We start from the raw sequence: 57671 nt of genomic DNA, 5'->3' as shown, positions 1-57671 counted from the left end.
TTTGGGGTATCGGTAATGCAGTTAAACAGTTTTAAAGAGGTTGCTATATTGGGAGATATATTATCGATTTACCAACCGAAATGGATATTAATAAATAAAACGAGCTTAATAAAATTAAGCTCGTTTTATTTATTTTGCTTAAGAAAGAAATGGAACAGTGGTATATATGATACCTGCCCCATCATACTCTCCTGTCGCAAAGTATGAAAATGTAAAGAAACCTGTAACCGTAAAAATTACAATAAGAAAAAGTGCGAAGATAAATTTTAACATGTAAGGTCCCCTCATCCAAAAATAACTTCATACATTATTATAGTATACGAATATTTTATTTCCAATTGTTTACTGGTTAAAAATGAGAAGTCAGACATGTTTTGTATGTTGTAATGGAATGATTATTTGTAATGGATTTTGTGTTTTTTGTAAATGTCATGTTGTGATGGACGTGTGCATACTCCCAATCATGATCATTAAAATTTATGTTTCGGGGAGGGAGAAGTGGGACGACATCGAACAAGTTGACGAAACGAAAGCTACTAGCTACTTGTAGTTTATAATAATTTCGAAAAGCGATATCTCCTACTTTTGGAGAAGCGAATGTATAAAGTCCATACTGTGCGAAGGCAGTATTTATACGTGCATCTAATATGTGTAATGTGGCAAGCGCGCCACCTAGACTATGCCCAGTAGCTAGCAGTTTTTTATGTGCTGGCAATGATACGAGCATATCCATAATAGAATCACGACAAGACTCATAAATAGAGAGAAAACCGTTATGGACATTTCCGCCATTTAAAGCATAAGGATAAGGTTTTTGATTGACGAGAGAATCAATAATCCAATCGGGGTCTGTTTGAGTGCCTCTGAAGGCAACAATAATTGTATCCTCAGATTCTAATATAAATCCGAACCATTCTGTTGTTTGAATGGCCTTTCCTTGAAACCCTTGTACATATTGAAAACCATCTGGTATTTCGAAAATGCCATTTTGTTTATATTGTTCATACGTTAACTCACAACAAGAAGCTAACAGTATGGCAGTGTCTTTATCAAAGGATAAAGGAGTACGCATTAAGGAAGCCCTCCTTAAGAAAAAGTATAGTTTAATATATGCAGTGAGGAACTTGATTCATTCTTTTGGAGGTGGGGAATAGCTTGTATCGCTTATCTAAATCAGTGGAGGAAATTATAACGTCAAAATAAAACAGTGCCTGATAAGGGCACTGTTTACTCTTTTTCATCTCAAGGAATCGACTTTTTTAGTTATTCTTAATGAACTGACGCATACGTTAGTTGCATAAGTAAGAGGTTTGAAAAAATAGTCTGTATATATTTGAACGATGAATAACTTACCTATTTTCTTATGTTTGTTTACACTATATACAGAAAAATTTGAAAAACAAAACGTATTATTTATCTGTTTGTTTTTGCTTCTTTTTCAAATACTCCGTACGCAATTTTTCAAGTTGCTGCTTTTTATCAAATTTGGCAGGTTTCTGTTTTTCATGGAACTTTGCCACAGCTACCTGACTTTTGGAATCCAATTGATATTTTCCCACTTTGTTCACCTACTTTTCTTGTCTCTAAAGAGAATCTATTCAACAAATATAATATACCTTATTTTCCTGAAGTAAACCTTATTACTTTATTTTAACTGCTTTTTCTCGTTTGTAGACGTAAATTAAAACACCCTTTCACTGCATTACTGCGAGCAAGGGTGTTTTAATTTTATTATTTTATTAGTTGATGGCCATGCCTACATAAGGGCACAGTTTACTCTTTCCCATCTAATAAACGACCAAGTCCACCTAATACACTACCTTCGCCAGTACTTTGCGCTGCTGGGCTTGTAAGGCGTGCTGCTAAGCGGCTAAGTGTTAAGGACTGAATCCAAACTGTTCCAGGACCTTCTAATGTTGCGAAGAATAAACCCTCGCCGCCAAATAGAGCTGTTTTTACTTTACCAACGAACTCGACATCATAGTTAATGTCTTTTGTCATAGCAACGAGACAACCTGTATCAATGCGAAGTTTCTCACCAGGTTTTAATTCACGTTTATATACAGTTCCACCTGCGTGCATGAAAGCAAGGCCATCACCTTCAAGTTTCTGCATGATGAAACCTTCACCACCGAAGAAACCAGTTCCTATTTTTTTCGTAAATTCAATTCCGATGGAAACACCTTTTGCGGCACAAAGAAAGGCATCTTTTTGACAAACTACTTTTCCTTGATACTCTGTTAAATCTACAGGAATAATTTTACCAGGATAAGGAGCAGCAAATGAGACGTGGCGCTTGCCGTGACCTGTATTTGTAAATACAGTCATAAACATACTTTCGCCTGTAACGAGACGTTTACCAGCGCCCATTAATTTTCCGAATAAACCTCCAGATGGGCCAGAACCATCACCGAAGATTGTTTCCATTTCTATGTAATCTTCCATCATCATCATTGCGCCAGCTTCTGCGATCACGCTCTCTTCTGGATCTAACTCAATTTCAACAAACTGCATATCATCGCCATATAACTTATACTCGATTTCGTGTGCTCTCATTTTTTTCACCTCGTATGTAATAGATACTTATATTGTACAGAATTTAATAGGATTAGAATACTTTAGTTTTGTTAATTTTCAAATAAAGTGGAACCAGCCAAAACTGATTATCAGCTCCCGCCAATCAAGCTGTCCACAAATGGCGGGATAATATATGAATATGGAAATTCAACATTATATTAAAATTATAAAAAAATGGTGGAATGAAAGTGTTCTCATTTGACGTTTTGGATATAGCGTGATATAGTGAAATCACTATTGAGCTACATAATGTGGTACGGAAATAAAGCACGTTGAATTAAAGGCTGTAAGCTTGTTATACATTCATGTCCTTTATATCCACCTTTTCATGTGGATTCATAGTTTCATTTTTATTTAGGAGGTACATGACATGCAAACAGGTAAAGTTAAATGGTTCAACAGCGAAAAAGGTTTCGGTTTCATCGAAGTTGAAGGTGGAGACGATGTATTCGTTCACTTCTCAGCTATCCAAGGTGACGGATTCAAAACTTTAGAAGAAGGTCAAGAAGTTTCTTTCGAAATCGTTGAAGGTAACCGTGGACCACAAGCTGCTAACGTTACAAAAAACTAATTAGCTAGCGATAAAAAGCATTCCGATTTTCGGAATGCTTTTTTTTATTCTTTGGAACTAGATTCATTTGAAGATAATTCACCTTTGAAGGTACGTTCTTCAAAATCATCAAGCATTTGTTCATATTCTTCATGCTCTTCTGTAGCGAAAACTTGTGGGTTTTTCCCGTACATATCCGTACCGATAAAGTTTTCAAAATCCTCCACGTAGCCTACGTTTTCTTCACTATTTACATACATGCCATTATAGTTTTTTGAATCTTGTCTTTCTAAATCAGACGGCGTTTCAGATGTTCCGTAATTTGCGACATCTTGCCACGCATCTTCCGCATCGTACTCAACAGAATGGTCCTCATCATGCTTGTGGAAAGAAGGGGATAACACTTCCTCTTCAACTGGACGCGTATCCATGTTTAATTTATTTGTCGCGTGCTGAACGCATGTTGTAGCAGTCGGCATTGCTTCTAATCTTTCGAATGGAATCTCTTCGCCAGACACTTCGCAAATGCCGTACGTACCCGCTTCTATTTTTTGCAAGGCGTGTTTCGTGTCATTAAGCTGTTTATGCCAAAGTTCAATAAGCCCGAAGTCTTTTTCACGTTCATATAGCTCTGTAGCCATATCAGCTGGATGGTTATCATAGCTAGACAGTTCTCCTACTGAGTCACGTTCAGAAGCACGATCTGTATTTTCATGAGTTTGTATCGTTTGCTCTAGTTCTTGTTTTTGTTTTTCTAAAATGGATTTAAATTGACCTACTTGTTGTGGAGTTAACATAGTCGTCCACCTTCCTACAATTCAGTTTCTTTACATAGTATGAGCGTTGAGAGTAGGAATTATGAGATGAATTTTAGATATGAAAAAGGAGCCGCATAAGCAGCTCCTTTTATAGAAAGTATCCAAGTAATAATCCGATTCCCATTAGGAAACCGAAGATTGTATTTGTTTTTGCTGTTGCAATCATCGCAGGTACCATTTCCATCGGAATGCTTTTGCCGATAAAGCCTTTCGTCGCTTTAAATGCTTTCGGAGCACTTAAAAATACGATAAGCATCCATGGTGATACGATGCCCACGATAATTAAAGCAATTGTCCAAATGTAGGAAACGATGAACATCGAAGCAAGTACACCAACAGCTCGCTCACGTCCGACGAGAATTGCTAACGTTTTACGACCGTTTTCTTTATCGCCATCCAAGTCACGGATATTATTCGCTAGTAAAATGGCACCAATTAAAATGGAGCTTGGAATAGATAGTAAAATGACTTCTGATGTTACAGTTCCAGTTTGAATAAAGAATGAAATCCCAATAATAATGACACCCATAAATAATCCGGCTGTCAACTCTCCAAATGGTGTATATGCAATTGGAAGTGGGCCACCTGTATAAAGGTAAGCAACAGCCATACAAACAAGACCGATTGCAGCAAGCCACCAGCTAGAATTCATACAAATATAAACACCTAATAGTATTGCGATGCCGAAAAATCCAAATGCTAAGTTAAGCACTGTTTTTGGCTGAATGCCATCGCGAACGATAGCGCCGCCGATACCAACTGAACCTTCGTGATCGAGTCCTCTTTTATAATCAAAGTATTCATTAAACATGTTTGTTGCTGCTTGAATGAGAAGACAAGCAAGAAGCATCATAAGGAAAAGAGGAAGATGTATTTGATTTATACCTCCGACCTGCATCGAATATGCTGTTCCGATGAAAACAGGCACGAAAGCTGCTGTTAATGTATGGGGACGTAGTAAACTCCACCAGATGCGCCAGCCGGTTTGCTTACTTGGCTTTGGCGCCGTAGGAGAGGAATTCGTTTTGACGTTCATTTCCATGTTGAATCCTCCTTTGGTCACATATTGTACACAACTAAGTGTAGAAAAAGCATCATTTAGTGTCAACGTTTATTTTCTAGGAAGAGAAGGTGAATTTCTCAGAAATGCTAAACGTTGACAGGCCTTTCGTTTGAGGTGTATCTTAAAATCAAGCGTAATTATGACTATTTTTCGCCCATAGGGGGGAGACAATTGTGATTCAAACGAAACAAAAAGGCTTGCAAGAAGTTCTTATTGCAGCTATCAAGCGTGCAACTAACGAAAAAACATTGGTTAGTTTTGTAAAACAAATAGACTGGGTGGATCCGCTTCTGTTCTATGCAGCAGGAAAAAGGATTTCATTCGAAAATAGATGTTATTTTGCAGACCCGGCTCAGCATGTAATATTTGCAGGAATTGGCTCTGTTTTCACTATAGCAAATTCTTCTCATAAGCGCTTTCAAACCGCTCGCGACGAGTGGGAGAAAGTAAAAGAGAATGCATTTGTCCAAAGAGATGAATATGAATTTGGAACGGGTCCGCTTTTATTTGGTGGTTTTTCATTTGATCCAGAAAAAGAGAAAACGGACCTATGGAAAGAATTTAAAGATACGACATTTTCACTACCAGCATTTTTATTAACTGTAAAAAATGAAAAAGCATGGTTAACGATGAATACATTTGTTTCAGCAACAGATTGTGCAGAAACTCTTTCTAACGAAATGATTTCTTTAGAAGAGAAGATTTTGGGAGAGAGTAAATGTGCGCTAAACGGATCGAAATTGACTGTTATTTCTAAAGTAGAAGTGGATCCGAAAGGCTGGATGAAAGCAATTGAAAAAGTACAAGATGAGATGAAGCAGGGTAACGTGCAGAAGGTTGTATTGGCGAGGGAACTAAAAGTAGAGATGAATCAGTCGATTGATTCTGCTCTTGTTTTAGAAGCACTTCGCATTGGTCAACCGGATTGTTACGTATTTTCTTTTGATTATAAAGGAGCATGCTTCTTAGGAGCGACGCCTGAGAGATTAATTCGCAAAGAAGATGAGAAATTTACATCGATGTGTCTTGCGGGTTCAATCGGTCATGGTCATTCTATAGAAGAAAGTAAGCGAAATAGTAATGCGCTTCTTCATGATGAAAAGAATTTAGCTGAACATGGGTATGTTGTTAACATGATCCGCTCGGTACTAAATGAACATTGCGAATACGTTAATATTCCGGAAAGCCCAGGTTTATTAACAACGAAAAACTTAATTCACTTATATACGCCTGTAGAAGCAAAAGGCGATGCGAGTCTTTTAACAATGGTAGAAGAATTACATCCAACACCAGCTCTTGGCGGGACACCTCGTTTGGAAGCGATGAAACTGATCCGTGATGTTGAATTGTTAGACAGAGGGTTGTATGGTGCACCGATTGGCTGGATAGATGATGAAGGAAATGGTGAATTTGCGGTTGCGCTGCGCTGCGGATTATTAAACGGCGAGAAAGCATCCTTATTTGCCGGTTGTGGTATTGTAATTGATTCAATCCCGCAGCTTGAATATGAAGAAACAAGTTTGAAGTTTAGACCGATGCTTGGTGCTTTGGAGGAATTAATGAAATGAACAATCATATAGAAGCATTATCATATTATTTAGGCGCGTTCGTGGATGAACTGACGCGTCTAGATGTATGTGATGTTGTCATTAGTCCAGGCTCACGGTCAACGCCGATTGCTTTACTAATGGAACAACACGAAGGAATGAACACATATTTACATGTGGATGAAAGATCAGCAGGATTTTTCGCGCTCGGTATTGCGAAAGCAAAAAAACGCCCAGTAGCATTATTATGTACGTCAGGAACAGCAGCAGCGAACTATTATCCAGCTGTATGTGAAGCTTTTCATTCAAGGGTCCCACTTATCGTCTTAACAGCGGATAGACCGCATGAATTAAGAGATGTTGGTGCACCACAAGCAATGAATCAATTTAATTTATACGGTACTTTTGTGAAACAATTTACAGAGATGGCACTGCCAGAAGCAAGTGAAGCGATGTATCATTACGCTCGTATGACGACGCAGCGTATAGTAGCAAATGCTTGTTTAGCGCCGCAGGGTCCTGTTCATCTTAATTTTCCAGTTCGCGAGCCACTTATCCCTGATTTCTCACTAGAAAGCTTATGGGATAAAGGACGTAGTGAATATACAGGAGTAGTTCAGCAAGGAAACGCGGTGATGCCGAGTGAATATGTAGATTCTCTTGTAGGGCGCCTTTCACATATGGAAAAGGGGCTTATTATTTGTGGAGATGATAGTCATGCAGAAATTGCAATGTTTGCAACGCAACTAGCTGAAAAAACTGGCTATCCTATATTAGCAGACCCACTTTCTAATATTCGTAGCGGACACCACGATAAAACGATGGTAATTGACTGTTATGATACATTTTTACGAAATGAAAAGTTAAAAGAAACATGGAAACCGGACGTTTTAATTCGCTTTGGTGGTATGCCTGTTTCTAAATCATTAACGCAGTTCATAAAAAAACAAACAAAAGCAGTTCATATCGTTGTCGATGAATCAGGACAATGGAGAGATCCAGCTCTTGTTGCGACAGAAGTTGTGCAAGCAAGTGACATTGAATTCTGCAAGGCATTAATAGAAAAAATGCCAGTTATGAAAAAGAATGATTGGTCCCTAATGTGGCAACATATAAACGAAAAAACGAAGGAAACGCTTCGTGAAATGGAAACATATGAAACTGCATTTGAAGGAAAGGTTATTACAGATATTGTGCGCGTATTACCAGAAGATGCAACGTTATTTGCGAGCAATAGTATGCCAATTCGTGATACAGACTCATTCTTCTTCACATCGGATAAAAACATCCATGTGATGGCAAACCGTGGTGTAAATGGTATTGATGGAATCATTTCGACAGCTCTAGGAGCAAGCGTTATTTGCGACCCACTTGTATTAGTAATTGGTGATTTATCATTTTATCACGATTTAAATGGACTGTTAGCAGCGAAATTACATGAATTAAATATAACAATTGTCGTTGTAAATAATGATGGTGGGGGTATTTTCTCATTCTTACCACAGTATGAGAAAAAGGAACATTTTGAATCATTATTTGGAACACCAATTGGACTTGATTATGAGCACGTTGTCAAAATGTACGGCGGTTCATTTAGCCGTGTAAATGGTTGGGAGCAATTCCGAGAAGAAGTTCGAAAAGGAACGACGACAGAAGGTTTACACGTTGTGGAAATTTGTACGAATCGTGATGAAAACTTAACATTGCACCGTACGTTATGGGCAAAAACACAGGACGTAATTACTACATCGTTGCAAGGTGAATCAAAATGAACGTAACGCTGCAAGGTGTATCGTATGAATATGAAGTAGTCGGAAGCGGGGAACCACTTCTACTTCTTCATGGTTTTACGGGAAGCATGGAAACGTGGCGTTCTTTTATCTTTTCATGGAGTGAGCAGTTTCAAGTTATTGTAGTGGATCTTGTTGGACACGGAAAGACTGAGAGTCCTGAAAATGTTGCGCATTATGATATCCGAAATGTGGCATTGCAAATGAAAGAACTACTAGATTACCTTCATATTGAAAAAGCACATATACTTGGCTACTCAATGGGAGGAAGACTGGCGATTACGATGGCATGTCTATATCCAGATTATGTACACTCTCTTTTATTAGAAAATTGTACAGCTGGGCTCGAAAACGAAGCAGATAGAAAAGAACGTCGTGAAAAAGATGATCGACTTGCCGATAAAATTGAGCGAGAAGACATAGAAAGTTTTGTATCTATGTGGGAAAATATTCCGCTTTTTGAAACGCAAAAACGTTTAGCAAAAAACGTACAAGAAGCGGTGCGAAAAGAACGACTTGCTAACAATCCAAAAGGACTTGCAAATAGCTTGCGCGGCATGGGAACGGGGGCTCAGCCTTCATGGTGGGATGAGCTGAAAAACTTAAAAATACCTGTTCTTTTAATGAACGGAGAGTATGATGAAAAGTTCTTTCGTATATTAAAAAATATTGAAAAATGCATCTCTGACGCGAAATTTGTCAAAATTGATGGTGCTGGCCATGCAATTCATGTGGAACAACCGGAAAAGTTTGATACAATAGTAAAGGGATTTCTAAAAACTATGCAGTGATGCTTTTTTCAGTTAAGAATGAAGTTACACTTATAGAGGAGATCAGAAATATACAAGGAGGTAGTTGTAATGGCTATTGAATGGGTAAAAGAAGGCAATTACGAAGATATTATTTATTCAACATACAATGGTATCGCAAAGATTTCGATTAACCGCCCTGAAGTACATAATGCATTCCGTCCTAAAACGGTAATGGAGTTAATCGACGCTTTTGCACAAGCTCGTGATGATGCAAATATTGGCGTTATCATTTTAACAGGTGAAGGTGGACGTGCATTCTGTTCTGGCGGCGACCAAAAAGTTCGCGGTCATGGTGGATATGTAGGTGACGACCAAATCCCTCGTTTAAACGTATTAGACTTACAACGTCTAATTCGCGCAATTCCTAAACCAGTTATCGCAATGGTAGCAGGTTATGCAATCGGTGGTGGACACGTACTTCATATCGTATGTGACTTAACAATCGCTGCAGACAACGCTGTATTCGGACAAACAGGTCCTAAAGTAGGAAGCTTTGACGGTGGATACGGAGCTGGTTACTTAGCTCGTATGGTAGGCCACAAGAAAGCTCGCGAAATTTGGTACCTATGCCGTCAATACAACGCTCAAGAAGCACTTGATATGGGCTTAGTAAACACTGTAGTACCATTAGAAGAGCTTGAAGCAGAAACAGTACAATGGGCACAAGAAATTTTAGCAAACAGCCCAATGGCACTTCGTTTCCTAAAAGCTGCATTCAACGCAGACACAGACGGTCTAGCTGGTATTCAACAACTAGCTGGAGATGCAACGTTATTGTACTACACAACTGACGAAGCAAAAGAAGGTCGTGACGCATTCAAAGAAAAACGCAGTCCGGACTTCGGTCAATTCCCTCGTTTCCCTTGATCAAACCAAAAGCGGAAGCGGCTTGCTTAGAACAAGAGGGCGTTGGAACTCCTGACGTAGAGGCGCTTTTTGCCTCGTAGGAAGAAGTGAAGCCACCGAGCATTCTAGCTGCTGTAGCTGGATAAGACCAAACCGGAAACAAAACAACTAAGAGACTTGATATCATATCAAGTCTCTTTCTTTCATGAAAGGAGAATGAATGATGGAGACGATGCCAAATTGGTTAATGCAACGTGCATTTTTAACACCAGATCGCACTGCAATTGAAATAGAGGAAGAGAAAGTTACTTTTATGGAGCTGCATGAAAAAGTAGTATCTGTTTGTGAACACCTCACGCATGTTGGAGTGGAGCGAGGGCAAAAGGTGGCTGTTCTGATGAAAAATGGTATGGAGATGATTACAGTTATTCACGCCCTATCTTATGTAGGTGCAGTAGCTGTGCTTTTAAATACGCGTCTTTCAAGAGAAGAGCTACTTTGGCAAATGGATGATGCTGAAGTTGTTTGTTTAGTAACGGATCAAGATTTTGATGCTAAAGATGTTCCTGTTTATTCATTAGCCGAAGTGATGAATGGACCAAAAGAGGAAGCCTCTATACAAGAAGAGTTTTCTTTAGAAGAAGCGATGACAATTATTTATACGTCTGGGACGACAGGCAAACCGAAAGGCGTTATTTTAACGTACGGCAATCATTGGGCAAGCGCAGTCGGTTCGTCGCTTAATTTAGGACTTCGTGATGATGATTGTTGGTTAGCCTGCATGCCGATGTTCCATGTTGGCGGGCTATCTCTTTTAATGAAAAACATTATGTATGGCATGCGTATTTTACTTGTTCCGAAATATGATGCTGATTTTATTCATAAAGCACTTCAAACGAGAGGAGTAACAATTATTTCTGTCGTTTCTAAAATGTTAACTGATTTATTAGAGCGACTTGGGGCAGAGACATATCCATCTTCTTTACGATGCATGTTACTTGGCGGAGGACCAGCGCCAAAACCACTATTAGAAGCATGTGTAGAAAAAGGAATTCCTGTATATCAAACGTACGGTATGACAGAAACATCTTCGCAAATTTGTACGTTATCCGCAGATTACATGTTAACGAAAGTAGGATCAGCTGGAAAACCACTATTTCAGTGCCAACTTCGTATTGAAAAAGATGGCGTAGTAGTGCCACCATTTGCGGAAGGTGAGATTGTAGTAAAAGGACCGAACGTAACAGGCGGTTACTTTAACCGTGAAGATGCGACGCGAGAGACTATTCAAAACGGATGGCTTCATACTGGCGACCTCGGTTATTTAGACGAAGAAGGGTTTTTATACGTATTAGATCGCCGCAGTGATTTAATTATTTCTGGCGGAGAGAATATATACCCAGCTCAAATTGAAGAAGTGTTACTCTCCCATCCGGCAGTAGCGGAAGCTGGCGTTGTCGGTATGTCTGACGACAAATGGGGACAAGTACCAGCTGCTTTTGTTGTGAAAAGCGGGGCGGTAACAGAAGAAGAAATTCTTCATTTTTGCGAGGAGAAGTTAGCGAAATATAAAGTGCCGAAGAAAGCATGTTTCTTAAAGGAATTACCACGTAACGCTTCGAAAAAATTGTTAAGACGAGAGTTAAGACAATTAGTGGAGGAGATGTAGGTGGAAATAAAAAAAGCGACACTGTATATAACGGAAATGCCACTCGTAATCCCGTTTGCTGCAAGCTACGGGACTTACGAAAAGCGTGAGAGTATCGTTATTGAATTAGAGGATACGGACGGGTACATCGGATTTGGGGAAGTCGTTGCATTCTCTGAACCGTGGTATACGGAAGAAACGGTGAAGACAGCGCTGCATGTACTGCAAGACTTTTTAATACCTGATTTATTAAAGGCTGAAATTTCTCATCCGAATGAGGTACCGGGTCTATTTCAACATATAAAAAGAAACCGAATGGCAAAAGCCGGAATAGAGGGGGCTGTTTGGGATTTATATGCGAAGCGTCAAAAGAAATCGCTAGCGACAGTACTTGGCGGAACTAGTCATGAAATTGAAGTCGGCGTTGTAATTGGCCTTAATACGATTCCAGTTATGTTAAAACAAATCGAGAAGTACGCGGAAGAAGGATACGAGCGTTTTAAAGTGAAAATAAAGCCAGAGCATGATTACGAATTATTGAAAGAGATTCGTAAAGAGTTCCCAGGTATCCCGTTAATGGCTGATGCAAACTCAGCATATACATTAGGGGATACGGAGAGGCTGAAACGACTAGATGAATTCCAATTAATGATGATTGAACAACCGTTAGCGGATTACGATTTTCTTGATCACGCGGAATTGCAAAAGAAAATTGAAACGCCGATTTGTTTAGATGAAAGTATTCATAGTTTAGAAGATGCACGCGTTGCGATTACGCTTGGCAGCTGCCAAATTGTGAACATTAAACCAGGGCGAGTGGGCGGATTAACAGAATCAATCCAAATCCATAATTATTGTATGGAACATAACGTACCCGTTTGGTGCGGTGGTATGGTAGAGATGGGGATTTCACGAGCGCAAAATGTTGCTCTTGCGTCATTGCCTAACTTTACGATTCCAGGAGATATATCTGCTTCTAGTAGACATTGGGAGCAGGATATTATTTGGCCGGAAGTGATGCTTGAGGGCGGGAAAGTGATGGTGCCGCAAAGCGTTGATGCTGAGTATGAAGTAGATCGCGGAAGATTGGAAGAAATTACGAAGCAGCGGATTGTGTTTGAGCGGTAAATGGAAGTTTCATTAGGATGCCCGCAAATAGCGAGAGGATTTTGTCGTTCATTGTCGGTAAGTCGATATATTTCAATAATTGCTGATATAATTTGAGTTACGGTCGATATAATTGGAAAATCGCTGATATAATTTTATTTACCAAGGTTACTCTAACGAGTAGCCTTTTTGTATTGTACAAATTGGATAGACTAGTTTACAATCGAGCGTATAAAAATGGAATGAAAAAGGGGGAGTAAAATGAAGCGCATTTCAATTTTAATAGCGGATGATGAGGCAGAAATTGCTGATTTAATTGAGATACATTTAGAAAAAGAAGGGTACCACGTCGTGAAAGCAGCTGATGGAGAAGAGGCAATTCATATTATTGAAACGCAGCCAATCGACTTGGTAATTTTAGATATTATGATGCCGAAAATGGATGGGTATGAGGTGACGCGTCAAATTCGCACGAAACATCATATGCCGATTATTTTTTTAAGCGCGAAAACTTCGGACTTTGATAAGGTGACAGGTCTTGTACTAGGCGCGGATGATTATATGACGAAGCCTTTCACACCAATTGAATTAGTTGCACGTGTAAATGCACAACTGCGTAGGTTTTTTACGCTAAATCAACCGAAAGTAGCGGAGAGTAAATCTGCTTTAGAATTAGGCGGAGTCGTAATTAATCCCGAGCGTAGGACGGTTGATGTATATGGTGAGCAAATTGAATTAACGCCGAAAGAGTTTGATATTTTATATTTATTAGCGAGTCATCCGAAGAAAGTGTACAATGTAGAAAATATTTTTCAGCACGTATGGGCAGACGATTATTATGAAGGTGGAAATACAGTAATGGTACATATTCGTACGTTGCGGAAGAAACTTGGAGAAGATAAAAGAAAGGATAAATTAATAAAAACAGTGTGGGGAGTAGGTTATACTTTTAATGGCTAATATGATGAAAAGTTTTCGATTTAAAATGATTGCCTTATTTGCGTTAAGTATGGTACTTGCAGCAACTGTAACTTATATAATTTATAAAGGATTGCAGCTGTATTATAAAACGATGGTTCGCTACGAAGAGCCTTTAGCACAATTTAGGTCAATGGTAAGGGAATTTGGAGACATTAATTTCTTTTTAATTTTCTTTATTCCGTTATCTATTATCTTTTTCTTCTTTTTGACAAAACCGTATTTAAAATACTTTGATGAAATTTCTAATGGGATTCATCATCTTGCGAACGGTAACTTTACGAATAAAGTTCAAGTTTCATCAAATGATGAGTTTGGAAATATCGCGCGTGAAATAAATGTTGCAAGTGAAAAGTTAAAAGAAGCTGTTGAAAGAGGAGACTTTGCTGAAAGTAGTAAAGATCAGCTTGTTGTGAATTTAGCTCATGATTTAAGAACACCATTAACATCCGTGTTAGGATATTTAGATTTAATTCTTAAAGATGAAAATTTAACAAAAGAACAAATTAAACATTTCTCCACAATTGCATATACAAAATCGCAAAGATTGGAAAGTTTAATTGATGAGCTATTTGAAATTACACGTATGAATTATGGCATGCTAAAGCTGGATAAAAAGCCGATTGATATAAGTGAGTTGCTTATACAGTTAGAGGAGGAATTGTATCCGTTATTAGAAAAACATCATTTAGAAGCTAGATTGAATGTGGCTCCTCATTTACCGATGCACGGTGATGGAAAATTGTTAGCTAGAGTATTTGAAAACTTGTTAACAAATGCCGTTCGTTACGGCTATGATGGACAATTTGTTGATATGAATGGGTATGTTGATAATGGAGAAGTTGTCGTACAAATTATGAATTACGGAGATAGCATCCCGGAAGAAGATTTACCGTATCTTTTTGATATGTTCTATACAGGTGATAAAGCAAGAACTGAGAACCGTGGCGGGACAGGCCTTGGACTATTTATTGCGAAAAATATTGTCGAGCAACATAACGGTACGATTTCTGCTGAGAGCAATGTAGTTAGAACGATATTTGAAGTACGATTGCCAAAAGACGAGAATGTAACAATTTAATAAAAATTTAAACTTTACCCCACTTTTTATTTTAATAGTTTTTTCTATTCTATACGTAAGTTACGTTAAGGAGGAACTAGAAATGAAAAAGTGGGTATTTATTTCTTTTTTTATAGTATGCACAGTATGTGTAGGCGTTTATATATCACCGTTATTTCAAAAGGAAATCGACGTTAAAATTGTCGGGAAAGATGAGCTAGTAAAGGCGGCAAACACCGATGGGAAAGAGATTACGAAGGAACAAATTTATAAGGGCGATTTATTATTAGTTAACAGGGATTACCCAGTAAAAAAAGATAGTATTAGGTCTGATATTATAAATGTAAATCATAATAGTGAATTAGTGAGAGGCTATGTAATATTTGATAGAAATCTTCGTTTATCAAAGGATGTTGTGAAAAAGTTTTTGAACGTTGTCGATGCGGCTGGAAAAGAAAGTGTTAACCATTTTTTGATTAGTAGTGGCTATAGAGATTTCCAAGAGCAAAAACAGCTATATGAAAAAATGGGATCTGATTATGCACTTCCAGCAGGATACAGTGAACATAACTTAGGATTATCACTGGACATTGGGTCTACTCAAAAGAAAATGGAGAAAGCGCCTGAAGGAAAATGGATTGAAGAGAACGTATGGAAGCATGGCTTTGTATTACGTTATCCGAAAAATAAAAGTAACATTACAGGCATTCAATATGAGCCATGGCATATACGTTATGTAGGCTTACCTCATAGCGCAATTATGCAAAAAAAGAATTTCACACTAGAGGAATATTTAGAGTTTTTAAAAGAGGAAAAAGAGATTTCAACTGAAGTCGAAGGTAAGAAATATACTGTTTCTTATTATAAAGTTTCTGAGAATATGAAAGTGAACGTTCCAGCAAACAAGCAGTATGAAATTTCCGGGAACAATATGGATGGGGTTATTGTGACGGTTCAGGAATAGAGAAAAAGCTATCTGAAGTAGATAGCTTTTTTTCATGATTGGCCCCGGTCATATGCCTATCAAGCTAGCGAAATAAATCAATGGATACGAAATATAGTTGTTTTTAAACTAGCAAGTAAAAGTAGGAGTGCTAAAAAAGTTTATTAAAGTGCGATTTTTTTATTAGGTACTTGTCTATGCTTTATCGTTGTTTTATACACAATATCGGATTATAAAAATGGTCACCTTCTTATATCGATGAGATTTAAGAACATTCTTTTTAAGCAGTTGATAAAGGCGTTTGCTTGAAATAGGAACGAAAAGGAATTATTAATTATATAAATTGCTCTAGATTTGCACCGAATGAATTAGTTATGAGATTTATTTTAAATGTCATTAAATAATTGTTTTATGCAAATTAATAGTAACAAATATTGATGGTTATTAATAGACTAGTTTAATTTTTCTGAATGTTTTACTATTTAAATTGCGAGATAATAAAAGTGTATTTTTATTGTTTTCTGCTGTTATATATTTAGGAGGGAGAATGGTAGATGAAAAAGAAATTTATCAAGGGGATGATTTCTGCTGCATTATTGCTGAGCTTTACTTTACCATCAATTGCTGATGCAAGTATTGAAACGGAAGATGATGGTATTGTAACCGAGTATATCCCTGAAATTAATCTAGGCATTGATTTATCAAAGGTTGACACTTCTGACTTCGATTTTGAAAATTTTGAAAAAGAGTATGATTTTTTAGTAAATGACCCTGTTTTTTTACAACTAGAGGAGGAAGTAAGTAAACTAAGGGTTGAATCTGTTGTTGAAAAAAATCCTTTTACTGGCGAATTGGTTGTTAAGCAGGAAATATTGCCGGCTATTGTTCTTGGTGCATTAAGAGTATTAGTTTCAAAAGTAGGTAGAACTGCTGCGGATAAAGCCTGGGCGGTTGCGCGTCCATATGTACAAAAGGCACTCAATTCTCCGAAGCAATATATTTTAGAAGCAGCTAAGGGTGGAATGATAATACAAGTACGTTCTAAAGCTACTGGTAACCGAGTTTTTGCCATAGATTATCATTATATTGATGGAAAAGGTCCTATTTTACATTATCATAGTCCTCCTAATGTCGGTGCACATAAATATTTTAGATAATGTCTAAGGAGCTTATATCTATGAAAAAATATAACTTTGAAGATTCGATTCATATGCATTTATTTTATTACAGGGATATAGAAGAGGTTTTTACATATGAGGCTGTAGCTTATAAAGTATGTAATGAAAATTTATGGGTAGTGTATTTTGATATTTCTTACTATAATGATTTATCAATTCATCAATTTTCTAAGTATCCATTCTATGATAAATATGGATATGAAATTCTCCATGTTCGTACAAAAGATCTAGATGAGTGTGAAGGAAATAAATTATTTACTGATTGGTTAATTAATAATTCAATTGTTTAGTTCTAGCCTGCTATTGGCGGGCAGTAAGGCTTCCACCTCAAAAGTTGGTGAAGGCTAATCCACACTGATTAAAGTTTCATTTTATAAATTTATCTATCACCAAAAAGCCTATCAATTTAAGTGCTTTTTGGTTTTTTATTTATGACGGAGAAATGTCTTAACATATAAAATTTACGAAATGCTAATGGCCTCCATTATCGGCACTTAAACATTATAACGTTATATTTACTTCTCCCTTTTTTTGTGTTACGCTAAATGTGTGAAAGAGATATAAAAATGAAACTTTAATGTAAGCGTATTCTTATGGCTTCTTATAGAAAAGGGTGGAAGTACAATGACAGAACGATTCGTACTACGTAATGTGAAACGTGTGAACGGGGAAGAGATTGACATTGTAATTGAAAATAATAAAATCGCACAGGTGACGAAAGCTGGTGCTGGTGAGGGTGGAAAGGTTCTTGATTGCTCTGGTACTTACGTATCGAGTGGCTGGATTGATTTACACGTTCATGCTTTTCCAGAGTTTGATCCGTATGGCGATGAAGTGGATGAAATTGGCGTTAAGCAAGGGGTAACGACAATTGTTGATGCGGGTAGCTGCGGAGCTGATCGCATTGCAGATTTAGTAAAAAGTAGAGAACAGGCAAAGACAAATTTATTTGCCTTTTTAAATATTTCTCGCATCGGTTTGAAACGAATTGATGAATTATCCAATATGGAATGGATAGATAAAGAGAAAGTGATAGAAGCAGTAGAAAAGTATAAAGATGTAATCGTTGGGTTAAAGGCGAGAATGAGTAAAAGCGTCGTTTGTGATAGTGGAATTGAACCGCTGCATGTAGCGCGCTCTTTATCCCGTGAAACATCATTACCGATTATGGTACATATCGGTTCAGCGCCTCCTCGCATTGAGGAAGTTGTACCTCTTTTAGAAAAAGATGATGTTATTACACATTACTTAAACGGGAAAGAAAATAATTTATTTGATGAAGAAGGCAAACCGCTACCTGTGTTACTAGATGCAGTGAATCGCGGCGTACATTTAGATGTTGGTCACGGTAATGCTAGTTTTTCTTTTAAAGTAGCAGAAGCAGCGAAGCGTCACGGTATTGCCTTTCATACAATTAGTACAGATATTTACCGAAAGAACCGTATACACGGTCCAGTGTATAGTATGGCTCACGTTCTTTCGAAATTCCTTTACTTAGGTTATCCGCTAGAAGAAGTGATTGATGCGGTTACGAAAAATGCGGCAGAGTGGCTTAAGAAACCAGAGCTTGGCCGTATTCAAGAAGGAGATATTGCAAACTTAACTTTATTTACGGTTAAAGATGAGAAGGTTACGTTAATTGATTCAGAAGGGGATCAGCGCATTGCTGAAAGAAGGATTGATACGAAAGGGGTTGTAATTAATGGGTCATTCATTGAATGCTAAGTACGGATTAAAAAGAGTAATTAATGCGAGCGGTAGAATGAGTATTTTAGGTGTATCTGCTCCTACAGATACAGTAATGGATGCGATGAAACATGGTGGACAAAATTATGTGGAAATTGCTGATTTAGTAGATAAAGCAGGAGACCATATTGCGAGAATTCTAGATTCAGAGGCAGCGGTCGTTGTGAATTCAGCATCGAGCGGAATTGCGCTTTCTATCGCTGGTATCGTTACAGAAGGAAATCGCCGTAAAAGTGAAAGACTTCATCAAGAAGTAATCGCGAAAAACGAAGTGATTATGTTAAAAGGTCATAACGTTCAATACGGTGCTCCTGTTGAAACGATGATTTACTTAGGCGGCGGTAAACTTGTAGAAGTTGGCTATGCAAATGAAGGGAAAGCAGAGCATATTGAAGATGCAATTGGTGAAAATACAGCAGCGATTCTGTATGTGAAATCACATCATGCAGTGCAAAAAAATATGATTTCTGTTGAAGAAGCATGGGAAGTTGCGCAGCGAAATAACGTACCGCTTATCGTGGATGCAGCAGCTGAAGAAGACATTCAAAAATATGTGAAGTATTCAGATCTTGCTATTTATAGCGGTTCAAAGGCAATTGAAGGACCTACTTCTGGTATTGTGGGCGGTAAAAGAAAGTATATTGAATGGCTGAAAGTGCAATTACATTGTATCGGAAGAAGCATGAAAGTTGGGAAAGAAACAACTTTTGGTTTACTTCAAGCACTTGATGAGTACGGAGTAAAAGAAGATAAGAGCGAGCAAGAAAAAGAATTGCTACAAGTACTTATGCCGCTAAAAGAATTAAATGGTGTAAATGTAACGATCGTTCAAGATGAAGCTGGAAGAGCAATCTTTAGAGCACGTATTCATATTAACGAAAAAGAGTTAAATAAATCGGCAAAAGACGTTGTGGCTGCATTACGCGACGGGGAAATTGCAATTTACACACGTGATTACGGAGTAAGACAAGGGTTCTTTGATATCGATCCACGTCCACTTCAAGGTGATGACATACATGTAATTGAAGAAAAAATGAGAGAAATTGTAGGGGGAAACTAAAATGACAAACATTCAAAAACGTTTTTATAAAGGTCGCGTAGCATTAAATGTATTGGCAAACAATATAGAAAATGCGAAAGATATTTTTGAAGCAGCAGAAGGTTATGTAGTAGTGGGAGTGTTATCAAAAGACTATCCAACAGTAGAAGAAGCTGTTACAGCTATGAAAGCATATGGAAAAGAAATTGATGACGCTGTATCAATTGGACTAGGCGCAGGAGATAATCGCCAAGCGGCAGTTGTGGCTGAAATTGCGAAGCATTATCCTGGTAGCCATATTAACCAAGTGTTTCCTTCAGTTGGAGCGACACGTGCAAATTTTGGCGAAAAAGATAGCTGGATTAATAGTTTAGTATCGCCAACAGGAAAAGTAGGTTACGTAAATATTTCTACTGGCCCAATTAGTGCGGCTGGAGAAGAAAAAGCAATCGTTCCAATTAAAACAGCGATTGCACTTGTACGTGATATGGGCGGAAATTCATTGAAGTACTTCCCGATGAAAGGGCTAGCCCATGAAGAAGAATATCGCGCAGTTGCGAAAGCTTGTGCGGAAGAAGGATTCGCATTAGAGCCAACAGGCGGAATTGATAAAGAAAACTTCGAAACAATTGTACGTATTGCGCTTGAGGCAAATGTAGAGCAAGTTATCCCGCACGTGTACTCTTCTATTATTGATAAAGAAACTGGTAACACGAAAGTAGAAGATGTGCGTGAATTATTAGCAGTCGTGAAGAAGCTAGTTGATCAATATGCGTAAGAAAATTGCAGCGTTCGGCGAAGTAATGATGCGCCTGCAAGTACCTGGATATGAATTGTTGTCGCAAGCTAACACGTTAAATTACTCATTTTCAGGTACAGGTGTGAACGTTGTAGCGGCACTTTCTCACTTAGGGCATGAAGGGCTTCTTATTTCAACTTTACCGGAAAATTCGGTTGGAGATGCAGCTGTATCTTACATTCAAAAGTTAGGAATTCAAACTTCTCTTGTTTCAAGAGGTGGTAAATATGTAGGTATGTATTTTTTAGAAAATGGATTCGGTGCACGTGCAAGCCGCGTTACGTATTCGAATCGACTAGAAAGTAGCTTCAATACGGCGTCTGAAGAGATATACCAATTTGAAGAAATTGCTAAGGAAATTGATATCGTTCATTTTTGCGGTATTACACTTGCGATGAATGATACGGTGCGCCATCATATGAAGTCTTTAGCGAGAGCAGTTAAAGAAAACGGAGGAACCGTCGTTTTTGATTGTAATTATCGTCCAGCACTTTGGGGAGAAGACGGATATGAACAGGCAAAACCGCATTATGAAGAAATGCTGGGACTTGCTGATATCGTTATGATGAACGAAAAAGATGCAATGTTTGTTTTAGGAATAAAAACCGAAGAAACGGAGCGAGAGGCGCAACTTGTTGATCTTATTCCAAAGGTAGCTGAAACGTATCATATCGCTACAATCGCTGGTACTCATCGCTCTATTAACAGTGATAATACACATTCGCTTCGCGGGTTTATATGTAAAGATGGAACGTTCACTTTTGCAAAAACACTTACGTTTTCTGTATATGATAGAATAGGTGCTGGAGATGCTTATACGAGCGGAATTATTCATGGCGAGATAAAGGAGTTCGCACCAGAGAAAGCTGTTTCATTTGCGTCAGCAGCTGGAATGCTAGCACATACAATCGTCGGTGATACGCCAATGTCATCAGAGAAGGATATACTTCGGGCAATGACGGCATCAGTAGGTGATGTAGAAAGGTAGTGGGTGTAACGGTGAACGTAACGAGAAAAAAAGGACCATTATATTTGCAAATAAAAAATATTATTCGTGATCGAATATTGCATGGTGTATATGCGATTCATACGAATATCCCTTCCGAACCGCAGTTAGAAGAAGAGTTCAAAGTGAGTAAAATTACAGTGCGAAATGCGATTAAAGAACTCGCTCAAGAAGGATATTTGGAAAAGAAAAGCGGTAAAGGAACGAAAGTCATCCGCAATACTTCTGCGACAAAACTGTCAAAGGGTAAGAAATTTACTGAAGTGTTAGTGGAAGAAGGATATAAAGTACAGAAGAAATTGCTAAAAGCAGAAATTGTGCAGAATGAAGAAGGAACAGTGCCATTTCGATTATTCGGTAAGGAGAGTTTTCGTATTGAACGTTTATATACGTTAAATGATGCACCGTACATTCATTATACGCACTATTTCTCAGCAGGAATGGCAAGTTCAGATTTATCGGATTTTGACTTGCAATCGCTTTATGATTTAGTTGAAGACCGAGGTATTCATTTAGAAAACTTCAGAGATGAATTCGCTGTTGGACTCGCGCCTAGTTTCGTTGCAGAAGCGCTAGGTGAAAAAGAGGGGACAGCGCTATTAAAACGCATGCGTTATTCTTACGATGAAGTTGGCGAAGTAATTGAATATAGCGAAGGCTACTACAATACAGAAATGCAGCATTATGTAGTGAATTATGACGTATAAAAAAGAGGGGATTTTCCCTCTTTTTTTATAAAGTAAGGAGAATGGGAGATGGATATATACTTATTAATCGTCACGTTACTTGCAATTGCGATTGTTATTTTAGGGGTATCATGGTGGAAATGGCATGCATTTATTAGTTTAACAGTTGCGAGTTTGTTTTTAGCTATCATGTCTGGACTGAACTTAACGAAAATAGTGACTGCCTATGAAACTGGTGTTGGTAGTGTACTAGGGCATTTAGTTGGTATTTTAGCTCTCGGAACAATTTTAGGGAAAATGATGTCCGATTCAGGGGCCGGCATGCAAGTGGCAGATTTCTTTATTCGATTTTTCGGTGTAAAGAAACTACCTTGGGCTATGTTATTTGCAGGATTTGTTATAGGGATTCCAGTGTTTTTTGAAGTGGGGATCGTCATTTTATTACCACTTGTTATTTCCATTCGAAAAACGACGAAGCAAAATATATTATTAATTGCGTTACCTGTCATTGCAGGATTATCTATTGTTCACGGGCTCGTGCCTCCGCATCCAGGGGCGATGACAGCAATCGGTATTTATAACGCGAACTTAGGAAAGGTACTTTTATATTCATTAATTATCGCGTTACCAACAGCCATTATCGCAGGACCGATATTTGCAAAGTGGGTACATAAAAGGGTGATACCTGAAAATGAACCAGAGCTTATTCGGGTTACGACTGTCTCAACTGATTTGCCAAGTCGTAAAGTTTCATTCTTTATTATTTTACTACCAGTTGTATTGATGATTTTATCAGTAGTTGCACCATATATTTCATTACCGAAAAAATTGACTGAATTTTTCGTGTTTATAGGAAGTCCAGTAATCGCCTTACTTATTTCATGTTTCGCAGCATTTTATTTACTTGGTATCAAACAAGGTATTAATAAAAAGATGATTAAAAAATTAACAGATGAAAGTTTATTGCCTGTCGGTTCTATTATTTTAATAATTGGTGCAGGCGGTGGATTTAAACAAATATTAATTGAAAGCGGCGTTGGAACAGCTATTGCACAAATGGCAGAACATATTTCGTTATCACCAATCGTATTAGCTTTCATGGTAGCTGGTTTAATTCGAATTGCAACAGGTTCAGCGACAGTAGCATTAACGACAGCAGCAGGGATTGTTTCACCAGTTATTCAGCACATGTCTGGTGTGAATTTAGAGCTTCTCGTTATTGCAACCGGTGCAGGTTCATTAATGTTTTCTCACGTAAATGATGCAGGGTTCTGGCTTGTAAAAGAGTATTTAGGTTTGACGGTGAAGGAAACGTTTAAAACGTGGACGGTACTCGAGACATTGTTATCATTTATTGCATTTGGTTTTGCTCTTTTGTTGAATATGTTTCTTTAGGAGAGGAGATCGGATTTAAACGAATAAAACCTACAGAGGAAATGTAATTTCTCTGTAGGTTTTATTCGTTTTTTGTGCTTTCTATTACTTAATGGAACGGACATGTCTGTAGGTTTTATTCGTTTTTTGTGCTTTCTATTACTTAATGGAACGGACATACTGATCTTCTCCATCGTCTTTGACAAAGACTCCTAGCTCATTCAAATCTTTGCGTAAATGCTTCTTTTTTTTAGAGTTTCCTTCTCGAAGGGCATTGCGTCTTTCATACAAAATAGTATTTATGCTTTTATTAAATCGCTCATCCTCTAATTTCCATAAGCTATACTCATGTTTATAAGGATCTTGTTCCACCCAGGGGAAGCCGTGCATTAAGAAAGTATCTTTAATTTTGCTTGGGGTAATGTCAGATGTTTCACGTAACCATTCTCGGTCTTCTTGATCAATGATAACCACTTGACGATTATCTACAAAAACGGCTTTTACATTTAATCTGGTGATTTGTTTCTTTTGATCGTCCTTATTCACGTGAATGCTTTCCGAAGTAATGTTCATTTTTAAAGCTTCACTATAAATAATTAAAGAAAATAAAATTCCTGCAATAACACCAATTAGCATGAGGATAATAGGAAGCCAGAAGGGATTAATAAAATTTAAAAGTTCTATAATTTTTGAATCAGAAAAGAGAGGAATCTTTTTTATAATCTCTATTAATTTAGGTGAAAAATATCCAATAACGCCTAAAAGGATTGGACTTACTATAGCAAGTAATTTTTCTAAAAAACCTAATCCAATGACAGATGCCTTTTTCATGTGTAGTTCATCCTTTCATATATATTTTTTTAATCAAGGCATGTTTTAAACAGTGAGTTTCTTCACCATTTTTATGAGCTCATCTGAGTAATTTTCTATGGATATAGATGAATTTGCCTTCAGCATTCTTTCTTCGATTGCTCCTAAAATAAATGAGGCTAATGTGTCGGTTTGGAAAGAATCGGAAAACACGCCATTTTGTTGACCAGTCTTCAAAATATCTAATAACATCGTTCTAAGGGCATCCTCCTCTTCGTTGTCTTCGATTCTGTAATAAGGAACGTTCTCTTCATTTCTTGCATTAAAGACAATCTCAATTAAGGCAATATTATTTTTGTAATGAGTTTCTTGATAAGCCAAATGCGCTTCAATAAAAGCCTCTAGTTTATTTATTTCAGATTGAGCTAATAGCACTCGAGTACTAATAAATTCATGTTGCTTGGCAACTAAAAATTGTAATGTGCGATTCATAAGGTAAAGCTTATCATTAAAATGATAAGAAATAAGTCCGGTACTAATCTTAGCCTTTTTTGCCACCTTCGTTAAGCTTAAGTTGTTATATCCAACCTCTTCTAATGTATCAATACATGCAAGAATAATTTGTTCACGCCTAGCCTCTGCAATAAAAGAATCAGTCACGCTATTCAACTCCTAATTTATATGATTTAAATGTATAATCAAAAAATTGATTGGTCGTTCAATTAAATATTAGTAAGGAATTAAGAGTATGTCAAATGTTTTATGCTTACATCTGGATAAGGCTCATTCGCTTTTTAATAAAGCCCAATTCCTAAAACAAGCCCGTTTTTAGGTAAGCCAAGCTTCCTATTCGCCCTGAAAACATAATATAAATGGAATCCCCTCATTTAGAGCAAGGTGAACTTGTTATGAATGATACTAAAGGAGGAATAGGGTAATGAGCGAAAAGTGTGAACACAGACATGATGATTGTAACCGCAGACATGGTTGCGGAGGCGGTTTTGCGCTTCTAATTGTATTGTTTATTTTATTAATTATCATCGGTGCTAGCTGCTTCGGCGGAGGCGGCGGTTGTGGCTATGGTGGTTATGGCGGTTATGCTGGCGGCTACGGCGGATATTGCTGCTAATTATTAAAAACTATTGAAAATAGCCTTGTGCATATTGCACAAGGCTATTTTATTCATATTTTTATATGCTGTGATAATTTATTAATGTAAAGAGAACGGATTAAGAAGAAGAAAATGATCTCGATAATCCCGAAAAAGGTGAGTACGATACATGTCTCTTTTAATAAGGAGAAAGAAAACATGCTTTGTAAAAACTTAACTGCAAATAATGTGTGAACACCAGCAACGACATAAGGAACGAAAAATAAAATTCCTAATTGAATCGTTGCAGAGCGAAACATTTCTGATTCAGTTAAGCCAAGCTTTGTAATCGTAATATACTTTTGTCTTTCAGTTGTTAAGTCATTATACATACGGAAATATAAAACACTAGCTGCTCCGATAAAGAAAATAAAGCCGAGAAATGCCCAAATAAAGAATTGAGCGACTGCATTTCCTTTACTATGAACGAGTTCATCCGTAGCTGTATAAATATAAAATGGTTTAATGAAATCTTCTTCATTTTTATGTGCTTCATACAAGGTTTCTGCATCATGATTTAAGCTTTTTAATATATTTTTTGTTGGGACAATTGCATTTTCCCAATTTTCCACGAAGTAGTTATAGACTGTAATTGTTTCAATATGAGGAATCATATTTTCAATTACTTCATCTTGCATCACAATTAAGTGAGGTAATGCAAAGGGAGGCTCAATTCCTCTATTAATAAAACCTTTAATTTGAAATTCCTTTTTATTAGAGCCAAGTGTAATCGTGTTCTGCTTCGCAAATGGGTTAGACACGAGATTTAATAACACTGGTGAATAGCGAGAAATATTATAAACTTGTGAAGAATCGAGAGTGATTTTTGGTCTGTTTAATTGCTGTGCTATTGCGTTATAATCACTCATTTTCATAATGGCAATTGATTCTTTTGAAGCTGTATCTTTTAAAACGGTAAACTTATATTTGTCATATTGAAAATTAGCATTTGTAAGTTCAGTTTCAATCGTAGTAATATGCTTTTGTTCAAATGCATTAACACCTTCTGATGTATAGGTGAATGGTATTGGATATCGTTCTAGTATGGGTGCTTTCGTATTATTGTTTGCAGCAAATAACCCGATAATAATTGTAAATGCAAGTGCAGATAGCATAGAAACAATAAAGAGTACATTAATATTACTGCGTGTACGAGAAACTAAATCTGAAATCCATAACATATTTATTTGTTTTAAATAAAACTTTCTTCGTTTCTTTAAAATATAGATAAAGAGAAGAAATGTTTGTGAAAAAAATAAATATGTCCCAACTACTACAAGCGGTAAAATAGATAGCATAATTAAGAATACAGATCCATTTTGTGCATTTTTTTCCGTTATGTAGCCTTGCGGATAACCAGCAATATAATAGCATAGTCCTAAACAAGTTAAAGCAAATAGTGAAATCAGTATAGATGGTTTTTTTTCGCTCTTCTCTTTGTTAACGCCCTTAATAAGCTTCGTTGTTTTTCGAGTACGAATAAACATTGGTGTAAATGTAGAAACGATTAAAAATAAGATGATAAACGTTACGGTTGTAACGATAATCGCTTCTGTTGGCCAATATAAATAGAGACCTTTCGCGTTTGTTAATTTCGAAGTGACTAATAAGAAAAAGTTAGAAAATACAAGTCCACCTTGAATGCCGATAAAGATAGACAATATCCCGATTATCATATTTTCAGTAAATAACAGTCTCTTTAATTGTCTCTGTGAGATACCGAGAATGGTGAGTATCCCGAATTGCTGCTTCCGTACATTTAAAAATGTTCCAATTGAATATAAGAGAAAGAAGAACGAGAACATAACAATCACAAGCTGTGCTGTACTAGCTAAGTTCATTAGAGGATCACGTTCTTGGAAACTTTGTACACTTTGTAACCGCGGGTGATACGCGTATACAGTAAATGAAAAGAAAACCATGATAGAAAACGCACTACTTACAAAGTAGGCGAAATATGCTTTCGAATTACGTGAGACATTTTTAAATGCGAATTGCCAAAATGTCATCCACGTCTTCCTCCTAATAATGCTAAAACATCTAATATTTCTTGATAAAATTTCTCACGGTACAATCCGCGGTGTAGTTCATTGTAAAGCTCTCCATCTTTAATGAAAATAACACGGTTACAATAACTTGCTGCAAACGGATCATGGGTAACCATTAAAATCGTTGCATCTTCTTCTTTATTTAATTTCGTAAATAGCTCCATTACGTCAATTGCCGCTTTTGAATCTAAGTTTCCTGTCGGTTCATCGGCAAGTAGAAGTGAAGGATGATGAATGACAGCACGTGCTACTGCGGTACGCTGTGCTTGTCCCCCGGAAACTTCAAAAATACGCTTGTCCAAAATATGATCAATTCCAAGCTTTTTTGAAATGTTATCAAGCTTTTCATCCATTTCTTTTAATGGAACATTATCTAATGTTAAAGGTAGTACGATATTTTCACCGATTGTTAGTGTATCTAGTAGGTTAAAGTTTTGGAAAACAAATCCTAACTCTTGGCGGCGGAAAATAGCTAACTTCTCTCTACGAAATGTGTGCGGTTTTTTTCCGTTAATCACGACATCACCAGAAGTCGGAGAATCGATTGTAGAGATAACGTTTAAAAATGTAGATTTCCCGCTACCAGATGGTCCCATAATGGCAACGAATTCACCTTTATCCACGTGTAAATTTATATTTTTTAAAGCAGTATGAGGGACTTTTCCCTCATATACTTTTGAGACGTTTTTTATGTGTAATACTTCTTCCATAGTAATCACCTTTCTACTTTTTAAAATTTAATGTGTTGTGATAATTTTTGCATATAAAAGGAACGAATTAAAAGGAAAAATAAAATTTCAACTGTTCCAAAAATCATAAGTACGACTGTAATTTCAGCGAAGAACGAGAGATGTAATATTTCTTGTAGCATCTTTGTCGCAAACATCGTATGGATTGATGCCATAATGTAAGGCACGAAGAAAAGAATCGCAAGCTGAATTGTCGCTGAACGTTTCATTTCAGTCTCAGTTAAGCCAATTTTCGTAATCGTTATATATTTTTCTTGCTCATTTGTTAAATCTGTATACATTCGGAAGTAAAGAACACTACCAGCACCGATAAAGAAAATAACACCTAAGAAAGTACCAATTAAGAAGAATGAGGCAACATTTAGTTTTTTCTTATATAGAGAATCGCTCGCTTCACTTGCATGGAAAGGTGGGTGCTCTGCTTGAATTGCTGCATTATCGTTATGGATTTTTGTTATAAACGATGAACCGATATTATGTGCTTTTTCCCAATCTGTAACTTTGAAGTTATATACACTCATTTGTTTGGAAACTGTGGATAAGGCTTCTACATTTTCATCAGATAGTATGAGTAATTGGTATATTAAGCTGTTTGGGAATGGGCTATAACTTTTATATTCTTTCACTTGTAGTTGTAAATTGTTTTGAGTAAGTGTAAGAGTATTTTTCTTTTCTTCATTGTGAAGTGTTCCAATAACTTGATCATCTAAGTCTTTCATAAGAATATAAGATTCATTCTTATTTACCGTGAGTTTTTCCAAATTTAATGCTTTAGCAAGTACATTATAGTCACTTTGTTTAATTGCGTAATAGAGCTGCGTGTTATCTTCAGCTGAAGATACCTCATATATATCCGTTTTAAATTTTGTATAAGTAAAGTGCCCTTCATTAAATTTCTGCTCTAACCAGTTTAAATGTTCATCAGCTAATGTATTTTCAGTATGCGATAAATACGTAAACGGGAAAGGGTTTTGTCTAATTGCATCAAACTTTGTAAATTTCCCAAAACCGTATAAGAATGTAATCATTGTAAAAGCGAGTGTTGATAGCATCGCTACAATAAAGAGCATGTTAATGTTTGTCCGAATGCGCGCTGCTAAATCCGAAATCCAAAGCATATTAATTCGTTTCATATAAAACGTTCTTCGCGTTTTTAAAATACGAATAAGTAAAAAACTAATTTGTGAAAAGAAAAAGTATGTTCCAGCTGCAATAAGCGATGGGATGACAAATATACTAGAGACGGCATATAAAAGCCCAATGATGTCACCTAGCGACATAAAATACAACGGATTTGCGGCTAACGCATATCCACATATTAAACACGTCGCACCAAATAGAGAGATGAGCACGGATGCTTTTCTTTCTTTTTGTTGTGTTCCTTCTTTTAAAAGACGTACGGCTTTTCTCGTACGAATGAGCATCGGTGTAAAAGATGATACGAGAATGAAGAGCCCAAGAAAGATGATGATAGTTAAAACGATAGCACTTGTAGGCGGATATAAATATAAACCAGGTACGTGTGTAATTTTGGCGGTAACTAATAAAAAGAACTGTGAAAAGACAACTCCAAGTTGAATGCCAAAAAATATAGAAAGAGCACCAATTAACATATTTTCTATAAATATGAGTCGCTTTAATTGTTTTTGAGATATGCCAAGTACTGTTAAAATCCCGAACTGTTTTTTTCGTACTTTTAAAAACGTCCCGATTGAATACAGTAAAAAGAAAAATGAAAAGAACACAATGACAACTTCTGAAATTGTCATTAATATGTTCAGAGAATAATTTACGTCTGTCATATGCAATTTAGGATGAAATAAATAAACTGCAAATGAGAAAAAGATTGCGATGGAGAACGCACTGCTTACAAAATAGGCGAAATAAGCTCTGGCGTTCCGCGTCACGTTTTTAAATGCAAACTGCCAAAATGTCATTTGCCTAGCCTCCTAGTAGGATGAAGAGGAAAAGGATATAAGAAATACCCTTTCCCCCTACTAAATACATGCATAAAATTTAACCATTTGTATACTCTGATAACTTTTGCATGTAAAAGGAACGAATGAATAAGAAAAAGACGATTTCAACTACGCCAAAAATAATAAGAACAGCTGAAATTTCCTTGAATAGTGATAAGGCAATTACGTCTTGAAGCATTTTTGTTGCGAACATTGTATGAATGGACGCCATAACGTACGGAACGAAAAATAAAATGCTAAGTTGAATGGTTGCAGATCTTTTCATCTCTGCACCTGTTACCCCAATTTTTGAAATTGCTACATACTTTTCTTGTTCGTTCGTTAAATCTGTATACATTCGGAAGTAAAGAACGCTCCCTGCTCCAATAAAGAAAATGACACCTAAGAATGTCCCGATTAGGAAGTACGCGGCACTACCAGATGTGATTCTGTATAATGAACCTGCTGATTCATAGGAGCGAATAAGAGGGCCTTCGTATTGGAATTTCTGTCGATCTCTTTGTATTTTTTTCATAAAATCATCAGCAATTTCATAAGTCTTTTCCCAATTTTGTACGTTATAATTGTACGCTGTTACGTGTTTTGTTGTATTTGGTAAGTTGTTTACAACAGCGTCAGGTAAAATTAAAGTTTGGTATGAAAAGTTAGATGGAATGGCCCCTACTTGTTCATAGCCCTTTACTTGTAATTGCGTATTTGTACTAGAAAGTGTAATAGACTTTCTATTGTAGCTTGGCTCAAATTCGCTGAATAAGGTTACATAAGCGCTACCTGTTAAGACATATGCTTCATTATCTTTCATGAATAGTTGTTTCATTTGCAGGGAAGCTGCGAGTTTATTATAGTCACTTTGTTTTATTGCGTATATGTCATTATAAGCTGTTATGCCTTCATCTTCTTTCAGTGGTGTTTCATATAAATCAGCTTTTATTTTTTTATAAGAGAAATTCTCTTTTCGTAATTGTTGTTCAAGCCAATTTAAATGATCATTCACAAAAGGATTTGCGTCATAAGAAAAATAAGAGAATGGAAAAGGTGAACTTCGCGTAACCTCTAGCTTTGTAAACTTTCCGACTCCATATAGAAACGTAATCATTGTGAAAGCAATTGTAGATAGCATCGCTACAATAAACAGCATATTAATATTCGTTCGGATGCGGCTTGCTAAATCCGAAATCCACAGCATATTAATCCGTTTCATATAAAACTTTCTTCTTTTCTTTAAAATATAAATAAGTAAGAAACTAATTTGAGAAAAGAAAAAATATGTTCCGATTGTAACGAGCGTTGGAATGACGAAAATACTTGAAACCATATATATAACGCCTACTTGCGAGTTTATTGAGAAGAAATATTTAGGGTTTCCAGCTAAAATATAACCACCTAATAAACAGATAGCACCAAATAGAGAGATAAATATGGATGGTTTTCTTTCCTTTTGTTTCCTACCATTAGTTTTTAAAAGGTTTACTGTCTTTTTCGTACGAATTAGCATGGGTGTAAATGAAGATACAACGATAAAGAGACCAAGAAACACAATCATTGTTAAAATGAAAGCATTCGTAGGGATATATAAATATATCCCTGGTAGATGTGTAATTTTCGCTGTTACTAATAAGAAAAACTGCGAGAAGACAAGTCCAAACTGCATGCCGAAAAAGATAGATAAAATACCAATTAACATATTTTCAGTGAAAATGAGCCGATGTAATTGCTTTTTTGATATACCTAAAACGGTTAACACACCAAATTGCTTTTTCCGAACTTTTAAAAACGATCCGATTGAATAAAGTAGAAAGAAGAACGAGAACAAGACAATGATAACTTCTGAAAATATCATTAATCCTGAAATTTCAGAGGTCATGTCAAAGTTTTGTAATTTCGGATGGAATAAGTAAACAGCAAACGAAAAGAACACAGCAATGGAAAAGGAGCTACTTACAAAGTAAGCAAAATAAGCTCTTGAGTTGCGCGTGACGTTTTTAAATGCAAATTGCCAAAATGTCATAGATTATACCTCCGGCTAGAAGATATAGAAGTAGTTGTATTGCAAAAAATGTATGAGAGTGAGTTCTCATACATTTTGCTTGCATATGTTACGATCATGCTTCGGTCACCTTCTCCGTATGTTCTGCTTGATTATTTGCAGCGTTGTGGAAGATGATTTTAATCGTCGTTCCTTTACCAACTTCAGAATCTAGTTTGACAGAGTGACCTAAATAATCACAAATTTTACTTACAATATAAAGTCCCATACCAGTAGATTCTCCGAACGCGCGACCGTTTTTCCCAGTGTAAAATGGTTCAAATACTCTTCGAATATCTTCTTGCGGAATACCAACACCTTCATCGCGAACTTCTAAAATAATATCTTTTCCGTTTCGGTAAGCAGATAAGAATACTTTCTTTCCGCGTTCCCCAGAGTAACGAACAGCATTTGTCATTAACTGATAGATGATAAATTTTAGCCATTTCGCATCAGAAGCAACTTTTAAATCAGAATGGACTTCTAAAACAGGGAAGACACCATTACGAATGAATAGTTCTTTTAATCCGTTAATATTTTTTGTTACCGTATCTTTTAATGAAATCGTCTCGACATGGAAATCTTCATGGAAGTTATTTAACCTAGCCATGTATAAAGCCATATCAAGCCCTTGGTTTAGACGCTCTAATTCTTTTTTAAACTTTGGAATTAAATGCTCGTCTTCCATTTCTAGCACCATAAGCTGCATAACAGAAACAGGTGTCTTCATTTGATGTACCCAATGGTTAATGAATAATTGATGTTCTTGTTGTTTTACTTCATACGATTGTAGTTCTTTTTGGAATAAACGGTACTGCGTACGTACGAGTTCATTGACACCGTGAGGCATCGGAGCAGTTGCTCTTTCAATAAACGCATCTTCCATTTTTTCTGGTTGCTCACTTAATCTATGGTACATTCTACGATTGCGAACGTAACGATAAGCGAGGAAACAAATAAATAAGTATAGGCTTAAAACGACGAAGTAAAATTTATTATTTTGAAATCCGTCTACTGCATCATAAAGAACGAAAATGATACCGAAGTTTAATACGTACAGTAGAAAAAATGCAAAATGATCACGTAAAAATAGCTTCATGCTTATTCACTCCAAGTTGCGTTAAAGCGATATCCAAGTCCACGTACTGTTTCAATAGAGTTCTCAATGCCAAGCTCATTAAACTTTTTACGAAGACGTGTAATGTTTACGTTTAATGTATTTTCCTCAACGAAACTTTCGTCATCCCAAAGCGCAGCTAATAAATCTTCACGGCTCGCTGTACGAGGGAATTTAGATAATAACATTTCTGCTAAAATTGCCTCTTTCTTCGTTAAAAGAACTTGTTCAGATCCAAAATGAATTTCTGGACGTTCAGGGAATAGTTTTAAACCTTCTACTTCAACGATACGTTCAGAAATATTTGGTGCATAATCACCGTAAATACGGCGTAATTGTCCTTTAATTTTTGCCATTACAACGTCGTAGTGGAATGGTTTTGTAATGTAATCATCCGCACCGCTTTCAATTGCCATAATTTGTTCCATCTCACCAGCACGCGCTGAAATGAAAATAATTGGACAAGTAGATTCATGACGAATTTGACGGCACCAGTAGAAACCATCGAATTTCGGTAAGTTTACATCAAGTAAAACAAGATGTGGTTTCACTGCGTTAAACGATTCCATAATATCATCGAAATTCTCCGCTACCACAGCCTCATAACCGTACTTCTGAATGTGAGATTGCAGTAATGATGAAATATTTGGATCGTCTTCAACGATTAAAATTTTATACATATGTATATTCCTCCTCAAAAAAACAATTGTAGCTATAGTGTATCATGTGTTTCAAGTCTTTTCATTATGTTGAAAGATAAGCTAGTAAACAGTATAGGTTAAAAGTGAGAAAAGTAAAAAGGGCGCTGGATGAAATTGACAAATAAAGGTAATTGGTTTAATATTTAGATAAATATCTAAATGTCTAATTATCGAAAGGAAGAAAGACATTGAATCAAGCATTCAAAGCATTAGCAGATCCAACAAGGCGAAAAATTTTAGACTTATTAAAAGAAGGCGATCTAACCGCTGGTGAGATTGCTGAACATTTCAATATGACAAAACCAAGTATTTCACACCACTTAAATGCACTTAAAAATGCTGAACTTATTCAAGATGAAAAGAAAGGGCAATTCGTTATGTACTCTTTAAACACAACGGTCTTTCAAGATTTATTGACTTGGGTGTTTACATTTACGAATAAGGGGGAAGAGGGGAAATGAAAAAGCATCTTTTTGCAATCTTATTAATTGTTATAACTTGTTTAGCTTGGGCGTTTGCTTGGCCACATTTACCGGATACAATTGCAACGCATTGGAGCGGCGGTAAAGTAGATGGATATTCTTCTAAATTGTATGGAATGCTTTCTATGGTTGGAATTATGATTGTTTTATATATTTTTCTAAACGTGTTACCAAAGATTGATCCAAAGAAAGCGAACTACGAGAAGTTTTCTAAAGCTTTTATGATGATGAATAACGGGATACTACTGCTACTATTTGTAGGGAATATAGATATTATTACAAGTGGATTAGGATACAATTTATTCATTAATCGCGTGCCGGAATTATTAGTGGGTATTTTATTTATAGTCATCGGAAACTATTTACCACAATGTAAACCAAACTACTTTGTAGGTATAAAAACACCGTGGACATTAAGTAACGAAGAAGTGTGGAGAAAAACGCACCGTTTTAGCGGAAAGGTGTTTGTTGCATTGGGGATCATTATGATTTTAAGTGTTTTTGCACCAGTGGCGTGGAAATCTTTCGTAATGGTTGGAATTATTATTGGTGCAGTAGGATTAACGATGGGATATTCATATATTGCTTATAAAAAAGAAATAGGGGCCTAATAAAAAATTATGGGGGAGAGAGGATGAAAAGACACGTAGTACCATGGAGTTTAATTATTGGCATTGCAATTGGATGGTATATTGTATGGACATATTTACCAGAACAAATTCCACGCCATTATAATGCAGCAGGAGTAGTAGATGGATATTTTTCTAAAATAGAAGCAAGTTCATTCTCGATAGGTAGTATGGTAGTGCTCTATATGATATGGCTAGTTTTTGGATTCATAAAAGATAAGTCTACACAGCAATCCAAAGTTCTTTCAGCGATTAATTATGCCATTCTTTTTATCGGATTTGGATGTAACATATTTGCACTATTAGCAGCGTCTAATTATATTGCATCGGGCTCAATTGCATTTAATTTTGGACTTGGAACATTGTTTCTTGTACTAGGTAATTACATGCAACAAACGAAGCCGAACGGGTTAGTAGGCATTCGAATGGACTGGACATTAGAAAATCCTGTAGTTTGGAGAAAAACACATAGATTTGCTTCGAGGGTATTTGTAATAGGTTCACTTTGTATATATGCCGGGGCTTTGTTTCCAGATCCATTTAATATTTTTATGGGGATTGGAATCATATTAATATGTATTATCGTATCAACAATAAAGTCATATAGTATTTATAAAGAAGAGTTGAAAATGTAAATAAAGCTGCTTTTCCTTTTAGGGAAGAGCAGCTTTGTTTTTTTTATCACTTCTTCAAAACCGGTATCCAAATTTCACTTTTAAAGTTTGGAGAAGATATATCTTTCTGTTCATTCCACAATATTTCCGGTCCTTCCGCTAGTTCATAGTTCGAAGAAGGGAACCATTCAGAATAAATACGTCCCCACACATTTTGTAATGCATCAGGAAATAGACCGACAGCTTCAAATATAGCCCATGTTGAAGCTGCGACTTCAAGTTGCGCGAATTGCTCTGGACAATCCTTTGTTGTGGCTACTCCAATATAGTAATCAAGTTCTCCTTTTTCCTCCATTCTTCCTTCAGAAAAATTAGTAGAAGCACTAATAATTCCAGTAGGTTCAATGTTCGAAAGGGACTTTAATGTTTGAATAGACTCTGGGTTTAAACTTTTCCACATAGAAGCAATTTCTTTATTTACACCGTTAAAAACGATTGGTACTCGTTTTGTAATACCTATAATTCGAAATGGCTCTTTTTCTTCAATTCGATAATTCATTTCATTTCCTCCTTGAATGGATAATTGGAAGGTCATTGGTGAATAAGCCTTCAAAGAATGGCTACTATTTCGGGCTTCTGAAGGTGTTATACCGTGCAAGTTTTGAAATGCACGAGCGAATGAATCTGGTGAGTTGTATCCATATTTTATAGCGATATCAATGACTTTTACATTGCTGTTTTTTAGTTCAAAGGCAGCGAGAGTAAGACGTCTACAGCGAATATAATCAGATAGTGATATACCTGCTAAAAACGAAAACATTCTTTTAAAGTGATACTCAGAACAAAGAGCTAGCCTCGCAACTTCTTTAAAATCAATTTCATTCGTAAGGTTATCTTCAATATAGCGCATTGCAGCATTCATATTTTTAAGTGAATCCATATTATGACCTCCTCTGTACATAGAATAGCAGGAACGAAATAGCTCCATCCGACATTTCGTGCACAACTTTGTAGGTGCATTTTTTACCTTACAAAATTGTAATGTTCCTGTAAGGAGAATGAATGGATGGTATGATATCCCAATGTTATAGTAACAAAGTACTTTAATTCATTACGTTAACTTTTTGATTTCTTTACTTATGTGCCTTACATAACTGTCATGTTTGTGTAAGAAACATCGATAGTGGCAAGAGTAGAGAGTGTATATAGTTGAAAATAGAGAATAGAAGAAATGAGGGATGTCGAGATGAAAACAGTATTAGAAGCAAAAAATATTGAAAAAGTATATGACACGGGTGGTAATAAATTTGCAGCGTTAAAAGGTATTAACTTACAAGTAAAAGAAGGTGAGTTCGTTGGAATTATGGGACCTTCTGGTTCTGGTAAGACGACTTTACTAAATGTTCTTTCTACAATTGATAATGCGACGAACGGTGAAATTTTAATTGATGGAAAAGATATTGTGAAAATGAATGATGATAAGTTAGCATTATTCCGCCGCGATCATTTAGGCTTCATTTTCCAAGATTATAACTTATTAGATACGTTAACAGTGAAAGAGAATATTGCTTTACCACTTGCGTTATCAAAGGTGAAAGCGAGTGAGATTGATCGCCGCGTTCTTGAAATCTCAAAGAAATTTGGCATTGATCATATTTTAAGTCAGTTCCCATATCAAGTATCTGGTGGACAGAAGCAGCGCTGCGCAGCATCACGTGCAATCGTTACGAATCCAAGTATGATTTTCGGGGACGAGCCAACTGGAGCGCTTGATTCTAAATCTGCAACAGATTTACTTGAAAGTATGAAGTCATTAAATGAATATGATAACTCAACAATTTTAATGGTAACGCATGATGCATTTGCAGCAAGTTATTGTAAACGAGTTATTTTCATTAAAGATGGTGAACTATATAAAGAATTGCACCGTGGTGAATCAACGCGTAAACAGTTCTTCCAAAAAATTGTTGACGTAATGTCTTCTATTTCTGGAGGTATGGCTGATGACCTTATCTAGCATTGCCCTCCGCAACATACAGCGGAACTTTAAAGACTACTTTGTATATTTCGCATCTATGATTTTTAGTATCGTTATTTATTTTACATTTAAAGCACTGCAATATAATTCACAAATGGAAAAAGCAGCAGAAGCTTCTAAAAAGATTAGCGGAGCGTTCCAAGTTTCCAGTGTGATGCTTATCATTTTCGTAGCAGTGTTCATTATATATTCGAACGGATTCTTTACACGTAAACGTAAAAAAGAAGTTGGCTTATATTCGTTATTAGGTATTCGTAAAAGACAAATTGGTAAAATGCTCTTTTATGAAAATATGTTAATGGGATTAATGTCATTAGTAATCGGGATTGCGATTGGTAGTGTCCTTTCGAAATTATTCCTTGAGTTATTAGTAAATATGATGGGATTAAATTTAAATGTTCATTTTGAAGTACCGATGGCTGCTATTATTGATACAGCAATTATTTTCTTTGTGATTATTTTATATACATCACTTCAAGGATATCGTTTAATTTATCGCTTTAAGTTAATTGAACTTTTCCGTGCAGAACGTGAAGGAGAAGCAATGCCAAAAGGATCTGTCATCATGGCATTAATTTCAGTTTTCTTAATCGGTTCAGGTTATTTTTTAGCGCTAATGTACATGAAAGCAGTTATGTATGCAGACTTTATGGTCGTTGCATTATATATTTTATTAGCGACAGTAGCAGGGACTTATTTACTGTTCATGTTCTTCACAGTATTTGTATTGAAACGTGCAAGAAATAATAAGTCAGCATTTTATAATGGTATGAATATGGTAACGACATCGCAGTTACTATATCGTATTAAAGGAAATGCGAAATCATTGGCGACAATCGCTATTTTAAGTGCAGTTACATTAACAGCGGTTGGTACGTCAGTTACGATGTATTACAATACATTTACGCAATCAAAAGTTGCTGCGCCGTATAGTTATTCCTATGAGAAAAAAGATGCAGCATTAGATAAAAAAGTAAATGAAATACTTGCTGGAGAGAAGAATAATCACCCAGTCACATATGAATCAGAAGTTGAAATGATTCCTGTGAAAGGAACATTTAAAGGTGAAAGAGCTGATCAAGTTCTGAACACACACTATAATGTTACGAATCAGTACCAGCTTATTTCTCAATCAAGCTTTAATAAACATGTGAAACATTTAGATGTAGAACCTGTAAATTTGAGTGCGAATGAAGCTTTCGTATATGATAGCTTATATATTGAGAAACTTGATTTTGGTCCTCTTTATACAGGAAATACAGCTGTATTCCCTGTTGGAAATGAGTCAAAAGAATTAAAAATTAAAGGTGTAAATAATAGAAGCCTTACAAATTTAAATGAACTATTTGTAATCGTTCCTGATAAAACATATGAGCAAGTGAAACAAGTAAACGAAACGCGTACTGTAAAAAATATTGATGTAAAAGGTGAGCGAAATAGTAAAGAGTTAACAGCAAAATTAGCAAGCATTATGCCAGCTGGAGAATCAGAAGTTTTAAAACCATTTAACGATTTCTATACAGGATTCCAAATGGGGCTTGAAACGACAGGCTTAATGATGTTTATTGGGTTATTCTTAGGATTAGTATTCCTATTAGCAACAGGCTCAATCATTTACTTTAAACAATTAACAGAAGCAAGTGCTGACCGTGATCGTTACATTGTCCTTCATAAAGTTGGTGTAACGAAGCAAGAAATGAAGAAAGCTATCGCAAAACAAGTAAGCTTTATCTTCGCTATTCCGTTAGTAATCGGTATTTTACACAGTTTATTTGCACTAAAAGGTTTATCAAATATATTACCATTTGAAATTATGATTCCGCTTCTCATTAGTATTGGAGTATACGGTGTCATCTATATTGGATATTACTTCTTAACGGTTCGTTCTTATTATAAGATCGTGAGTGCGAAGTAATAAGGGGCAGCTATCGCTACACGCGATAGCTGTTTTTTTTATTCTTCATAAAATCTTAAGAAACTTCCTCAATTTTTATTAAGAAACGATAGTTATACTTAGACACAAGTTAAAAACTATCGAACGAATGAGGAGAGGTTTACATGCAGCTCATTACATTTTTACATGAATTTATAAAGCATCCAAAACATACTGGTGCAATTGCGCCAAGTTCAAAAATATTAGCAAAGAAAATGGTTGATGTAATTGATTTTAATAAAGCGAAATGTATTGTAGAGTTAGGGCCTGGCACAGGGGTTTTTACGAAAGAGATTATGAAGAGAAAAAAGAAGGAAACGATATTTCTTCTTATTGAAATTAATGAAGTATTTTTCAAAGAATTAAAAAGAAAGTTTAAAGATGAGCAGAATGTCATTGTTGTACACGGTTCAGCTGAAAATATAAAGAAGTATATGGGGGAGCACAATATAGAATGCATTGATTACGTTTTATCAGGGTTGCCTTTCACTTCTTTACCAGAAGAAGTTTCAAAGCGCATTTTAAATAATGCGATGGAAGCGATACATGAGAATGGTGAGTTCATTACATTTCAATATTCACTTGTGAAAAAAGGGTTTATACAGCATTTCTTCCCTGAAATTACACTAGAAAAAGTATGGCTTAATTTCCCGCCAGCCTACGTCTTTAGTTGCAAAAAAGAACTAAGGAGAGCATATGCATAATGGAATTACATGAATTATTATCTTATATTGAACAATACGGTTATTGGGCTTTATTTTTCTGTTTATGGTTAGGGATTATCGGTATGCCAATTCCAGATGAAATGATTGTTATGAGTGGTGGTTTCGTATCTTCAGTAGGTATATTAAGTGTTGTTCCTTCATTCGTATTAACATATTTAGGTGTTGTATCAGGGCTTTCTTTAGGATATATATTAGGGAAGGTTTTTGGAACGAAGGTACTCCATAAATTAATGAAAAAGAAAAAAGCAAAGTATTTGATGAAATCACAAGAAATGGTTGATAAATACGGACAGTACGCGTTAGTTACAAGCTATTTCATACCAGTTGTAAGACATATCGTACCGTATTTAGTTGGGATGAATAACATGTCATTTCGGATATATGCTTTGTATTCCTATACGACAGGATTTGTTTGGACACTCGTTTATTTTGTGCTCGGTTCTTTATTTGGACAACATATTGAAAGGATTGTAGCAGCTGCGATAGAGTATGGTTTGTATTTTGGCGGGAGTATTGCATTGATTGTGAGTGTGTTTTATTTTTACAGACAAAAAAGAAATACAGTGATGAGTAAATAAAGGAGGCGGCAGCCTCCTTTTATTATTAATATGGCTTTATTTATCGAAGTGCTGATGCAAAGCCCTGTGACATTAAGAAAAAGTTAAGAAACCGCACGAGTTTTTATTAAGAAATGCTCTCTATACTTAGAAAGGTCTTATAGAAAAACATAATGAAAGGCGGAATATAGATGAAAAGATTTATTTTAGGATCATTACTTGTCATCATAGCAGGAGCGGCATATTTGTTAAATGGGAGTGCTACAGTAGATTCCATGAATCCGTTTCTTAAATTAGAATATCGTTATGCGGTAATTGATAACGATGGAAAAGATTTAGGTGGAAATAAAGGCCGTGCATACACAGTGAACACATATGATAAGGATGGAAACGAAAAAGAGATAACAATTGATGGAGTGGATACATTACAAAAAGGTTCCTACTGGCATGTAATTACGAGAGGAAAGTCTGTGCACGATAAGGTACAAATAGATGAAGAAATAATTCCTGATGGCGCGAAGGTGAAGTTAGGATTGTAAGTATAAACCCGGTTCTAGATGAGAGAATCGGGTTTGTTATTTTATGGTAAAATGATAAAGGGGGAGGGCGAGAGGTATGCTACTCATTGTTAGCCTTATATTAATTGGGATTATGTGCAGTATGAGAATAGTATCCTTACATATGATAGAGCGACAAATGATAGAAGAGCGATATGTATATTGCCCAAAATGTGATGCGAAAATTAGAAAAGGGAATTCGGCTCCTTTTTGTTCGAAATGTAATTTAATATTTTAACTATATTAAATCCAAAATCAATTCTTATGATTTTGGATTTTTCTTTTTAAGAAAATATTAAGAAACCCCATTACTATTTGTTAAGAAAATGTATCTATACTGAATTCTGTTGCTTAAAGAGAACATCACGAATTATAACAGGAGGTACAAATAGATGAAAACAATGTTAGAAGCGAAAGGGATTTCGAAAATATATGATACAGGCGGGAATACGTTTGAAGCGTTGAAAGATATTCAACTGCAAGTGAAAGAAGGAGAGTTTGTCGGTATTATGGGACCGTCTGGTTCTGGTAAGACGACACTTTTGAATGTTCTTTCTACTATTGATACGGCTTCAAAAGGTGAGATTTTAATTGATGGAAAAGATATTGTGAAGATGAATGATGATGAATTGGCACTTTTTCGCCGTAATCATTTAGGATTTATTTTTCAAGATTATAACTTATTAGATACGTTAACAGTGCGAGAAAATATTGCATTGCCACTTGCTTTATCAAAGGTGAAGGCGAGAGAAGTAGAATCTCGCGTTGAGGAGATTGCAAAGAAGTTTGGGATAGATCATATTTTAAATCAGTATCCGTATGAAGCTTCAGGCGGACAAAAACAACGCTGCGCGGCATCAAGAGCGATTGTAACAAACCCAAGTATGATTTTTGGAGATGAGCCAACTGGTGCGCTTGATTCGAAGTCAGCGACGGATTTATTAGAAAGTATGAAGACATTAAATGAAAAAGATCTTGTAACGATTTTAATGGTAACGCATGATGCGTTTGCGGCAAGTTATTGTAAACGAGTTGTATTTATTAAAGATGGAAAGTTATATAAAGAATTACATCGCAAAGAGATGACAAGAAAACAGTTCTTCCAACAAATTATTGATATGATGTCTTCAATCTCTGGGGGTGCGGCAAATGAGCTTATCTAGCATCGCCCTTCGTAATATAAAACGAAATTTTAAAGATTATTTTATATACTTTGCTTCCATGATTTTTAGCATCGTCATTTATTTTACGTTTAAGGCGTTGCAATACAATTCACAAATAAGTGAAGTTGGAGATAACATTGGACGAGGATTCCAGCTTGCGAGCGTAATGCTCATTATTTTCGTTGCAATATTTATTATATATTCGAATGGTTTCTTTACACGAAAGCGTAAGAAAGAAATAGGTCTTTATTCTTTACTCGGTATTCGAAAAAAAGAAATAGGTAAAATGCTGTTTTATGAAAATATGTTAATGGGTTTATTATCATTAGTAATCGGAATTGTAATTGGTAGTTTACTTTCAAAAGGATTCCTAAAGCTACTTTTAAATATGTTAGAGCTACATGTAAATGTTCATTTTGAAGTACCAGTTGGAGCGGTTATAGATACAACAGTTATTTTTTGTCTCATCATTTTATACACATCGTTTAAAGGATACCGCGTTATTTATCAATTTAAGTTAATCGAGCTATTCCGTGCAGATAACGAAGGCGAAGTCATGCCAAAAGGTTCGAAAATAATGGCTTTCATTTCTTTATTATTAATTGGATCAGGTTATTTCTTGTCAGTAACGGCTATTAAAAATGTGAGCGGTGATAACTTTATGCCCCTTGCACTTTACATTTTATTAGCGACAGTACTTGGAACGTATTTATTATTTATGTTCTTTACCGTTTTTGTATTAAAAAGAGTGCGAAATAAAAAATCCGCATTTTATAACGGAATGAAAATGGTTACGACGTCTCAGTTACTATACCGCATTAAAGGAAATGCAAAATCGTTAGCAACAATTGCCGTATTAAGCGCAGTAACGTTAACGGCGGTTGGAACTTCTGTAACGATGTATTACAACACATATATGCAGGCGAAGAAATATCATCCAGTTAGTTATTCTTATGAAAAGAAAGATATGGAATTAGATCGTAAAGTAAATGAGATTTTAAAAGAAGGACAGAATGAAGTCATTCATCAATATGAATTAGAGACGGTAAAAGTAGTAGGAGAATACGGTGATGGCACTTCATTACAATCAAGAACAACAGAACTTATCGCGCAATCATCATTTAATACAATCGCAAAATATTTAAATGAAGAAACTCTAGATTTAAAGAAGAACGAATTGTATGCATTTGATGGCATGTACAGTGAAGGTAAGAGAGATAGTGGCGTATATAAAAATCGAAAAGCTACATTCCCAATTGAAGAAGTAGCACCAGTACAAGTGAAAGATGTACAAGCAAAAAACATTACAAACTTATATGAACTTCTAGTTGTCGTTCCGGATGAAGTGTATGAGCAAGCAAAGAAGACAATTGGCTCTCATACTGTGAAAAATATTGATGTGAAAGACGAAAGAAATAGTAAAGTGTTAACGGAGAAATTAAAGAAAGTAATATCGGAAGAAGATGCAGAAGGAAGAGAGCAATTCAGTGACTTCTATACAATATTCCGCAGCGGTATTGAAACGTCAGGGTTAATGATGTTTAGTGGTATATTCTTAGGACTTGTATTTTTACTTGCAACAGGCTCTATTATTTATTTCAAACAATTAACAGAAGCACATGCAGATCGTGAACGTTACATCGTTCTTCGAAAACTCGGTGTCACGAAAAAAGAAATGAAAAAAGCCATTGCGAAGCAAATGAGATTTATCTTCTTTATTCCTTTAGTAGTTGGTATATTACACACTTTATTTGCGCTCAAAGGATTAGCGACAGTTATTCCGTATGAAATTGCAGTTCCGTTACTAATTAGCATCGGGGTGTATAGTGTTATTTATACTGGTTATTATTGCTTAACAGTTCGTTCTTATTTCAGGATTGTTAGTAAATGAAAATAAGGTATACAGTTTTTGAAAAAGCGAAAGAGAGCGTAGTGAAAATTATGTTCTCTTTCGCTTTTTTTAGTTAAAATGAGGTGTGCATGAAAATGGTATTTAAATGGAGTGTTATTTCTTTCTATGGGAATGGGTTGGCTTGAAATTGATTAAGGCGTATTAACAAAGATGTTTCATCATGTTAGTGAAGTGGCTTGGAAGTTAAACCATAAAGTGCTACTGATGAACGATAAAGGAAAAACTGTATGGATGTTAACCTTTTTAGAGAAAGATATCCCATTATTATGAAGTCTTTCGCAGAGATGGATCGAGAAGTTTTGAGGGTTTTATTACCTGATGAAAGAGGGATTCTTCCTACGAGTCCAGAGTGTGATAAATGTTATAAGACTCAATTGGATGATATCGAGGAGAGTTGATAAAAAAGAGCTTGAAACTATTCAAGCTCTTTTTTTATCACTATTTATGTCCTAAAATATGCTCAATCTCATGCAAACTTAATTTACTTGCCTTAGCAATCGTTTCAAGTGGTATACCAAGATCATACATATTCTTAATCATTTGAAATTGCCCCTGTTGGACTCCCTCTTTTCGACCTTTTTGAATGCCCTGTTGAATGCCCTGTTGAATGCCTTTTTCAATACCCTTTTCAAGCCCTTTTTTAATTCCTTGTTCCATTCCTCTTTTAATTCCTTCTGTCTCTGCATGGGCGAATTTTGCTGCTTCATCCATTAAAACTTTCTCCCTTGCGTCATAGGCTTGTCGGAAAGAAGAATCCTGACTCATACGTTCCCATTTATTTATTGCTTTTTGTAAAATAGGGTCTTGGTTCATAGCAATATCCTCCAATAGTTTAGTTAAGTGCTCATCCTCATTTGCTGAAAGCAATAAAAGCCAACGAACAAATGGATCTTTCCACGGATTTACTTTTTCTTCATGCCATTGTTCAGTTAACTTTGGAATTTCTATAATGCGGATTTCTATGTCTTCACTCAGGATTTTTTTTTGTTGTGTATTCCATAATATGCTCGTTGTATGGAAGGCTGGGTGTTCCGAAAACATTACGAAGTTTAGTAAGTTTATGGTGATGGTTTTGTGAAGTGCACTGTAGGGCAGCCCTTTTTGTAGTTGAGATGTGTATAGTCTTCCCCAATAATATAAACTGCGTTTAACCATATCGTGATTATTATTGAGTTGTATTTCTACATTGACTTTTGTTCCTGTGTCTAATGTCGCTGAAATGTCTAAAATAGATAACTTATCCTCTTCATATTCCCTGTGTAAATGTGGATCTTCTAGTTGTAGAGAAGCAATGGGCGACTCTAAAGACTCTTGTAACATAGCATTTAAAAATGCAATTAGAATATCTTCGCTACCATTCGTACCAAACAATTGTTTAAATGCAAAATCAATGCGTAAATTAACTAACTGTTGGTTGAACAAAGTTTGTCCTCTCCCTTATATGAAGGTGCTTCTTTCCTTCATTGTACATAAAAAGAACTAGAGTATGCAAACAAGCCATTCTTCTATTTTTTAGTAGTTTTATTAGAATGTCACAGGTAAGTATGGTTATGTTATACTCTAGTGAAATTAAAAAAATATTTTTGTTTATATCGGGGTGAAGATGATACATATGCAAAAAGATATTTTAAAACTATTAGATAAAAAGCAAAGTAACTATGAATTTCCTGCCTTTGATAATGAATATATGGATATTTCGCAAGTGAAATTCTCTCTTTTCTTTAAAGATACTAAGGATTGGTTAATGGTGTTTCAACTTGTTGGTGTAGGTTCATTAGGTGTATGTAATGATATTCAAGTATATGGAGATAGAATTACTCATTCAATGGGTGATGATTGCATTTTACAATTAAATAATGGCAATTATGAGTTATTTAATGATGAAGGTGAATTTATGCCGAATATTTATAACGGCAGTTTAAAAATTCGTGAGCAGCATTTTGAATATGAATTTACAGAAGAGGATTATATAAATAATGGAATAGAAGTACAAACGACAGAGCATTATCCAACATACTTTATGCGTATGCTTGCTACTAATGAAGAAGTTAGAACATTATTATGGTGGAGTAAAGAAGAGATTTTAGAAGAGTTCGGTTTAGAAGGTAATTGGGAACTAGCGTATGAAACGGAAGAATGGAAACATGTTGAAGACGAAAAAGTAAGTGAAAATGAATTCTTCCAATCAGTAGCCGCTGCAATAGAGAAGAAAGATCCACGTATTATTGTGAAGAAGGATTCTAACACGCATTGGAGAAATTGGGTAGCGTTTGATTGTGACTGAAAAGGATAGGAGAAAGAATAATAAATGAAAAGAAGAAGAAAATCCGGAGAAAAAGTACAAATGCATCGTTTTGCACTACCTCTATGCTACGGAAGTGAAGCACCATATTATTATTACGAGGTAGCGCCCCATGAAAGAGAGGAACGCTTCCATTTAACATCAGAACTTTGCGTAATGGACGATGAGCATTACTTTATTAGAGGTTGTTTAGAGATTCCTATCATTGACTACCACGAAAACTTCATATGGACTGTGTGGGTATCACTTAGTAAAGAAAGTTATGATGAAGTATTAAAAAAGTGGGATGAGAGAGGCCGAGAAAATAGTGATCCTTATTTTGGTTGGTTATCTGTAGAAATACCATTTTATCCAGAAACATTAAATTTAAAAACAAATGTACATATAAGAGAAGTTGGAACGGCACCGTATGTTGAATTAGAGCCAACCGAGCATCCTTTAGCAATCGAACAAAGAAATGGAATTACTTTAGAGAGAGTTAAAGAAATACAAGAAATGATTCAACGACATAGCTAGATTAGAAGAGAAAAAACGAGTGCTAGCACTCGTTTTTTTCTTTACACAACCGCAGGATTATAAATCATCGTAAAGTGTCCTGGTAATAATTCAATGTGACAAGGTGTATGAAGCGAACTTTCTCCATCTGTATCTACTTCTTTTTCTTCTTTCGTTTCAATATGAATGGATTTTGCTTTTACGTGGAAGATGTCATTTTCATTTGAATCCTCGAATAGTTTCTTTCCGATGTAATCTTTAAATGCTTGAATACCTGTTGATTTGACTACGAAAATATCAAGTGTTCCGTCATCACATTTTACGTTCGGAATAAAGGATGGAATACCACCAAGATATTCACCATTTCCAACCATGACAAGGACAGCTTCGTCTTCATATACTTGTCCGTCATAAGTAATTTTTACCGGGAATGTTTCAGCATTTTTGACAGTTCGAATTGTGCTTAAATAGTAACCGATTTTACCAAGCTTTGCTTTTTCTTCTGCATCGATATTGTTTGATACTTCAGATACGAGTCCAATGCCCCAGAAGTTTAAGAAATGTTGTTCATTTGCTTTTGCAACGTCAACTGGTTTTACGTGTTCCTTTGTGATAAGTTTTGCTGCTTCTGCAATGTTTTGCGGAACACCAAGTGTGCGAGAGAAGTCATTGCAAGTTCCACCTGGAATGATTGCAAGTGTAGGTCTAGTTTCGAGAGGTGCTAAGCCATTTGTGCATTCAAATACTGTTCCATCACCACCAAAGACGATAATTAAATCTACTTTACTAGCAAACTCTTGGCAATATTTTGTTGCATCACCTTGTTTTTTCGTATGAAGGATATGTAGATCAGGAAAAGCTGCGGCAAGAGGTGGTACGATTTTTGTTAAATTTGTATGTAAGTCACCTTGACCAGCTTTCGGATTTACGATGAGGAGTACTTTTTCAAATTTTGTCTTTGTCATTTTTATTCTCTCCCTTTGTCTTTTACGAATCGTGATAGAAAATAAACTTCCATCAGTAATTAATGGAAGCTTATTTTATTATATTACTCCGTTACAACTGAAGCGATAAATGGTAAGTTACGATATTTCTCAGCACAGTCGATACCGTATCCAACGATGAATTCGTCTGGAATTTGGAAGCCAACATATTCAGCTGTTAAGTCCACTTTACGGCGTTCTGGTTTATCAAGTAGCGTACAGAACTTAAGTGCCTTTGGTTTATGCATAAAGAAGTGGTCTTTTAAGAAATGAAGTGTTAAACCAGAATCGATAATATCTTCTACAACAATTACGTTTTTTCCAGTAATGTTTACGTCGATATCTTTTAGTAGTTTCACTTTTCCTGTCGTTTCTGTTTGATTTCCGTAACTAGATGCAGAAATGAAGTCAATTGTTACATCGTTTTTGATGTGACGAATTAAATCAGCAGCAAATACGAATGAACCTTTTAATACGGCGATAACTACGATTTCTTCTCCTTCAAAGTCACGTTCGATTTGAAGTGCTAATTCTTTCACTTTTGCTTGTAATTGTTCTTCAGAAATTAAAGTGTCTTTTATTTCAATATTCATTGTAATCCTCCTACAGTGTAAAACTTGCGAACATTTCGACTGTAAAGGATAGAATAGAAAAAGTCAAAGAAGATAGTAATTTTTTACAAAGACAACGACAAAATCATCTGATGATATGATATACTAAGTATATTGAGAAAACGCTTCCATAAAGGGTGAATATGATGAAGAAGAAACAGTACACAAGTGTAACATTTATAAAAGCATTACTTTTAACAATTGTTCTTGGCCTGTTGGCTTACGTAATTGATGTACCTGCGATTCGTATTTCATTAATTGGAATGACTTTAGTGTTAGGAGCAATTTCGCACGGTATGATGTCGCAGCTAAAAGAAGCTGGACTTGATGATATGAGAGATCATATAGATAAAAAGTAAGAAACCTTCATTATATAGAGTGAAGGTTTTTTTGTTTCTTACAAAAATGTAAGGTAGTTGTAAGGCAAATCGATAGTTGCATAATAGCATTTTGGATAAACTATGGGTGTAAGGTAAAAGGCAAGCATATTTTAGGTAAATTAAGTTTTAGGCACTCTATATGTGAAAAAGGAGTAGGAGGGCATGGAGAAACGTTGGACGACCTTTTCTTTTTTAGCGACTAGTAACACCGTAATGCTAGATGGAAAAATGGATTTTTTGTACTTGTTTGATCGTGAAGATGATCATTCTTCTTCTAAATTTACAATGAAATGGAATAAATGGAGCGAGAGTTGTAGGTTTGAAGAAGAGGCCCCTAACGAAGAGCAAAAGATTATTTTAACAAACCCTATTAAAGCGTGGGTTGTTCAACGTCGTAAGTGTAACGTCAAAAATCACTTCAAGAAAACTGAGCCGAGACAATTAGTTATCGCTCCAGCCCGTTCTACTTCCAAATCACGCGAAAGTAACATGTAAATAATTGAGACACACACCCGAAAAAAACATCGTACATATTGCGATGTTTTTTTCTTTTTCTACAATGAAATCTTTAAATGAAATATATTTCATCTGCATCTTATATTTATATCTCTTGCTTATTCTAGTAATACATCCGGTGCGAGTTGATGTGAATAAAATATAAGGAGAGAATGAAAATGAAAAAGAGACTATTACCAATTTGTGCAATGGCACTTTTAACAGTAGGATATTCTTCAGTAGCGAGTGCAGATACTGGAACAGTAACAAAGGAAGAAGCGCAAGTGCAACAAGATAAAGCTAAAAAAGAAGAAGCAATTAAGGAACAGCAAAAGAGTGATGAGGAGAAAAAGCAAGCAGCGCAAGTACAAGAAAAAAGTGATATGGCTAAAAAAGAGGAAGCAATAAAAGCTGAGAAAAAAAGTGAAGAAGAGAAAAAGAGAATAGCGCAAGAACAGTTAAAAAACGATATGGCAAAAAAAGAAGCAGCGATAAAAGCCGAGCAAAAGAATGAAGTAGCTAAAAAAGAAGTAGCAAAGCCAGTTGTACAAGGTGAAAAATTACCAAATACAGCATCAAATAATGTAGCAATGATGGGATTAAGTGCATGTCTTGTAGCGGTAGGTACATTATTTGGTTTGAATCGTCGCAATAAGATTAAAGCGTAAATAAAATATTTTCCTATAAAGAATGGGATAATTTCATATATTAAAAATGGTAGGTTACTCCTACCATTTTTGGCATGGAGGAATGAAGAATGAAGTTACTCAATTATATCGGTATCATATTGATGGCTATAGGGCTATTCATGGGATCCTATTATGCTGTGGAATGGTATAAAGGAAGAAGCTCTGCCGGGCAATTAACTGCAGAAGAAATAAAGAGTCTTAAAAATATACAAGATACTCAACTTTCTCGTGAAACACCTGTAACTTCTCAAGTGCCTTCTTCTCAAACAGAACATAAAGAAGGAGAAAAGGTAGCGATGTTAAACATACCAAAAATAAAGAAGAAGTTTTCTATATATTGGGGAGCGGATGATACGACTTTGAAAAAAGGAGTGGGTATGTTCGTTAGTGATTTAACGACAACTCCATCTGGAGGGGGACATACTGTACTAAGTGGACATCGAGATACTGTATTTACAGATTTAGGAGAGTTGAAAGAAAAGGATACCCTTGTTTTAGAGTATGATAATAAAACGTACACATATGAAATTCAAAAGACATGGATTACTCATGCGGATGATCGTACTGTTATTATAAAAAAAGAAGAACCGATATTAACACTGACAACTTGTTACCCATTTAATTATATAGGGAATGCACCAGATAGATATATTATCGAGGCGAAGTTAACTGGCAGTTATTCAAAGTGAAATTATAGTTTCTGAAAGCGGGAGGGGGATATATAAATTATGTCAAAAAATATTTTAATTGTTGAAGATGAAGACATATTACGTGAAATATTAAAAGATTATTTTTTAAGTGAGCAATATGTAGTGTTTGAAGCGAGGGACGGGAAAGAGGCTTTAGTTGTATTTGAAGAAGAAGAGGTTGATTTAGTTATTTTAGATATTATGTTGCCAGAACTCGATGGATGGTCTGTTTGCCGAAGAATTCGAAAGACGTCCGAGGTGCCTATTATTATGCTGACGGCGCGCGTAGATGAAGACGATACGTTACTCGGTTTTGAACTTGGGGCAGATGACTATGTGACGAAGCCGTATAGTCCGCCAATTTTATTAGCAAGAGCGAAACGATTATTAGAAAGTAGAAAAGCATCGAAGAAACCTTTAGAGAACGAAGATGATACGTTATCGATTCATGGCATCCATGTCCATTTTCCGTCGCGTACTGTTACTGTTGATGAGGCAGATGTTAGTTTAACGCATACGGAGTTTGAAATATTGGTGTATTTCATGAAAAATCAAGGAATCGTTTTAACGCGAGAGCAACTCATTTCAAGAATTTGGGGATATGAATTTGCTGGCGATGATCGAACGGTGAATAGCCATATTCGTAATTTAAGAAATAAATTAGGAGAGAAAGCAAAGTATATTACAACTGTAGTACGCACAGGTTATAAATTTGAGGGCAATGTATGAGGAATGGAATTGTACTAAAATTATTTACTCTTACAACAGCATTATGCATGTTAATTTTAGGGACGATATTTATTGGACAAACGATATTTTTTAAACAATATTATGCGAATCGAAAAGTGGAAGATATTAAAGTGAATTTAAATTCCTTTGAGAAGAACTATTTAAATCATGCAGGAAATACAGAAGAAATTCAGAAACTAGAGCAAGACTTTTTAAGAGAAAATAATACGTGGATTACGACATTAGATAAGAACGGGAATTTAAAACATGCAGATGATTTTTATTTTGAGGTAACGATAGATCGTAGGCAACAAAAGAGCTTTGGACAACAAATATTTAAAATTCCTTTAGGCAATCTCGTCAATATAGAGGAGATTGATAATAAATTATCGGAGCATTTTTTAGGGCAAGAAATTTATTTTTCTGGAGTGAGAAAAGAAGATAGTTTTATTCCATTCTCTTTTTCTTTATCTAAGCAGAATTTAAGCGGATCTAATAAACCGTTAGAAAAAGCATTTAATGAGAAAATGAGTAAATTAAATGAGGAGAAAAAGAAAGCAGCTGTGGAACAAGTTGGTAAGGAAAAGAAGCCGGCTGTTCGGGAGCAAGCTGCTCAAGAACCAGATGTTTACATAGGAGGGCGTGTTACGAAAGTACAGTTTCCAGATGTAAAAGGCCCCGTAAATCCAATTTATAAAAACACTTTATTTTTGGATAGTGTAAAAGAATTTCAAACGGATGTGTTACTAAAAGAGAGTAATCAAATAGAGTATTCAACAAAGACAATGGACTACGAAAAGAATGATATAAAATATAAATTATTAATGAAACCAATAAAAGAAAAAGACGGATCGGTAACATATATTTATGCGATGGCTTCTTTACAGCCGGTAGATGAAGCTGTACAAATGGTGCAAGATTATTATATCTATATCATTGCATTTGTAGTCGTTCTTATTTTTTTAGCTTCGTTCTATTACTCAAAACAAATTGCAAAGCCATTATTGAAAATAAATGATACAACAAAGAAAATAGCGCATTTAGACTTCACAGAAAAAATACCGATTACTTCGAAAGATGAAATTGGAGATTTATCGAAAAATATTAATGTGCTATCAAATAAACTCCATTCGCATATTGGACAGTTAGAAGAAGATATTGAAAAGGAAAGAAAGTTAGAAAAGACGCGAAAAGAATTCATTTCTGGTGTTTCACATGAATTAAAAACACCGCTAAGTATTATGAAAAGCTGTATTTCTATTTTAAAAGACGGGGTAGCTGAACATAAAAAAGAGTATTATTTTCAGGCAATGGAGAGAGAAGTAGACAAAATGGATACGTTAATTTTGGATATGCTTGAGTTAGCTAAATTTGAATCTGGTACATATAAAATGAAAAAAGCTTCGTTTTATATTGATACAGTAATTGAAGGTATATGTGAACATCTATCTGTGGAAATAGAGAAAAAAGAACTTCATATTCATAAAAATATAAGTTCATTTGAAGTGATTGCAAATCAAGGCCGGATTGAACAAGTCATCGTGAACTTCATTACGAATGCTATACGATATACACCAAATAAAGAGGATATTATTATTTCTACAATAGATGAGAAGAATCGTATAAAAGTGTGCATTGAAAATAAAGGTACTCATATTGAAGAAGAGCAATTAGATAAAATTTGGGATCGTTTTTATCGCGTGGATACAGCTCGTCAGCGTTCACAAGGTGGGACGGGGCTTGGGCTTGCTATTTCAAAGAATATTTTAGAACTACATGATGCTGAATATGGGGCAGAAAATACAGAAGATGGTGTATTATTTTATTTCTATTTACCGAAAAAAGCGTAGACAATATGATCTATGCTTTTTTAATTTATTTTCATATTATCTTTACCTAATCTTTATTTTTAATCAGTATAATTTGTTTAGAAAATGAGGTTATGTAAGGAGTCGATGAACCGTGCATAGCAATTGGCTAAGTATAATGGTATTTATTTTCTTTTGCGCATTTATTGTATTTTTAATTGATATTACGATATGAAAAAAGAGCGCTCATTAAGCGCCCTTTTTTTGTGTATTCATTTGATAAGCACTGATGCTCTTGAATAAGCGTGGTGAAGTGATAAATAAAAATATAAGTAAAACGGTACATAAAATAAAAGAACCAAGCATTGTACTTCCATTTACGATTAATGAATATAACACAGCCGATTGACCTTTCGGCGCATATTGTCCCCAGAAAATAATGCCGGCAATAAAGTGGCAGAAATAGCGAGCAAAGCTACCGATAAATGTAGCAAGGATAATATAAGCAAGGACTTTCTTACCCTGATTTTGTTTTGATGAAGGTTTGTCTTTACGGTTACCTAAATTTGATTGTTCTAAGCTATTTTCATTGGATGTTAAAAGTGCTTTTTGAATTGGACGATAGAATAAGCCAGCAAATCCGATAAAAGCAAAGGCAATGAAGTACTCAATGAATGCTTGAACAGGTGTTAAAATATAAGCATCTCCCACGACAATTTGTAATAGTCCCCAAACTAAACCGCCTAAGAAAGCTGATTTAAAGCCCCAGCGGTAAGCAATAATAAAAATAGGAATCATAGCGAATGAGATAGAACCGCCTGTTGGAAGTTTAAGTGATAATGGTAAAATATCGATAATCATGGCGAAGGCTGCAAGAATAGCAGATTCGATCATCGCTTGTAAATTGGTGTTACGCATGTTGTCTCCCCCTAAATCCAAGTTGTACAAAAAAGAATAGATATCATAGGAGGATACGAAATACGTAAATAAAAATGAGGTATGTATTTCGGACGTTTGCACAATCCCTGCGTTAGCATTAACTAACAGGTTCGAAGGGTCGGAACGAAGTGTTCCCTCTCAGCGGCATGGCTCCCCCAGTGATAACGAAATTCTTTATTTGTTATTGTTTATTGTAAGCGAAATGGATGAGAATGGCAAACGAATACAGTATGACAATAATTGAAATAGAATTGTAGCGAAATGTTAATAAATATGAAGCAAAAGGGTATAGTACAAGAGAAATTGGGTGTGGTATAATTTTTTTGAAAATAATTATCATTCTCTTCTGAGGGGGAAGGTTATGAGCTTAGTAGATATTAAAATTGGAGAGAAAGTGTTAGTAAAAAGTATTCAGTCTTTAGATCAGCTATTAAAGCGTAGACTAGCTGCTTTCGGTCTTGCTGAAGGAAGCGAACTTCGCCTGAAACAGAAAGCGATGTTCAAAGGTCCTTGTACATTGGAGTGTCGTGGACAGTTAATTAGTATTCGTCATTGTGACGCGAAAATGATAAAGGTGGAATTAGCGTGAATAAGGTAGCTTTGCTAGGGAATCCGAATACAGGGAAGACATCATTATTTAATGCACTTACTGGTTCTTATGAATACGTAGGAAACTGGAGCGGTGTAACAGTAGAAAAAAAGGTTGGTAAATTAAAAGATAGACAAGGAACATTAATTGATTTACCAGGTGTTTATGATTTAAATCCAGTTTCACGTGATGAAGGTGTTGTAACAAACTTTCTATTAACAGAAGAATTTAATCATATGTTAAATATCGTAGATTCCTCGCAGTTTGAAAGAAATATGCATTTAACGTTGCAGTTACTTGAATTTGGTAAGCCAGTCTCAATTGGTTTAAACATGGTTGATGTGGCGAAGCAAAGAGGAATTGTCATTGATGTAAAACGATTATCAGAGCTATTAGGTGTAACAGTCGTTCCTGTTGTTGCAAGAAGTGGAAAAGGCTGTGAAGAACTGCTTACGACTCTTAAAGAAAATGACAAAAAAGAGAAAAAGCCATTCCTTATTTCATATGGTGTACAAATGGATGAAGGAATTGGAGAAGTAATTGCTCTTTTAGAGACAGCGAATTACGAGCATCCGAGATGGTTAGCACTTCAATTTTTAAGCAATAACGAAGTAGTAGAAAAAGAAATGAAAGCATTACCAATTTATAAGGAACTCATAGCCATTCGATCTCGCTTAGAAGGAAGACTTGATTGTACGTTAGAAGAGCACATTTACAAAACTCGTGAAGCGTATATTGAAAAGTTAAAAACAAATGTTATGAAGCATGAGAAAGAAGGAAAAATTCCTTTTTCAGAAAAAATTGATAGATTAATTACACATAAAATTTTAGGACTTCCAATCTTTTTAGCAGTTATGTTTTTTATTTTTCAGGTTACGTTTACGTGGATTGGTACACCTTTATCGGATATGTTAGATGAGTTTTTTGGTGGCCAGCTTACGGATTGGGTGACGGCTGGACTTACAAGTATTGGAGCTTCTGATTTTATTCAAGCACTAGTTACAGAAGGTATTATTGCCGGTGTTGGTGCTGTATTAGTATTCGTACCACAAATCTTTGCACTATTCTTTTTTATTTCATTATTAGAAGACTCAGGGTATATGGCGCGAATTGCAGTTGTTATGGATAGAATTATGGAGTTTTTCGGCTTAAACGGAAAAGCTTTTATTCCGATGATTATCGGTTTTGGATGTAACGTTCCAGGTATCATGGCTGCGAGAACGATTGAACAGGAAAAAGAACGTTTACTTACCATTTTAGTAACACCATTTATGTCTTGTTCAGCACGATTACCTGTATATGCATTATTTGCGGGCGTATTTTTCCCGCATAGTCAGGCGACTGTTGTATTTTCTTTATATGTTGCAGGGATTGTTCTTGCGTTATTAGTTACAAAAATTATGTCTCTTACAATTTTGAAAGCGGAAAAGTCTATTTTCGTAATTGAATTACCGCCTTACCGTGTGCCACAAGCAAAAACATTATGGCTAAGCACGTGGGAGAAAGGAAAAGGATTTGTTCGTAAAGCTGGTACATTCATCTTTGGTGGTTCGGTTGTCATTTGGTTATTAAACTATGCAGGTCCATCAGGATTTGGTGTTGATATGGGAGACAGTTACTTAGCGATGATTGGTGGATTTATCGCACCACTATTTGCACCGCTCGGCTTCGGAACGTGGCAAGCTGCAGCATCCCTTTTAACAGGATTTTTAGCGAAGGAAGTTGTCGTTTCTACAATGGCAATTATTTATGCAGTTAAAGAAGATGTGCTTGGAAATGTAATGGGAGCACATTATACAGCATTATCAGCTTATGCATTTATGTTCTTTATTTTATTATATGTTCCGTGTTTAGCGACGGTAGCTGTTATTAAACGTGAAACAGGATCAGCGAAGTGGACGATTTTCTCAGTCGTTTATCCACTCGTAGTTGCTTATGTATTAACGCTCATTATATACCAAGTTGGATCCTTACTCGGATTCTAGAAGGAGATGTATTGTGATGATGGTCAATATTATAATTGGAGCTATCATTTTTGGTTATGCAGCATATACGTTAGTTAATTTTGTAAAGAGAAGTAAAAAAGGAAAATGCGCGGCATGTTCTTTAAATAAGTCATGTCAGTCGCAAACTTGTAGCCCGGATATGGAGCAAATTGCTCATAATAAATAGAAAAAAGCTTTGCGAATTTGAACTGCACCCCAA

The 57671-nt window shown here is 35.7% G+C and carries 61 protein-coding genes and 1 riboswitch (1 of these 62 running past the window's edge); of the genes, 42 read left to right on the top strand and 19 right to left on the bottom strand.

The annotated features are described in order from the left end of the window. On the top strand, positions 1 to 35 hold the 3' end of the coding sequence (gene glgP, locus DN401_RS17255) for a glycogen phosphorylase (RefSeq protein WP_149287887.1). The gene continues 2374 nt to the left of window position 1, outside the view; the window shows 35 of its 2409 coding nt (coding positions 2375–2409); its start codon lies off the left edge, out of view; its stop codon occupies positions 33 to 35. Positions 36 to 138: 103 nt separating this feature from the next. On the opposite strand, the gene DN401_RS30240 is transcribed toward glgP, so the two are convergent. The 4 genes from DN401_RS30240 to DN401_RS17245 form a co-directional block, all read right to left on the bottom strand. Continuing rightward, positions 139 to 273, bottom strand: coding sequence for a hypothetical protein (locus tag DN401_RS30240; protein ID WP_000911075.1), 135 nt, complete (start codon positions 271 to 273; stop codon positions 139 to 141). Between the two features lie 76 nt (positions 274 to 349). After that, positions 350 to 1072, bottom strand: a complete 723-nt coding sequence (locus tag DN401_RS17250; protein ID WP_001260111.1) for a lipase family protein — start codon at positions 1070 to 1072, stop codon at positions 350 to 352. 337 nt (positions 1073 to 1409) lie between these two features. Beyond that, positions 1410 to 1559 (bottom strand): hypothetical protein, encoded by a 150-nt coding sequence (locus tag DN401_RS29910; RefSeq protein WP_000521639.1) that lies wholly within the window; start codon positions 1557 to 1559, stop codon positions 1410 to 1412. Between the two features lie 214 nt (positions 1560 to 1773). After that, a complete protein-coding gene (locus DN401_RS17245; protein ID WP_001201257.1) occupies positions 1774 to 2556 on the bottom strand; it encodes a TIGR00266 family protein in 783 nt (260 codons plus the stop codon). A 391-nt stretch (positions 2557 to 2947) separates the two neighbouring features. Here DN401_RS17245 and cspD point away from each other — a divergent pair, with 391 nt between their 5' ends. Then, complete coding sequence (gene cspD / locus DN401_RS17240) at positions 2948 to 3148, top strand: cold-shock protein CspD (RefSeq protein ID WP_001193054.1); 201 nt, start codon at positions 2948 to 2950, stop codon at positions 3146 to 3148. Between the two features lie 44 nt (positions 3149 to 3192). On the opposite strand, the gene DN401_RS17235 is transcribed toward cspD, so the two are convergent. Next, positions 3193 to 3924: a yteA family sporulation protein gene (locus tag DN401_RS17235; protein ID WP_149287886.1), complete on the bottom strand. Its 732-nt coding sequence runs from the start codon at positions 3922 to 3924 to the stop codon at positions 3193 to 3195. Positions 3925 to 4033: 109 nt separating this feature from the next. Then, on the bottom strand, positions 4034 to 4987 hold the full coding sequence (locus DN401_RS17230) for a 1,4-dihydroxy-2-naphthoate polyprenyltransferase (RefSeq protein WP_000425770.1): 954 nt from the start codon (positions 4985 to 4987) through the stop codon (positions 4034 to 4036). A gap of 194 nt (positions 4988 to 5181) precedes the next feature. Between DN401_RS17230 and DN401_RS17225 the strand changes: the two genes are divergently transcribed. The 17 genes from DN401_RS17225 (at position 5182) to gntP (ending at position 23588) form a co-directional block, all read left to right on the top strand. Then, a complete protein-coding gene (locus DN401_RS17225) occupies positions 5182 to 6576 on the top strand; it encodes an isochorismate synthase (RefSeq protein WP_000616739.1) in 1395 nt (464 codons plus the stop codon). Further along, entirely contained in the window at positions 6573 to 8327 is a 1755-nt protein-coding gene (menD, locus tag DN401_RS17220) for a 2-succinyl-5-enolpyruvyl-6-hydroxy-3-cyclohexene-1-carboxylic-acid synthase (protein WP_001059195.1), read from the top strand. Before DN401_RS17225 ends, menD begins: the two co-directional genes overlap by 4 nt. Then, positions 8324 to 9136, top strand: coding sequence for a 2-succinyl-6-hydroxy-2,4-cyclohexadiene-1-carboxylate synthase (menH, locus tag DN401_RS17215; RefSeq protein WP_001103345.1), 813 nt, complete (start codon positions 8324 to 8326; stop codon positions 9134 to 9136). The genes menD and menH overlap by 4 nt, the downstream gene beginning before the upstream one ends. 69 nt (positions 9137 to 9205) lie before the next feature. Continuing rightward, entirely contained in the window at positions 9206 to 10024 is an 819-nt protein-coding gene (gene menB, locus DN401_RS17210; RefSeq protein ID WP_149287885.1) for a 1,4-dihydroxy-2-naphthoyl-CoA synthase, read from the top strand. Positions 10025 to 10226: 202 nt separating this feature from the next. Beyond that, a complete protein-coding gene (locus tag DN401_RS17205) occupies positions 10227 to 11672 on the top strand; it encodes an o-succinylbenzoate--CoA ligase (RefSeq protein ID WP_121868468.1) in 1446 nt (481 codons plus the stop codon). Then, positions 11673 to 12779 (top strand): o-succinylbenzoate synthase, encoded by a 1107-nt coding sequence (gene menC / locus DN401_RS17200; RefSeq protein ID WP_000403308.1) that lies wholly within the window; start codon positions 11673 to 11675, stop codon positions 12777 to 12779. Positions 12780 to 13019: 240 nt separating this feature from the next. Beyond that, positions 13020 to 13718, top strand: coding sequence for a response regulator transcription factor (locus tag DN401_RS17190; protein WP_000822489.1), 699 nt, complete (start codon positions 13020 to 13022; stop codon positions 13716 to 13718). Further along, the gene (locus tag DN401_RS17185; protein ID WP_000002598.1) at positions 13711 to 14817 is read left to right on the top strand and encodes a sensor histidine kinase; all 1107 of its coding nucleotides are present in this window, start codon (positions 13711 to 13713) and stop codon (positions 14815 to 14817) included. The genes DN401_RS17190 and DN401_RS17185 overlap by 8 nt, the downstream gene beginning before the upstream one ends. An 82-nt stretch (positions 14818 to 14899) precedes the next feature. After that, complete coding sequence (locus DN401_RS17180) at positions 14900 to 15760, top strand: D-Ala-D-Ala carboxypeptidase VanY (protein WP_000759406.1); 861 nt, start codon at positions 14900 to 14902, stop codon at positions 15758 to 15760. A 533-nt stretch (positions 15761 to 16293) separates the two neighbouring features. Continuing rightward, positions 16294 to 16896, top strand: coding sequence for a hypothetical protein (locus tag DN401_RS17175; RefSeq protein WP_000726217.1), 603 nt, complete (start codon positions 16294 to 16296; stop codon positions 16894 to 16896). Positions 16897 to 16916: 20 nt separating this feature from the next. Next, on the top strand, positions 16917 to 17207 hold the full coding sequence (locus tag DN401_RS17170) for a DUF3986 family protein (RefSeq protein ID WP_121868469.1): 291 nt from the start codon (positions 16917 to 16919) through the stop codon (positions 17205 to 17207). A gap of 334 nt (positions 17208 to 17541) precedes the next feature. Continuing rightward, positions 17542 to 18642 (top strand): amidohydrolase/deacetylase family metallohydrolase, encoded by a 1101-nt coding sequence (locus tag DN401_RS17165; RefSeq protein ID WP_000139930.1) that lies wholly within the window; start codon positions 17542 to 17544, stop codon positions 18640 to 18642. After that, positions 18620 to 19723, top strand: coding sequence for a DgaE family pyridoxal phosphate-dependent ammonia lyase (locus DN401_RS17160; RefSeq protein WP_023523247.1), 1104 nt, complete (start codon positions 18620 to 18622; stop codon positions 19721 to 19723). Before DN401_RS17165 ends, DN401_RS17160 begins: the two co-directional genes overlap by 23 nt. 1 nt (position 19724) lies before the next feature. Beyond that, complete coding sequence (gene dagF, locus DN401_RS17155) at positions 19725 to 20480, top strand: 2-dehydro-3-deoxy-phosphogluconate aldolase (protein WP_121868470.1); 756 nt, start codon at positions 19725 to 19727, stop codon at positions 20478 to 20480. After that, positions 20473 to 21489: a sugar kinase gene (locus tag DN401_RS17150; protein ID WP_121868471.1), complete on the top strand. Its 1017-nt coding sequence runs from the start codon at positions 20473 to 20475 to the stop codon at positions 21487 to 21489. The genes dagF and DN401_RS17150 overlap by 8 nt, the downstream gene beginning before the upstream one ends. Further along, positions 21489 to 22214: a GntR family transcriptional regulator gene (locus tag DN401_RS17145; RefSeq protein WP_000539278.1), complete on the top strand. Its 726-nt coding sequence runs from the start codon at positions 21489 to 21491 to the stop codon at positions 22212 to 22214. The genes DN401_RS17150 and DN401_RS17145 overlap by 1 nt, the downstream gene beginning before the upstream one ends. Positions 22215 to 22262: 48 nt before the next feature. Continuing rightward, entirely contained in the window at positions 22263 to 23588 is a 1326-nt protein-coding gene (gene gntP / locus DN401_RS17140; RefSeq protein ID WP_000356166.1) for a gluconate permease GntP, read from the top strand. A 138-nt stretch (positions 23589 to 23726) separates the two neighbouring features. Here the strand turns inward: gntP and DN401_RS17135 are convergent, their stop codons facing one another. Both DN401_RS17135 and DN401_RS17130 read right to left on the bottom strand, forming a co-directional pair. Then, positions 23727 to 24398 carry a YqeB family protein gene (locus DN401_RS17135; RefSeq protein ID WP_121868472.1) on the bottom strand — a complete coding sequence of 224 codons (672 nt, stop codon included), beginning with the start codon at positions 24396 to 24398 and terminating at the stop codon, positions 23727 to 23729. Between the two features lie 45 nt (positions 24399 to 24443). Further along, positions 24444 to 25037: a TetR/AcrR family transcriptional regulator gene (locus tag DN401_RS17130; RefSeq protein ID WP_098212817.1), complete on the bottom strand. Its 594-nt coding sequence runs from the start codon at positions 25035 to 25037 to the stop codon at positions 24444 to 24446. A gap of 277 nt (positions 25038 to 25314) precedes the next feature. Between DN401_RS17130 and DN401_RS17125 the strand changes: the two genes are divergently transcribed. Then, positions 25315 to 25506 carry a YjcZ family sporulation protein gene (locus DN401_RS17125; RefSeq protein WP_001290392.1) on the top strand — a complete coding sequence of 64 codons (192 nt, stop codon included), beginning with the start codon at positions 25315 to 25317 and terminating at the stop codon, positions 25504 to 25506. A gap of 53 nt (positions 25507 to 25559) precedes the next feature. Here the strand turns inward: DN401_RS17125 and DN401_RS17120 are convergent, their stop codons facing one another. The 6 genes from DN401_RS17120 to DN401_RS17095 form a co-directional block, all read right to left on the bottom strand. Then, positions 25560 to 27536 carry an FtsX-like permease family protein gene (locus tag DN401_RS17120; protein WP_000144951.1) on the bottom strand — a complete coding sequence of 659 codons (1977 nt, stop codon included), beginning with the start codon at positions 27534 to 27536 and terminating at the stop codon, positions 25560 to 25562. Further along, positions 27533 to 28285 carry an ABC transporter ATP-binding protein gene (locus tag DN401_RS17115; RefSeq protein WP_000393250.1) on the bottom strand — a complete coding sequence of 251 codons (753 nt, stop codon included), beginning with the start codon at positions 28283 to 28285 and terminating at the stop codon, positions 27533 to 27535. The genes DN401_RS17120 and DN401_RS17115 overlap by 4 nt, the downstream gene beginning before the upstream one ends. Positions 28286 to 28305: 20 nt before the next feature. Then, entirely contained in the window at positions 28306 to 30261 is a 1956-nt protein-coding gene (locus DN401_RS17110) for an ABC transporter permease (protein ID WP_000145009.1), read from the bottom strand. 79 nt (positions 30262 to 30340) lie between these two features. Continuing rightward, positions 30341 to 32311: an FtsX-like permease family protein gene (locus tag DN401_RS17105; RefSeq protein WP_000145047.1), complete on the bottom strand. Its 1971-nt coding sequence runs from the start codon at positions 32309 to 32311 to the stop codon at positions 30341 to 30343. A gap of 94 nt (positions 32312 to 32405) precedes the next feature. Continuing rightward, entirely contained in the window at positions 32406 to 33428 is a 1023-nt protein-coding gene (locus DN401_RS17100) for a sensor histidine kinase (RefSeq protein WP_000765341.1), read from the bottom strand. Between the two features lie 2 nt (positions 33429 to 33430). Continuing rightward, positions 33431 to 34126 (bottom strand): response regulator transcription factor, encoded by a 696-nt coding sequence (locus tag DN401_RS17095; protein WP_000276738.1) that lies wholly within the window; start codon positions 34124 to 34126, stop codon positions 33431 to 33433. A 209-nt stretch (positions 34127 to 34335) separates the two neighbouring features. Between DN401_RS17095 and DN401_RS17090 the strand changes: the two genes are divergently transcribed. Genes DN401_RS17090 through DN401_RS17080 form a run of 3 tightly spaced genes read left to right on the top strand, consistent with a single transcriptional unit; the run spans position 34336 to position 35893 of the window. Next, positions 34336 to 34608, top strand: coding sequence for an autorepressor SdpR family transcription factor (locus DN401_RS17090; RefSeq protein ID WP_001070523.1), 273 nt, complete (start codon positions 34336 to 34338; stop codon positions 34606 to 34608). Continuing rightward, positions 34605 to 35240, top strand: a complete 636-nt coding sequence (locus DN401_RS17085; RefSeq protein ID WP_000716355.1) for an SdpI family protein — start codon at positions 34605 to 34607, stop codon at positions 35238 to 35240. The genes DN401_RS17090 and DN401_RS17085 overlap by 4 nt, the downstream gene beginning before the upstream one ends. A 23-nt stretch (positions 35241 to 35263) precedes the next feature. After that, on the top strand, positions 35264 to 35893 hold the full coding sequence (locus tag DN401_RS17080) for an SdpI family protein (RefSeq protein ID WP_149287884.1): 630 nt from the start codon (positions 35264 to 35266) through the stop codon (positions 35891 to 35893). Between the two features lie 46 nt (positions 35894 to 35939). Here DN401_RS17080 and DN401_RS17075 read toward each other — a convergent pair whose 3' ends face one another. Continuing rightward, entirely contained in the window at positions 35940 to 36812 is an 873-nt protein-coding gene (locus DN401_RS17075) for an AraC family transcriptional regulator (RefSeq protein ID WP_098212819.1), read from the bottom strand. 306 nt (positions 36813 to 37118) lie between these two features. Here DN401_RS17075 and DN401_RS17070 point away from each other — a divergent pair, with 306 nt between their 5' ends. The 8 genes from DN401_RS17070 to DN401_RS17035 all read left to right on the top strand — a co-directional run bounded on the left by DN401_RS17070 (position 37119) and on the right by DN401_RS17035 (position 44736). Beyond that, on the top strand, positions 37119 to 37889 hold the full coding sequence (locus DN401_RS17070; protein WP_000859655.1) for an ABC transporter ATP-binding protein: 771 nt from the start codon (positions 37119 to 37121) through the stop codon (positions 37887 to 37889). Further along, complete coding sequence (locus DN401_RS17065) at positions 37876 to 39825, top strand: ABC transporter permease (RefSeq protein WP_000176150.1); 1950 nt, start codon at positions 37876 to 37878, stop codon at positions 39823 to 39825. Before DN401_RS17070 ends, DN401_RS17065 begins: the two co-directional genes overlap by 14 nt. Before the next feature lie 143 nt (positions 39826 to 39968). Beyond that, positions 39969 to 40547, top strand: a complete 579-nt coding sequence (locus tag DN401_RS17060; protein ID WP_001176066.1) for a class I SAM-dependent methyltransferase — start codon at positions 39969 to 39971, stop codon at positions 40545 to 40547. Continuing rightward, the gene (locus DN401_RS17055) at positions 40547 to 41146 is read left to right on the top strand and encodes a DedA family protein (RefSeq protein WP_000418943.1); all 600 of its coding nucleotides are present in this window, start codon (positions 40547 to 40549) and stop codon (positions 41144 to 41146) included. Before DN401_RS17060 ends, DN401_RS17055 begins: the two co-directional genes overlap by 1 nt. 170 nt (positions 41147 to 41316) lie before the next feature. Further along, positions 41317 to 41664 (top strand): YxeA family protein, encoded by a 348-nt coding sequence (locus DN401_RS17050; RefSeq protein ID WP_000819386.1) that lies wholly within the window; start codon positions 41317 to 41319, stop codon positions 41662 to 41664. A gap of 76 nt (positions 41665 to 41740) precedes the next feature. Next, positions 41741 to 41920 (top strand): hypothetical protein, encoded by a 180-nt coding sequence (locus DN401_RS17045; RefSeq protein WP_000924676.1) that lies wholly within the window; start codon positions 41741 to 41743, stop codon positions 41918 to 41920. Between the two features lie 154 nt (positions 41921 to 42074). Next, positions 42075 to 42845, top strand: coding sequence for an ABC transporter ATP-binding protein (locus DN401_RS17040; RefSeq protein WP_000855633.1), 771 nt, complete (start codon positions 42075 to 42077; stop codon positions 42843 to 42845). Further along, positions 42832 to 44736: an ABC transporter permease gene (locus DN401_RS17035; protein ID WP_149287883.1), complete on the top strand. Its 1905-nt coding sequence runs from the start codon at positions 42832 to 42834 to the stop codon at positions 44734 to 44736. The genes DN401_RS17040 and DN401_RS17035 overlap by 14 nt, the downstream gene beginning before the upstream one ends. Before the next feature lie 459 nt (positions 44737 to 45195). On the opposite strand, the gene DN401_RS17030 is transcribed toward DN401_RS17035, so the two are convergent. Next, entirely contained in the window at positions 45196 to 46179 is a 984-nt protein-coding gene (locus DN401_RS17030; RefSeq protein ID WP_149287882.1) for an Rpn family recombination-promoting nuclease/putative transposase, read from the bottom strand. Between the two features lie 190 nt (positions 46180 to 46369). Between DN401_RS17030 and DN401_RS17025 the strand changes: the two genes are divergently transcribed. Together DN401_RS17025 and DN401_RS17020 are read left to right on the top strand one after the other, a co-directional pair. After that, positions 46370 to 47041, top strand: coding sequence for a DUF7003 family protein (locus DN401_RS17025; RefSeq protein WP_001168102.1), 672 nt, complete (start codon positions 46370 to 46372; stop codon positions 47039 to 47041). A gap of 24 nt (positions 47042 to 47065) precedes the next feature. Beyond that, positions 47066 to 47575, top strand: a complete 510-nt coding sequence (locus DN401_RS17020; protein WP_000830215.1) for a DUF2199 domain-containing protein — start codon at positions 47066 to 47068, stop codon at positions 47573 to 47575. 41 nt (positions 47576 to 47616) lie between these two features. Here DN401_RS17020 and DN401_RS17015 read toward each other — a convergent pair whose 3' ends face one another. Together DN401_RS17015 and hpt are read right to left on the bottom strand one after the other, a co-directional pair. Beyond that, the gene (locus tag DN401_RS17015; protein WP_000167902.1) at positions 47617 to 48519 is read right to left on the bottom strand and encodes a diacylglycerol/lipid kinase family protein; all 903 of its coding nucleotides are present in this window, start codon (positions 48517 to 48519) and stop codon (positions 47617 to 47619) included. Between the two features lie 83 nt (positions 48520 to 48602). After that, positions 48603 to 49130, bottom strand: a complete 528-nt coding sequence (gene hpt, locus DN401_RS17010; protein WP_001019295.1) for a hypoxanthine phosphoribosyltransferase — start codon at positions 49128 to 49130, stop codon at positions 48603 to 48605. A 161-nt stretch (positions 49131 to 49291) separates the two neighbouring features. On the opposite strand from hpt, the gene DN401_RS17005 reads away from it, so the two are divergent. From DN401_RS17005 to DN401_RS16980, 6 genes are all read left to right on the top strand, one after another. Next, positions 49292 to 49507: a hypothetical protein gene (locus DN401_RS17005; protein ID WP_002001286.1), complete on the top strand. Its 216-nt coding sequence runs from the start codon at positions 49292 to 49294 to the stop codon at positions 49505 to 49507. A gap of 183 nt (positions 49508 to 49690) precedes the next feature. Then, a complete protein-coding gene (locus DN401_RS17000; RefSeq protein WP_149287881.1) occupies positions 49691 to 50023 on the top strand; it encodes a hypothetical protein in 333 nt (110 codons plus the stop codon). A 179-nt stretch (positions 50024 to 50202) separates the two neighbouring features. Further along, positions 50203 to 50691, top strand: a complete 489-nt coding sequence (locus tag DN401_RS16995; RefSeq protein WP_000746708.1) for an LPXTG cell wall anchor domain-containing protein — start codon at positions 50203 to 50205, stop codon at positions 50689 to 50691. Positions 50692 to 50780: 89 nt separating this feature from the next. Continuing rightward, complete coding sequence (locus tag DN401_RS16990; RefSeq protein WP_000771595.1) at positions 50781 to 51401, top strand: class D sortase; 621 nt, start codon at positions 50781 to 50783, stop codon at positions 51399 to 51401. Between the two features lie 39 nt (positions 51402 to 51440). Beyond that, positions 51441 to 52130: a response regulator transcription factor gene (locus DN401_RS16985; protein ID WP_000041848.1), complete on the top strand. Its 690-nt coding sequence runs from the start codon at positions 51441 to 51443 to the stop codon at positions 52128 to 52130. Further along, positions 52127 to 53980, top strand: a complete 1854-nt coding sequence (locus DN401_RS16980) for a sensor histidine kinase (protein WP_001243662.1) — start codon at positions 52127 to 52129, stop codon at positions 53978 to 53980. Before DN401_RS16985 ends, DN401_RS16980 begins: the two co-directional genes overlap by 4 nt. Before the next feature lie 207 nt (positions 53981 to 54187). Here DN401_RS16980 and thiT read toward each other — a convergent pair whose 3' ends face one another. Next, positions 54188 to 54856 (bottom strand): energy-coupled thiamine transporter ThiT, encoded by a 669-nt coding sequence (gene thiT / locus DN401_RS16975; protein WP_001246588.1) that lies wholly within the window; start codon positions 54854 to 54856, stop codon positions 54188 to 54190. Positions 54857 to 54942: 86 nt separating this feature from the next. Continuing rightward, positions 54943 to 55044: riboswitch (TPP riboswitch) on the bottom strand. A gap of 194 nt (positions 55045 to 55238) precedes the next feature. On the opposite strand from thiT, the gene DN401_RS16970 reads away from it, so the two are divergent. The 3 genes from DN401_RS16970 to DN401_RS16960 are packed head-to-tail and all read left to right on the top strand — an operon-like array spanning position 55239 to position 57638. Then, positions 55239 to 55466 carry a FeoA family protein gene (locus DN401_RS16970; protein ID WP_000060512.1) on the top strand — a complete coding sequence of 76 codons (228 nt, stop codon included), beginning with the start codon at positions 55239 to 55241 and terminating at the stop codon, positions 55464 to 55466. Continuing rightward, positions 55463 to 57451 carry a ferrous iron transport protein B gene (feoB, locus tag DN401_RS16965; RefSeq protein WP_001044840.1) on the top strand — a complete coding sequence of 663 codons (1989 nt, stop codon included), beginning with the start codon at positions 55463 to 55465 and terminating at the stop codon, positions 57449 to 57451. The genes DN401_RS16970 and feoB overlap by 4 nt, the downstream gene beginning before the upstream one ends. A 16-nt stretch (positions 57452 to 57467) precedes the next feature. Continuing rightward, the gene (locus tag DN401_RS16960) at positions 57468 to 57638 is read left to right on the top strand and encodes a FeoB-associated Cys-rich membrane protein (protein ID WP_000989598.1); all 171 of its coding nucleotides are present in this window, start codon (positions 57468 to 57470) and stop codon (positions 57636 to 57638) included. The last annotated feature ends 33 nt before the right edge of the window (positions 57639 to 57671 follow it).

Source organism: Bacillus sp. BF2-3 (assembly GCF_008368795.1).
Taxonomy (GTDB): domain Bacteria; phylum Bacillota; class Bacilli; order Bacillales; family Bacillaceae_G; genus Bacillus_A; species Bacillus_A cereus.
Note: the sequence above shows the minus strand (reverse complement) of the source record. Positions and strands in the feature narration are given on the sequence as shown.

What these genes read in the sequence shown, in the direction of transcription:
- DN401_RS17075 (WP_098212819.1), bottom strand. Translation starts at nt 36,812, where the DNA reads ATGGATTCACTTAAAAATATGAATGCTGCAATGCGCTATATTGAAGAT.
- DN401_RS17060 (WP_001176066.1), top strand. Translation starts at nt 39,969, where the DNA reads ATGCAGCTCATTACATTTTTACATGAATTTATAAAGCATCCAAAACAT.
- DN401_RS17150 (WP_121868471.1), top strand. Translation starts at nt 20,473, where the DNA reads ATGCGTAAGAAAATTGCAGCGTTCGGCGAAGTAATGATGCGCCTGCAA.
- DN401_RS16990 (WP_000771595.1), top strand. Translation starts at nt 50,781, where the DNA reads ATGAAGTTACTCAATTATATCGGTATCATATTGATGGCTATAGGGCTA.
- DN401_RS17205 (WP_121868468.1), top strand. Translation starts at nt 10,227, where the DNA reads ATGGAGACGATGCCAAATTGGTTAATGCAACGTGCATTTTTAACACCA.
- DN401_RS16985 (WP_000041848.1), top strand. Translation starts at nt 51,441, where the DNA reads ATGTCAAAAAATATTTTAATTGTTGAAGATGAAGACATATTACGTGAA.
- DN401_RS17230 (WP_000425770.1), bottom strand. Translation starts at nt 4,987, where the DNA reads ATGGAAATGAACGTCAAAACGAATTCCTCTCCTACGGCGCCAAAGCCA.
- DN401_RS17045 (WP_000924676.1), top strand. Translation starts at nt 41,741, where the DNA reads ATGCTACTCATTGTTAGCCTTATATTAATTGGGATTATGTGCAGTATG.
- DN401_RS17235 (WP_149287886.1), bottom strand. Translation starts at nt 3,924, where the DNA reads ATGTTAACTCCACAACAAGTAGGTCAATTTAAATCCATTTTAGAAAAA.
- DN401_RS17015 (WP_000167902.1), bottom strand. Translation starts at nt 48,519, where the DNA reads ATGACAAAGACAAAATTTGAAAAAGTACTCCTCATCGTAAATCCGAAA.
- DN401_RS17175 (WP_000726217.1), top strand. Translation starts at nt 16,294, where the DNA reads ATGAAAAAGAAATTTATCAAGGGGATGATTTCTGCTGCATTATTGCTG.
- DN401_RS17000 (WP_149287881.1), top strand. Translation starts at nt 49,691, where the DNA reads ATGGAGAAACGTTGGACGACCTTTTCTTTTTTAGCGACTAGTAACACC.
- DN401_RS17180 (WP_000759406.1), top strand. Translation starts at nt 14,900, where the DNA reads ATGAAAAAGTGGGTATTTATTTCTTTTTTTATAGTATGCACAGTATGT.
- DN401_RS17105 (WP_000145047.1), bottom strand. Translation starts at nt 32,311, where the DNA reads ATGACATTTTGGCAATTTGCATTTAAAAACGTCACGCGCAACTCAAGA.
- DN401_RS17020 (WP_000830215.1), top strand. Translation starts at nt 47,066, where the DNA reads ATGAAAAGAAGAAGAAAATCCGGAGAAAAAGTACAAATGCATCGTTTT.
- hpt (WP_001019295.1), bottom strand. Translation starts at nt 49,130, where the DNA reads ATGAATATTGAAATAAAAGACACTTTAATTTCTGAAGAACAATTACAA.
- DN401_RS17185 (WP_000002598.1), top strand. Translation starts at nt 13,711, where the DNA reads ATGGCTAATATGATGAAAAGTTTTCGATTTAAAATGATTGCCTTATTT.
- dagF (WP_121868470.1), top strand. Translation starts at nt 19,725, where the DNA reads ATGACAAACATTCAAAAACGTTTTTATAAAGGTCGCGTAGCATTAAAT.
- cspD (WP_001193054.1), top strand. Translation starts at nt 2,948, where the DNA reads ATGCAAACAGGTAAAGTTAAATGGTTCAACAGCGAAAAAGGTTTCGGT.
- DN401_RS17050 (WP_000819386.1), top strand. Translation starts at nt 41,317, where the DNA reads ATGAAAAGATTTATTTTAGGATCATTACTTGTCATCATAGCAGGAGCG.
- DN401_RS17070 (WP_000859655.1), top strand. Translation starts at nt 37,119, where the DNA reads ATGAAAACAGTATTAGAAGCAAAAAATATTGAAAAAGTATATGACACG.
- DN401_RS17035 (WP_149287883.1), top strand. Translation starts at nt 42,832, where the DNA reads ATGAGCTTATCTAGCATCGCCCTTCGTAATATAAAACGAAATTTTAAA.
- DN401_RS16980 (WP_001243662.1), top strand. Translation starts at nt 52,127, where the DNA reads ATGAGGAATGGAATTGTACTAAAATTATTTACTCTTACAACAGCATTA.
- DN401_RS17080 (WP_149287884.1), top strand. Translation starts at nt 35,264, where the DNA reads ATGAAAAGACACGTAGTACCATGGAGTTTAATTATTGGCATTGCAATT.
- DN401_RS17250 (WP_001260111.1), bottom strand. Translation starts at nt 1,072, where the DNA reads ATGCGTACTCCTTTATCCTTTGATAAAGACACTGCCATACTGTTAGCT.
- DN401_RS17025 (WP_001168102.1), top strand. Translation starts at nt 46,370, where the DNA reads ATGCAAAAAGATATTTTAAAACTATTAGATAAAAAGCAAAGTAACTAT.
- DN401_RS17170 (WP_121868469.1), top strand. Translation starts at nt 16,917, where the DNA reads ATGAAAAAATATAACTTTGAAGATTCGATTCATATGCATTTATTTTAT.
- DN401_RS17165 (WP_000139930.1), top strand. Translation starts at nt 17,542, where the DNA reads ATGACAGAACGATTCGTACTACGTAATGTGAAACGTGTGAACGGGGAA.
- DN401_RS17160 (WP_023523247.1), top strand. Translation starts at nt 18,620, where the DNA reads ATGGGTCATTCATTGAATGCTAAGTACGGATTAAAAAGAGTAATTAAT.
- DN401_RS17125 (WP_001290392.1), top strand. Translation starts at nt 25,315, where the DNA reads ATGAGCGAAAAGTGTGAACACAGACATGATGATTGTAACCGCAGACAT.
- DN401_RS17085 (WP_000716355.1), top strand. Translation starts at nt 34,605, where the DNA reads ATGAAAAAGCATCTTTTTGCAATCTTATTAATTGTTATAACTTGTTTA.
- DN401_RS17040 (WP_000855633.1), top strand. Translation starts at nt 42,075, where the DNA reads ATGAAAACAATGTTAGAAGCGAAAGGGATTTCGAAAATATATGATACA.
- DN401_RS17190 (WP_000822489.1), top strand. Translation starts at nt 13,020, where the DNA reads ATGAAGCGCATTTCAATTTTAATAGCGGATGATGAGGCAGAAATTGCT.
- DN401_RS17005 (WP_002001286.1), top strand. Translation starts at nt 49,292, where the DNA reads ATGATGAAGAAGAAACAGTACACAAGTGTAACATTTATAAAAGCATTA.
- DN401_RS17115 (WP_000393250.1), bottom strand. Translation starts at nt 28,285, where the DNA reads ATGGAAGAAGTATTACACATAAAAAACGTCTCAAAAGTATATGAGGGA.
- DN401_RS17135 (WP_121868472.1), bottom strand. Translation starts at nt 24,398, where the DNA reads ATGAAAAAGGCATCTGTCATTGGATTAGGTTTTTTAGAAAAATTACTT.
- menH (WP_001103345.1), top strand. Translation starts at nt 8,324, where the DNA reads ATGAACGTAACGCTGCAAGGTGTATCGTATGAATATGAAGTAGTCGGA.
- DN401_RS16970 (WP_000060512.1), top strand. Translation starts at nt 55,239, where the DNA reads ATGAGCTTAGTAGATATTAAAATTGGAGAGAAAGTGTTAGTAAAAAGT.
- DN401_RS17120 (WP_000144951.1), bottom strand. Translation starts at nt 27,536, where the DNA reads ATGACATTTTGGCAATTCGCATTTAAAAATGTCTCACGTAATTCGAAA.
- DN401_RS17095 (WP_000276738.1), bottom strand. Translation starts at nt 34,126, where the DNA reads ATGTATAAAATTTTAATCGTTGAAGACGATCCAAATATTTCATCATTA.
- DN401_RS30240 (WP_000911075.1), bottom strand. Translation starts at nt 273, where the DNA reads ATGTTAAAATTTATCTTCGCACTTTTTCTTATTGTAATTTTTACGGTT.
- DN401_RS17065 (WP_000176150.1), top strand. Translation starts at nt 37,876, where the DNA reads ATGACCTTATCTAGCATTGCCCTCCGCAACATACAGCGGAACTTTAAA.
- DN401_RS17245 (WP_001201257.1), bottom strand. Translation starts at nt 2,556, where the DNA reads ATGAGAGCACACGAAATCGAGTATAAGTTATATGGCGATGATATGCAG.
- DN401_RS17055 (WP_000418943.1), top strand. Translation starts at nt 40,547, where the DNA reads ATGGAATTACATGAATTATTATCTTATATTGAACAATACGGTTATTGG.
- menB (WP_149287885.1), top strand. Translation starts at nt 9,206, where the DNA reads ATGGCTATTGAATGGGTAAAAGAAGGCAATTACGAAGATATTATTTAT.
- DN401_RS17100 (WP_000765341.1), bottom strand. Translation starts at nt 33,428, where the DNA reads ATGAAGCTATTTTTACGTGATCATTTTGCATTTTTTCTACTGTACGTA.
- menD (WP_001059195.1), top strand. Translation starts at nt 6,573, where the DNA reads ATGAACAATCATATAGAAGCATTATCATATTATTTAGGCGCGTTCGTG.
- DN401_RS16960 (WP_000989598.1), top strand. Translation starts at nt 57,468, where the DNA reads ATGATGGTCAATATTATAATTGGAGCTATCATTTTTGGTTATGCAGCA.
- gntP (WP_000356166.1), top strand. Translation starts at nt 22,263, where the DNA reads ATGGATATATACTTATTAATCGTCACGTTACTTGCAATTGCGATTGTT.
- DN401_RS17110 (WP_000145009.1), bottom strand. Translation starts at nt 30,261, where the DNA reads ATGACATTTTGGCAGTTTGCATTTAAAAACGTGACGCGGAACGCCAGA.
- DN401_RS16995 (WP_000746708.1), top strand. Translation starts at nt 50,203, where the DNA reads ATGAAAAAGAGACTATTACCAATTTGTGCAATGGCACTTTTAACAGTA.
- thiT (WP_001246588.1), bottom strand. Translation starts at nt 54,856, where the DNA reads ATGCGTAACACCAATTTACAAGCGATGATCGAATCTGCTATTCTTGCA.